General features: G+C 71.2%; 40 protein-coding genes and 2 pseudogenes. 29 read left to right on the top strand and 13 right to left on the bottom strand.

Annotation, left to right across the window (positions count from 1 at the left end; translation table 11 throughout):
- Nucleotides 1–218: 218 nt before the first annotated feature.
- A complete protein-coding gene (locus tag ACWDR4_RS40975) occupies nt 219–2,765 on the bottom strand; it encodes a DEAD/DEAH box helicase (RefSeq protein ID WP_450416116.1) in 2,547 nt (848 codons plus the stop codon).
- A 479-nt stretch (nt 2,766–3,244) separates the two neighbouring features.
- Between ACWDR4_RS40975 and ACWDR4_RS40970 the strand changes: the two genes are divergently transcribed.
- Nucleotides 3,245–4,015: a ferritin-like fold-containing protein gene (locus ACWDR4_RS40970; protein ID WP_450416114.1), complete on the top strand. Its 771-nt coding sequence runs from the start codon at nt 3,245–3,247 to the stop codon at nt 4,013–4,015.
- A 78-nt stretch (nt 4,016–4,093) separates the two neighbouring features.
- Here the strand turns inward: ACWDR4_RS40970 and ACWDR4_RS40965 are convergent, their stop codons facing one another.
- The 4 genes from ACWDR4_RS40965 to ACWDR4_RS40950 all read right to left on the bottom strand — a co-directional run bounded on the left by ACWDR4_RS40965 (nt 4,094) and on the right by ACWDR4_RS40950 (nt 5,941).
- Nucleotides 4,094–4,363 carry a hypothetical protein gene (locus ACWDR4_RS40965; protein ID WP_450416113.1) on the bottom strand — a complete coding sequence of 90 codons (270 nt, stop codon included), beginning with the start codon at nt 4,361–4,363 and terminating at the stop codon, nt 4,094–4,096.
- Nucleotides 4,364–4,564: 201 nt separating this feature from the next.
- Complete coding sequence (locus tag ACWDR4_RS40960; RefSeq protein ID WP_235475002.1) at nt 4,565–4,792, bottom strand: DUF3107 domain-containing protein; 228 nt, start codon at nt 4,790–4,792, stop codon at nt 4,565–4,567.
- Between the two features lie 135 nt (nt 4,793–4,927).
- Entirely contained in the window at nt 4,928–5,569 is a 642-nt protein-coding gene (locus ACWDR4_RS40955) for a TetR/AcrR family transcriptional regulator (protein ID WP_450416111.1), read from the bottom strand.
- A 189-nt stretch (nt 5,570–5,758) separates the two neighbouring features.
- Nucleotides 5,759–5,941: a hypothetical protein gene (locus ACWDR4_RS40950; protein ID WP_450416109.1), complete on the bottom strand. Its 183-nt coding sequence runs from the start codon at nt 5,939–5,941 to the stop codon at nt 5,759–5,761.
- 167 nt (nt 5,942–6,108) lie between these two features.
- On the opposite strand from ACWDR4_RS40950, the gene ACWDR4_RS40945 reads away from it, so the two are divergent.
- From ACWDR4_RS40945 to moeZ, 13 genes and pseudogenes are all read left to right on the top strand, one after another.
- Nucleotides 6,109–7,137, top strand: a complete 1,029-nt coding sequence (locus ACWDR4_RS40945; RefSeq protein WP_450416108.1) for an alpha/beta fold hydrolase — start codon at nt 6,109–6,111, stop codon at nt 7,135–7,137.
- A 200-nt stretch (nt 7,138–7,337) separates the two neighbouring features.
- Entirely contained in the window at nt 7,338–8,582 is a 1,245-nt protein-coding gene (locus ACWDR4_RS40940) for a DUF3152 domain-containing protein (protein WP_450416120.1), read from the top strand.
- Between the two features lie 56 nt (nt 8,583–8,638).
- Nucleotides 8,639–8,731 (top strand): Ms4533A family Cys-rich leader peptide, encoded by a 93-nt coding sequence (locus ACWDR4_RS40935; protein WP_327700321.1) that lies wholly within the window; start codon nt 8,639–8,641, stop codon nt 8,729–8,731.
- A gap of 172 nt (nt 8,732–8,903) precedes the next feature.
- Nucleotides 8,904–9,197, top strand: a pseudogene (locus ACWDR4_RS40930) (ABC transporter substrate-binding protein); the annotation flags it as partial.
- A 308-nt stretch (nt 9,198–9,505) separates the two neighbouring features.
- Nucleotides 9,506–10,594 (top strand): annotated as a pseudogene (locus ACWDR4_RS40925) (ABC transporter substrate-binding protein); the annotation flags it as partial.
- 7 nt (nt 10,595–10,601) lie between these two features.
- Complete coding sequence (locus tag ACWDR4_RS40920; protein WP_450416107.1) at nt 10,602–11,663, top strand: ABC transporter permease; 1,062 nt, start codon at nt 10,602–10,604, stop codon at nt 11,661–11,663.
- A 2-nt stretch (nt 11,664–11,665) separates the two neighbouring features.
- Nucleotides 11,666–12,664 carry an ABC transporter permease gene (locus tag ACWDR4_RS40915; protein ID WP_450416118.1) on the top strand — a complete coding sequence of 333 codons (999 nt, stop codon included), beginning with the start codon at nt 11,666–11,668 and terminating at the stop codon, nt 12,662–12,664.
- Complete coding sequence (locus ACWDR4_RS40910; RefSeq protein WP_450416106.1) at nt 12,661–14,214, top strand: dipeptide ABC transporter ATP-binding protein; 1,554 nt, start codon at nt 12,661–12,663, stop codon at nt 14,212–14,214. The genes ACWDR4_RS40915 and ACWDR4_RS40910 overlap by 4 nt, the downstream gene beginning before the upstream one ends.
- A gap of 208 nt (nt 14,215–14,422) precedes the next feature.
- Nucleotides 14,423–16,147: a DUF3492 domain-containing protein gene (locus tag ACWDR4_RS40905; protein WP_450416105.1), complete on the top strand. Its 1,725-nt coding sequence runs from the start codon at nt 14,423–14,425 to the stop codon at nt 16,145–16,147.
- Nucleotides 16,144–17,424: a hypothetical protein gene (locus ACWDR4_RS40900; RefSeq protein WP_450416103.1), complete on the top strand. Its 1,281-nt coding sequence runs from the start codon at nt 16,144–16,146 to the stop codon at nt 17,422–17,424. Before ACWDR4_RS40905 ends, ACWDR4_RS40900 begins: the two co-directional genes overlap by 4 nt.
- A 141-nt stretch (nt 17,425–17,565) precedes the next feature.
- Nucleotides 17,566–18,525, top strand: a complete 960-nt coding sequence (locus tag ACWDR4_RS40895) for an NAD-dependent epimerase/dehydratase family protein (RefSeq protein WP_235474996.1) — start codon at nt 17,566–17,568, stop codon at nt 18,523–18,525.
- Nucleotides 18,513–19,262: a spherulation-specific family 4 protein gene (locus ACWDR4_RS40890; protein WP_450416101.1), complete on the top strand. Its 750-nt coding sequence runs from the start codon at nt 18,513–18,515 to the stop codon at nt 19,260–19,262. Before ACWDR4_RS40895 ends, ACWDR4_RS40890 begins: the two co-directional genes overlap by 13 nt.
- A 63-nt stretch (nt 19,263–19,325) precedes the next feature.
- Complete coding sequence (gene moeZ / locus ACWDR4_RS40885; RefSeq protein WP_389348627.1) at nt 19,326–20,504, top strand: adenylyltransferase/sulfurtransferase MoeZ; 1,179 nt, start codon at nt 19,326–19,328, stop codon at nt 20,502–20,504.
- Between the two features lie 80 nt (nt 20,505–20,584).
- Here moeZ and ACWDR4_RS40880 read toward each other — a convergent pair whose 3' ends face one another.
- The 3 genes from ACWDR4_RS40880 to ACWDR4_RS40870 all read right to left on the bottom strand — a co-directional run bounded on the left by ACWDR4_RS40880 (nt 20,585) and on the right by ACWDR4_RS40870 (nt 26,645).
- Nucleotides 20,585–22,141 carry an alpha/beta hydrolase gene (locus tag ACWDR4_RS40880; protein WP_450416099.1) on the bottom strand — a complete coding sequence of 519 codons (1,557 nt, stop codon included), beginning with the start codon at nt 22,139–22,141 and terminating at the stop codon, nt 20,585–20,587.
- A gap of 115 nt (nt 22,142–22,256) precedes the next feature.
- Complete coding sequence (locus ACWDR4_RS40875; protein WP_450416097.1) at nt 22,257–23,807, bottom strand: alpha/beta hydrolase; 1,551 nt, start codon at nt 23,805–23,807, stop codon at nt 22,257–22,259.
- A gap of 99 nt (nt 23,808–23,906) precedes the next feature.
- Complete coding sequence (locus tag ACWDR4_RS40870) at nt 23,907–26,645, bottom strand: lysylphosphatidylglycerol synthase transmembrane domain-containing protein (protein ID WP_450416095.1); 2,739 nt, start codon at nt 26,643–26,645, stop codon at nt 23,907–23,909.
- Between the two features lie 188 nt (nt 26,646–26,833).
- Between ACWDR4_RS40870 and ACWDR4_RS40865 the strand changes: the two genes are divergently transcribed.
- From ACWDR4_RS40865 to nudC, 5 genes are all read left to right on the top strand, one after another.
- On the top strand, nt 26,834–27,199 hold the full coding sequence (locus ACWDR4_RS40865; RefSeq protein WP_450416093.1) for an MGMT family protein: 366 nt from the start codon (nt 26,834–26,836) through the stop codon (nt 27,197–27,199).
- A 257-nt stretch (nt 27,200–27,456) separates the two neighbouring features.
- Nucleotides 27,457–30,837 carry an ATP-dependent helicase gene (locus ACWDR4_RS40860; RefSeq protein WP_450416092.1) on the top strand — a complete coding sequence of 1,127 codons (3,381 nt, stop codon included), beginning with the start codon at nt 27,457–27,459 and terminating at the stop codon, nt 30,835–30,837.
- 135 nt (nt 30,838–30,972) lie between these two features.
- Nucleotides 30,973–34,473 carry an ATP-dependent DNA helicase gene (locus ACWDR4_RS40855; RefSeq protein WP_450416090.1) on the top strand — a complete coding sequence of 1,167 codons (3,501 nt, stop codon included), beginning with the start codon at nt 30,973–30,975 and terminating at the stop codon, nt 34,471–34,473.
- Nucleotides 34,474–34,483: 10 nt separating this feature from the next.
- Entirely contained in the window at nt 34,484–35,896 is a 1,413-nt protein-coding gene (locus ACWDR4_RS40850) for a dipeptidase (protein ID WP_450416088.1), read from the top strand.
- A gap of 166 nt (nt 35,897–36,062) precedes the next feature.
- The gene (nudC, locus tag ACWDR4_RS40845; RefSeq protein ID WP_450416086.1) at nt 36,063–37,010 is read left to right on the top strand and encodes an NAD(+) diphosphatase; all 948 of its coding nucleotides are present in this window, start codon (nt 36,063–36,065) and stop codon (nt 37,008–37,010) included.
- Between the two features lie 110 nt (nt 37,011–37,120).
- Here the strand turns inward: nudC and ACWDR4_RS40840 are convergent, their stop codons facing one another.
- Nucleotides 37,121–37,378, bottom strand: a complete 258-nt coding sequence (locus ACWDR4_RS40840) for a mycoredoxin (protein ID WP_450416085.1) — start codon at nt 37,376–37,378, stop codon at nt 37,121–37,123.
- Between the two features lie 181 nt (nt 37,379–37,559).
- Between ACWDR4_RS40840 and ACWDR4_RS40835 the strand changes: the two genes are divergently transcribed.
- The 5 genes from ACWDR4_RS40835 to ACWDR4_RS40815 all read left to right on the top strand — a co-directional run bounded on the left by ACWDR4_RS40835 (nt 37,560) and on the right by ACWDR4_RS40815 (nt 41,461).
- Nucleotides 37,560–39,755, top strand: a complete 2,196-nt coding sequence (locus ACWDR4_RS40835; protein ID WP_450416084.1) for an ATP-dependent DNA helicase UvrD2 — start codon at nt 37,560–37,562, stop codon at nt 39,753–39,755.
- Nucleotides 39,756–39,926: 171 nt separating this feature from the next.
- Nucleotides 39,927–40,250, top strand: a complete 324-nt coding sequence (locus ACWDR4_RS40830) for a hypothetical protein (protein ID WP_389348637.1) — start codon at nt 39,927–39,929, stop codon at nt 40,248–40,250.
- A 172-nt stretch (nt 40,251–40,422) separates the two neighbouring features.
- Nucleotides 40,423–40,791 (top strand): WhiB family transcriptional regulator, encoded by a 369-nt coding sequence (locus ACWDR4_RS40825; RefSeq protein WP_020119791.1) that lies wholly within the window; start codon nt 40,423–40,425, stop codon nt 40,789–40,791.
- Entirely contained in the window at nt 40,788–41,111 is a 324-nt protein-coding gene (locus ACWDR4_RS40820; RefSeq protein ID WP_450416082.1) for a hypothetical protein, read from the top strand. Before ACWDR4_RS40825 ends, ACWDR4_RS40820 begins: the two co-directional genes overlap by 4 nt.
- Nucleotides 41,112–41,233: 122 nt before the next feature.
- Entirely contained in the window at nt 41,234–41,461 is a 228-nt protein-coding gene (locus tag ACWDR4_RS40815) for a hypothetical protein (protein WP_450416081.1), read from the top strand.
- Nucleotides 41,462–41,466: 5 nt separating this feature from the next.
- On the opposite strand, the gene ACWDR4_RS40810 is transcribed toward ACWDR4_RS40815, so the two are convergent.
- Entirely contained in the window at nt 41,467–42,831 is a 1,365-nt protein-coding gene (locus ACWDR4_RS40810; protein ID WP_450416080.1) for an ABC1 kinase family protein, read from the bottom strand.
- Nucleotides 42,824–44,035: a TOMM precursor leader peptide-binding protein gene (locus ACWDR4_RS40805; RefSeq protein WP_450416078.1), complete on the bottom strand. Its 1,212-nt coding sequence runs from the start codon at nt 44,033–44,035 to the stop codon at nt 42,824–42,826. The genes ACWDR4_RS40810 and ACWDR4_RS40805 overlap by 8 nt, the downstream gene beginning before the upstream one ends.
- A 338-nt stretch (nt 44,036–44,373) precedes the next feature.
- Here ACWDR4_RS40805 and ACWDR4_RS40800 point away from each other — a divergent pair, with 338 nt between their 5' ends.
- From ACWDR4_RS40800 to ACWDR4_RS40785, 4 genes are all read left to right on the top strand, one after another.
- Nucleotides 44,374–44,976, top strand: a complete 603-nt coding sequence (locus ACWDR4_RS40800) for a M48 metallopeptidase family protein (RefSeq protein WP_450416076.1) — start codon at nt 44,374–44,376, stop codon at nt 44,974–44,976.
- A 132-nt stretch (nt 44,977–45,108) separates the two neighbouring features.
- Entirely contained in the window at nt 45,109–46,761 is a 1,653-nt protein-coding gene (locus tag ACWDR4_RS40795) for a TerD family protein (protein WP_450416074.1), read from the top strand.
- Nucleotides 46,762–46,772: 11 nt separating this feature from the next.
- Nucleotides 46,773–47,453 carry an AIM24 family protein gene (locus ACWDR4_RS40790; RefSeq protein ID WP_450416072.1) on the top strand — a complete coding sequence of 227 codons (681 nt, stop codon included), beginning with the start codon at nt 46,773–46,775 and terminating at the stop codon, nt 47,451–47,453.
- Between the two features lie 18 nt (nt 47,454–47,471).
- The gene (locus tag ACWDR4_RS40785) at nt 47,472–48,227 is read left to right on the top strand and encodes an AIM24 family protein (RefSeq protein ID WP_450416071.1); all 756 of its coding nucleotides are present in this window, start codon (nt 47,472–47,474) and stop codon (nt 48,225–48,227) included.
- Nucleotides 48,228–48,279: 52 nt separating this feature from the next.
- Here the strand turns inward: ACWDR4_RS40785 and ACWDR4_RS40780 are convergent, their stop codons facing one another.
- Together ACWDR4_RS40780 and ACWDR4_RS40775 are read right to left on the bottom strand one after the other, a co-directional pair.
- The gene (locus ACWDR4_RS40780) at nt 48,280–48,795 is read right to left on the bottom strand and encodes an NUDIX hydrolase (protein WP_450416070.1); all 516 of its coding nucleotides are present in this window, start codon (nt 48,793–48,795) and stop codon (nt 48,280–48,282) included.
- A complete protein-coding gene (locus tag ACWDR4_RS40775; protein WP_450416068.1) occupies nt 48,792–50,195 on the bottom strand; it encodes a zinc-dependent metalloprotease in 1,404 nt (467 codons plus the stop codon). Before ACWDR4_RS40775 ends, ACWDR4_RS40780 begins: the two co-directional genes overlap by 4 nt.
- A gap of 188 nt (nt 50,196–50,383) precedes the next feature.
- Here ACWDR4_RS40775 and ACWDR4_RS40770 point away from each other — a divergent pair, with 188 nt between their 5' ends.
- Nucleotides 50,384–51,496, top strand: coding sequence for an SDR family oxidoreductase (locus ACWDR4_RS40770; protein ID WP_450416066.1), 1,113 nt, complete (start codon nt 50,384–50,386; stop codon nt 51,494–51,496).
- Nucleotides 51,497–51,617: the final 121 nt, after the last annotated feature.

Here is a 51,617-nt window from a genome sequence, read left to right as displayed (position 1 = left end):
TCTGCACCGCGAGGGTGGCGCCGTCGGGGGGCTGGGTATCTCAGCCCGTCCGGCGTTTGAGGACGAGCGCGTTCAGCGCGAAGGGGGGGCTGGGGGCGGCAGCCCCCAGGGATGGGACGGGTAAGGGCGGCGGGGGCGAGAAGTGTCCGGACCCCGGGGACGCCGACGGCCCGGTCCACCTGGGGAGGTGGGCCGGGCCGTCGGGGTGTGGCTGGGGGTCAGGCTTCCACGGTGTCCGTGGTCGCCTTGCGGGTGGCGCGGCGCCTGGGCGGCTTTACCTCGGCGGCCTCCGGTGCCGTCTCCGTCACGACCACCGGCTCGGCGGCCTTGCGGGTGCGACGGCGCGGCTTGACCTCGTCCGCGGCCTGGGCCGGGATGTCCGCGACGACCACCTCGACGGCCTTGCGTGCCGTACGACGGCGGGGCTTGGCTTCGGCGGTGTCGACGGCGGCTTCCGCAGCCGGGACGGTCGCGGTCGGCTGGGCCTCAGCGGTGTCGACCGTGACCTTCGTGGCCGTCGCCTTGCGGGTACGGCGCGGCTTCGGCTCCGTGGCCTCCGGCTCCGCGACGACCGGAGCCGCCTCGGCGGTCTTGCGGGTCGTACGGCGGCGCGGCTTGGCCTCGACGCCCTCCGCGGTGTCCACGGCGGCCTCCGCGGCCGGTGCCGTCGCCTTACGTGTTGCACGGCGCTTCGGCTCCGAGGCCGGCTGGGCCGGGATCTCGGCGGTCTCCACCACGACCGCCGGTTCGGCGGCCTTGCGGGTCCGGCGGCGCGGCTTCGCCTCGACCGCCTCGGCGGTGTCGAGGGCAGCCTCGGCGGCCGGGGCGGTCGCCTTGCGGGCGGTCGTCCGGCGCGGCTTGGTCTCGGTCGCCTCGGCCGTGTCCACGGCGGCGACCGCCGCCTTGCGGGTCCGGCGGGGCTTCGTGACCTCGGCCTCGGGAGTCTCCGGGGCGACCTCGACCACGACGGGCTCGGCGGCCTTGCGGGCGGTCCGGCGGCGCGGCTTGGCCTCGACGCCCTCGGCGGTGTCCACGGCGGCTTCCGCAGCCGGTGCCGTCGTGGCCTCGACGGTGTCGACGACCGACTCCGCCGTCTTACGGGTGCGGCGGCGACGCGGCTGCTCCTCCGGTGCTTCCGCCTCGGGGGCTTCGGCGACGACGGCCTCGGTCGGGGTGGGCTCCGTCGACCTGCGGGTGCGGCGGCGGCGCGGCTGCTCCGACGCCTCGGGGGCCGTGCCCTCCGCCGTCGCGACCGCGGCCTCGGCCGACGGCTCGACGAACGTCGTCGTGGGGGCCGCCACCGGCTCCGCCGCGGCACCGCGGGTACGGCGACGGCGGCGCGGCGTACGGCGCTCGGTGGGCTGCTCGGACGAGGCGAGCGCCTCGCCGGCCGGGGTGCTCGACGCCACCGGAGTCGTCGGCGCGTCCGCGGCGGCACCGCCACGCGTACGGCGGCGACTGCGCGGCGTACGTGCCGGGCGCTCGCGCTCCGCAGCCGGGGCGGAAGCAGCGGCCGGGCCGGAGGAGTGGCCGGACGAACGGCCGCCGCGACCGCGCGGGCCACCGCGTCCGCCCGTCTCGCCGAGGTCTTCGACCTCCTCGGCGTTGAGGCCGGCGCGCGTCCGCTCCGAGCGCGGCAGGACACCCTTGGTGCCGGCCGGGATGCTCAGTTCCTCGAACAGGTGCGGCGACGTGGAGTACGTCTCCGGCGGGTTGTTGAAGTTCAGCTCCAGCGCCTTGTTGATCAGCTGCCAGCGCGGGATGTCGTCCCAGTCGACCAGCGTGATCGCGATGCCCTTGGCGCCCGCACGGCCCGTACGGCCGATGCGGTGCAGGTACGTCTTCTCCTCTTCGGGAGACTGGTAGTTGATGACGTGCGTGACGCCCTCGACGTCGATTCCGCGCGCGGCCACGTCCGTGCAGACGAGGACGTCGACCTTGCCGTTGCGGAAGGCGCGCAGCGCCTGCTCACGGGCGCCCTGGCCGAGGTCGCCGTGGACGGCGCCGGAGGCGAAGCCGCGCTGCGCGAGCTGGTCGGCGAGGTCGGCCGCCGTGCGCTTCGTACGGCAGAAGACCATGGCCAGTCCCCGGCCCTCGGCCTGCAGTATGCGTGCGACCAGCTCGGGCTTGTCCATGTTGTGCGCGCGGTAGACGTACTGCGCGGTGTTCGCGACCGTCTTGCCCTCGTCGTCCGGCGCGGCGGCGCGGATGTGCGTGGGCTGCGACATGTAGCGGCGCGCGAGACCGATGACCGCGCCCGGCATGGTCGCCGAGAACAGCATCGTCTGACGGCGGGGCGGCAGCATGTTCATGATCTTCTCGACGTCGGGCAGGAAGCCCAGGTCGAGCATCTCGTCGGCCTCGTCGAGGACGAGCGCGCGGACGTGCTTCAGGTTCAGCTTCTTCTGGCCCGCGAGGTCGAGCAGCCGGCCCGGGGTGCCGACGACGACGTCGACGCCCTTCTTGAGGGCCTCGACCTGCGGCTCGTACGCCCGGCCGCCGTAGATGGCGAGAACGCGCACGTTACGGACCTTGCCGGCCGTGAGCAGGTCGTTCGTGACCTGCTGGCACAGCTCGCGCGTCGGGACGACGACGAGTGCCTGCGGGGCCTCGGTGAGCTGCTCGGGCTGGGCGCGCCCGGCCTCGACGTCGGCGGGGACGGTCACGCGCTCGAGGAGCGGGAGCCCGAAGCCGAGCGTCTTGCCGGTGCCGGTCTTGGCCTGGCCGATGACGTCCGTGCCGGTGAGGGCGACGGGGAGGGTCATCTCCTGGATGGGAAAGGGGGTGATGATGCCGACGGCTTCAAGCGCCTCGGCGGTCTCGGGAAGGATTCCGAGATCCCGGAAAGTCGTAGTCAGGGCAATGCCTCTTCTGTGTACGCGGTGCGAGGCGAGCGCGGGGGTCGTGTCGGGACCGTGCCGGAAACTTCGGCCGCCTCACGGGCGGGCCGAGTGGCACGGGACCACTGCCGACGCTCGAGCGCTCGTACCGCTGAGGGTCCCTCCGAATTCCGTACGCATCGTGCCGTACGGACGAGGAGAGCTGTCGGGTCGGAGCCGATCGGGCCACCGACCGGGCATCCTCATTCGTGTGGCCCGTCGAGATACGTCTTTCAACTCAACGAGCGCATTACCACCATACCCCGGAATCGCGCACATGCGATGGCCGATTCGGTCACGTAGTGGTCGTCACACTGATTGAGCAGGGACTTCCGCCTTGCGGCAGGCGGGCTATTGTGCGCTTCATGACGACGCCTGACAACGCCTCCGGTACCTCCGAAACCCCCGCAGAAACCGCGGCCGAAGCCGCTCCCGCACTCACCGGAATCGCCGCCCAGGACTGGGCGCAGGCCGCCACCGACCCGCAGTACCGCGCCGCGGTCGTCGACCTGCTCGGCGCGCTCGCGTACGGCGAGCTGGCCGCGTTCGAGCGGCTCGCCGAGGACGCCAAGCTGGCGCCGACCCTCGTCGACAAGTCGGAACTGGCCAAGATGGCGTCGGCGGAGTTCCACCACTTCGAGCAGATCAGGGACCGGCTCACGGAGATCGGCGCCGACGCGACCCAGGCGATGGAGCCGTTCGTCGCCGCGCTCGACGGCTTCCACAAGCAGACGGCGCCCTCGGACTGGCTGGAGGGCCTCGTCAAGGCGTACGTCGGTGACTCGATCGCCAGCGACTTCTACCGCGAGGTCGCGGCCCGCCTCGACGCGAACACCCGCCGGCTGGTGCTCGCGGTCCTCGACGACACCGGGCACGCGAGCTTCGCCGTCGAGAAGGTGCGCGCGGCGATCGACGCGGACCCGCGCGTGGGTGGGCGGCTCGCGCTGTGGGCGCGGCGGCTGATGGGGGAGGCGTTGTCGCAGTCGCAGCGGGTTGTCGCCGACCGGGACGCGTTGTCCACGATGCTCGTGGGTGGCGTCGCGGACGGGTTCGACCTTGCCGAGGTCGGGCGGATGTTCTCGCGGATCACTGAGGCGCACACCAAGCGGATGGCTGCGTTGGGGTTGGCCGCGTAGTCGCTCTGCTGGGGTTCGCCGTCATCTGCGGGTCCGTTGTGGCTGGGCGCGCAGTTCCCCGCGCCCCTGTCGGCTCGGCTACGCCGTCGCCGATGATCGGCGGAGTCTGGCCTTAGGGCGCAGGAGCAGGGAGACCGAGGCGGCCGAGACCGCTGTTGCGCCCAGCAGGATCAGCAGGAAGTGGCCGGCGCTCAGTGCGCTGTGGGTGATGAAGGCGCCGAAGAGGGCTCCGGCCACGCCGGTCGACAGGACCAGGGGGCGGGCCGGGAGACGGTCGGGCAGGCGGTAGGCCGCCGCCCATGCCAGGGCGAGGCCGAGGATCGCGGAGCCGAGCGCTTCCAAGAACATGTCGGGGTCCCTCCCACAGCCTGCCTGCGCGTGACGTTCACAGCCCGTCATACCCGTGACCTGCTCAGAGCAACCCACTTGTAAGGGTGACGTGTGGTCAACCTGTGAATACGGACCAACGGATCGCATGGGTGCGGACATGAGAGGGGCCCGGCGGTTCGAAACCGCCGGGCCCCACCCACATGCATGTCGATACGTGCCCTACAGTGCGCTGAAGCCCACCTTGCGGGCCGTCGGCTCGCCCAGCTCGACGTACGCGAGACGGTCGGCCGGTACCAGGACCTTGCGGCCGTGGTCGTCCACGAGGCTCAGCAGCGCCGACTTGCCGGACAGTGCCTCGGCCACCGCCTGCTCGACCTCCTCGGCGCTCTGACCGCTCTCCAGAACGATCTCGCGGGGCGCGTGCTGCACGCCGATCTTGACCTCCACGGCTATGTCCCTCCGACGGTCAGTGAAGTGCGCGGCCATCCGCGCCGTACCCAGCACACATTAGCCCGGTGAGGGGACGTACATGTTCCGCCCGGGAACGCCAGGAGCGAACAGCCGGTGGGAACAAACGGGCGGTCAGTGGTGCTCGGTGCCGTGCAGCGGGAAACCGGCGATGCCGCGCCAGGCCAGCGAGGCCAGCAGCTGGACCGCCTGATCACGCGGAACACTGCGGTCGCTGTGCAGCCAGGACCGCGCCACCACCTGGGAGAGGCCGCCCAGACCGGAGGCGAGCAGCATCGACTCCGAGCGCGAGAGACCGGTGTCCTCGGCGATGACCTCGCAGATCGCCTCCGCGCACTCGTTCGTCACCTTGTCGACGCGCTCGCGCACGGCGGGCTCGTTCGTCAGGTCCGACTCGAAGACCAGCCGGAAGGCGCCGCCGTCGTCCTCTACATAGGCGAAGTACGCGTCCATCGTCGCCCGTACGCGCTGCTTGTTGTCGGAGGTCGACGCCAGAGCCGTACGGACCGACTCGATCAGGGACTCGCAGTGCTGGTCCAGCAGCGCGAGGTAGAGGTCGAGCTTGCCCGGGAAGTGCTGGTAGAGCACCGGCTTGCTGACGCCGGCCCGTTCGGCGATGTCGTCCATCGCGGCGGAGTGGTAGCCCTGCGCCACGAACACTTCCTGGGCGGCGCCCAGCAGCTGGTTCCGTCGGGCGCGACGCGGCAACCGCGTGCCCCGCGGGCGTGCCGCCTCAGTTTGCTCGATGGCTGTCACGCCGCCTCCCAATTTCGTCCACATGCGGTGTGCGCCGCGCGGCCATCGTACTTTTCGGTAACCCTGGTGTGCGCGGTGCGAGAGCAGAAATTCCTCGACCGAGGGACTGGATGTTCCGGGCTATTTGCTCAAATAGCAATAATTCCTGTGCCGGGCACGGAGTAGCCGAGTGCCGAGCGGTGATGGCGGCTATCGGTACTCGTCCTCGTCCAGTTTCACCACGCGGGCCTGTTCCGCGAGGTCGGCCTCATTGGCGCGGTCGGTGTTCTCACCGGTCAGCGGGGCGTCGTCCTGCTCGTCTTCTTCGCTTTCCTCTTCCTCGAAACCCTCGATCTCCTCGAAGGCCTCGGGGTCGGTCGGATCGACGGCCATGCTGGGCCCCCTTCCCGTGGGGTACGGCTTCACTACGGGTGCCCTGCTTACGAGGCTAGGAGACGCGGGGGCGGGACGCCAGGTGGCCGAGGTGCCGCACGGCCGGGCGGCCCGCCTGTGACGCCGAACACACGAACCACTGCGTGATCGTCTCGTAACATTGCCGTATGTCTTCGACCGAGCGGCCGTACGTGCCGGCCACCAATGTGCTGCCGAAGGTGGCGCCCGTCAGGGTCGCCGAGGGTGAGCGACTGCGCTCGGTGGGTCTGCCGGGGATCACTCTGACCGTGCGGTCGCGGCCACCCGCGCGCGTGGGACTGCCTCCCGCGCTGTACGTCCATGGCCTGGGCGGTTCCTCGCAGAACTGGTCGGCGCTCATGCAGCTGCACGAGGAGATCGTCGACAGCGAGGCGATCGACCTGCCGGGCTTCGGCGACTCCCCGCCACCGGACGACGGCGACTACTCGATCACCGGGCACGCGCGTGCCGTCATCCGCTACCTCGACGCCTCCGGGCGTGGGCCCGTGCACCTCTTCGGGAACTCGATGGGCGGCGCCGTGTCGACGCGCGTCGCGGCGGTGCGGCCCGACCTCGTCCGGACGCTCACGCTCGTCTCGCCCGCGCTGCCGGAGGTCCGTGTGCAGCGCACCGCGGTGCCGACCGCGCTGCTCGCCCTGCCCGGCGTGGCCCGCCTGTTCACCCGGATGACCGCACAGTGGAGCGCCGAGCAGCGCGTCCGCGGCGTCACGGCGCTCTGTTACGGGGATCCTGAGCAGGTGACACCTGAGGGATTCCGCCACGCGGTCGAAGAGATGGAACGACGGCTGCAACTGCCGTACTTCTGGGACGCGATGACGCGTTCCTCGCGAGGCATCGTGAACGCCTACACGCTCGGCGGCCAGCACAGCCTGTGGCGCCAGGCCGAGCGCGTGCTCGCGCCGACGCTCCTCGTCTACGGCGGCCGGGACCAGCTCGTTTCCTACCGCATGGCCCAGCGCGCGGCACGCGCCTTCCGTGACTCCCGGCTGCTCTCGCTGCCCGACGCCGGACATGTGGCGATGATGGAGTATCCGGACACGGTGGCATCGGCGTTCCGTGAACTGCTCGGGGGCACAGGTGAGTTGACAGCGGATACCGGTACTGTGGCAGCGAGGACCGTCGGCAGCCGGGCCGGCGCCGCGAACGCGGGGAGCTGAGACGCGAGGTGGGACGTCACAGCCGCCGCGGCCGAACCGGCGGCAGCGCCAGTAAGGGCGACACCGCGAACATCCCTGTGGTTCAACAGGGGCAGCAGCCTCGACAAGGGCAGCGACCTCAGCAGGGCCCGCAATCTCAGCAGGGCCCGCAGTCTCAGCAGAACCCGCAATCCCAGCAGCGGCAACAGCCTCAACAGGGCCTGCCTCAGAGGTTTCCTGACGGTACGCCCGCTCATGGCTTCCCGCGCCTGCCCGACGGCACCCCCGCGCGCGGGACACCGCGTTTCCCGGACGGAACCCCTGCTCACGGCTTTCCCCGCATCCGGGGAGGCGGCCACCCCGAGCAGCGGGAAACCGGCGGCGGCTGGGGCGAGTTGGGCGCGCGGAACGGCACAGGGCCGGCCATACCGGGTCAGCGTTCCGCGCCCCCGAACGCGCGGGGACCCCGGCAGGCGTACGTCGATGCCTTCGACGGAGCCAGTACGTCCGGCGCCGAGGACGTCGACCTCTTCGCGCCGCGCGCCCGGACCCGGCACCCCGGCGATCCCTACGCGGACGTCACCACCTGGGAGTCCGAGGCCGACAATGGGTACGTCCCGCCCGCCGAGCCGGTCAAGGGCAAGGGCGGCGGCAAGGGGCGGGCGTTCGCCGGGATCGCGGCTGCTGCCGTCACCACCGTGCTGGCGGTCGTCGTGGCCGGTCAGGTCACCAACGGTCAGGACGACGGCGGCGTGCGCACCCAGACCGCGAACGGCTCGGGCCAGGACGTACGGGGCTCCGAGGACTCCGCGGCGGGCGGCGACAATCTCCCCTCCGCGTCCGACGCGCCGGCCGCGGTGACGACACTGACGTACGACCAGAAGATGGCCAAGACGTACGCGCTCGGGGCGAAGCTCAAGGGCTCGGGGAAGTTCGACGCGATCCGCGGGTTCGCCAAGGCGCCCGGGGCCGGGCGGAAGTACACCTACCGCGTGGACGTCGAGCAGGGGCTGGGCCTCGACGGCACACTGTTCGCGCAGGCCGTGCAGAAGACGCTCAACGACAACCGCAGCTGGGCCCACAGCGGCGGCCGTACGTTCGAGCGGATCTCCTCCGGCAAGCCCGACTTCGTGATCACGCTGGCGAGCCCCGGCACTACCGCCTTCTGGTGCGCCAAGTCCGGGCTCGACACCACCGAGGACAACGTGTCGTGCGACTCGGCCGCCACCGACCGCGTGATGATCAACGCCTACAGGTGGGCGCAGGGGTCCGAGACCTACGGCGACAAGATCTACCCGTACCGGCAGATGTTGATCAACCACGAGGTCGGCCACCGGCTGGGCTACGGGCATGTGACCTGCGACAAGGACGGCGAGCTGGCGCCGGTCATGCAGCAGCAGACCAAGTTCCTCGACCACGACGGGATCCACTGCCGGGCCAATCCCTGGCCGTATCCCGGGAGTTGACCCCTGTCTCAGGGGTCACGTTGACATGGGTGGAAAGTTCGTTCATATTTTTGCGCATGTGGTCTAGTCATGTTGTCGAACGCGCAGCCATCGAGCTGGCGCTGATCGGCGTGACCCCCCTCTGCGTGGCAGACATTCTCTGTCGCTGACACCCGCCCCCGGCGTGTGTGTCGCGACGTTCACCCTTGCTGTCCCCGACTGACCTCCGTCATCGGTGGCGGTTCTCGACGACCTGATGCGACCCGACGCCCGGGCAGACGTGTGTTCACTCCCGTCTCATTGCTCGTCATTCCGTCTCATCATTCGAGAGGTCGTCTTCCGATGCGCCAACCGTCCGTCAGAAAGCGCCGCGTGGCAGCGGTGTCCGTCAGCCTGGTCCTGGCCGCCGGCGCCGCCGCGTGCGGGCCGAAAGACAACGATGCCAAGGGCGCGAGTGGCGACTCCAAGCCGTAGAAGGGCGGCACGCTCACCGTCCTCAACTCCAACCCGCAGGACGACTTCGACCCCGCCCGGCTGTACACCTCCGGCGGCGGCAACGTCCCCTCGCTCGTCTTCCGTACGCTCACCACGCGCGACCTGAAGAATGTGGCTCGTACGGCGCCCGGCCTCGCTCTTTGACGGAGCGGGCCGGGCAGAGACGCCACCGTGTGGACGTACACCGTCAACTGCCTGCCGCCGCTGGCGGCGAGCTTGCGCTACGGGCATCACTGGCTGTGATGCGGCGTACGCGTCCAGCTGTCCCATCGGAACAGCAGAGGTGGCTGACTGCACCCCGCGCCGAGTGCGATCGCTGCCCGTGGTGAAACCGGGTCCACCGGCGGGTGCCGGGCTTGTGCCTTCGCGGGCTCATGCACTGGGACCCGCACCGTAGCACTCACCGGATTCCTCAAGCCCCCAGTCCGCAGCGGAAGTTCACCCGTTCTGGGGACACCGGTACGAAGTACGAGGAGCACCCGATCTCGTCGGGGCCGTACAAGGTCGTCAGCAACGAGGGCGACGGCGAGCGGCTGATCCTGGAGCGCAACGCCTACTGGTCGGCCGCCACGGACGCGGGGCGCAAGGCGTACCCGGACAAGATCGACGTACGGTCCGGGCTCGACTCGTCGGTGATCAACCAGCGGCTGTCGGCGTCCCAAGGGGCGGACGCCGCGTCCGTCACCACGGACACCAACCTCGGCCCGGCCGAACTCGCCAAGGTCACCGGCGACAAGGAACTGGCCGCGCGCGTCGGCACCGGGCACTTCGGCTACACCAACTACATAGCGTTCAACCCGAAGATCAAGCCGTTCGACAACATCAAGGTGCGCCAGGCGATCTCGTACGCCATCGACCCTACGAGCGTCATCAACGCGGCCGGTGGATCGTCGCTCGCCGAGGCCGCCACCACCTATCTGCCGAACCAGAAGTCCTTCGGGTACACGCCGTACGACCACTTCCCGGCGGGTGCCTCCGGGAACGCGGCGAAGGCCAAGGAACTGCTGAAGGAGGCCGGTTACCCGAACGGGCTGACCGTCACCCTCACCCATTCCAACGCCAAGGACTTCGAGACCAGCCCGGAGATCGCGACCGCCGTCCAGGACGCGCTCAAGAAGGCCGGCATCACGGTCAAGTTGCAGGGGCTGGAGGAGAACGACTACTCCGACACGATCCACGACGCGAACAAGGAGCCCGGGTTCTTCCTCGCCCACTGGGGTGCCGACTGGCCCTCCGGCGGTCCCTTCCTGGCCCCGATCTTCGACGGTCGGCAGATCGTCAAGGACGGTGCGAACTTCAACACCGGCTTCCTCAATGACAAGACAGTCAATGCCGAGATTGACGCGATCAACAAGTTGACCGATCTTGACGCTGCCGCCAAGAGATGGGGTGCACTGGACAGCAAGATCGGTGAGCAGGCGCTGACCGTGCCGCTGTTCCACCCCGTCTACAAGCGGCTGTACGGCAAGGACGTCAAGAACATCGTGATCAGCGACTGGACGGGTGTCCTGGACATCTCCCAGGTCGCGGTGAAGTAGCAACGTCGTGAGCGAGGTTCTTCTCGCCTCCCAGGGTGCCGGGACGGGTGTCGCACCCGTCCCGGCGGCCTCGGGGGCCCATCAGTTCTGGCGGCGGCTGCGTGCGCAGCGCGCCGCCCTCGTCGCGGCGGCCGTCGTCGCGCTGCTCGTCCTGGTCGCGCTCGCCGCGCCGCTGTTCACCGCCATCGAGGGCCAGGACCCCACCACCTACCACCCCGACCTCATCGACTCCGCGCGCGGGGGCGTCCCGATCGGCTCCTTCGGGGGCATCAGCGGCGACCACTGGCTCGGCGTCGAACCGCAGACGGGGCGTGATCTGTTCGCCCGGCTCGTCTACGGGGCCCGGGTCTCGCTGGGCGTCGCGCTCGCGGCGACCCTCGTCCAGGTGTTGATCGGGGTCGTGGTCGGCATTGCTTCCGCCCTGGGCGGTCAATGGGTTGATCAACTGTTGAGCCGTCTCACCGATGTCATCATCGCCCTGCCGCTCATGATCATGTCGCTGGCCCTGCTGGCGATCGTGCCCAGCAGCTTCCCGCGGCCCGTTCTCGTCGCCCTGGTCATCGGGCTGATCGCCTGGGGCGGCATCGCGAAGATCGTGCGCGCCCAGACGCTCACCCTCAAGCAGCTGGACTATGTGGCCGCCGCCCGGCTCAGTGGCTGGGGTTCCTGGCGGATCGCCCGCCGCGAACTGCTGCCCGGCCTCGCCGCGCCCGTCATCACGTACGCGGCGCTGCTCGTCCCGTCGAACATCACGGTCGAGGCCGCGCTGTCCTTCCTCGGGGTCGGTGTGAAGCCGCCGACGCCCTCCTGGGGGCAGATGATCACAGCCGCCGACGTCTGGTACCAGGCGGCCCCGCAGTACCTGCTGCTGCCTGCGAGCGCCCTCTTCGTGACCGTCCTCGCCCTCACCGTCCTCGGCGACGGCGTACGCATGGCCCTCGACCCGCGCGCGGCCTCGCGGTTGCGTATCGGGACGGGGCGCAGGCGCGAGGCCAAGGTCGCGACGGAGAAGGCCGGGGCCGCGACGGAGAAGGTCACGGGCACGTCAGAGAAGGGGGCCGGCGCGTGAACATCTCCGGTTTCGGCGGCTTCGTCGCACGCCGTGTCGTCGGCGCGATCGTCACCCCCTTCGCCATCTCGGTGATCATCTACGTCGTCTTCTACGTCGCCCCCGGCAACGTCGCCCAGATCACCTGCGGCCCGCGCTGTTCCCCCGCCCAGGTGCACCAGGTCGCCGAGCAACTGCGCCTCGACGACCCGCTGTACCTGCGCTACTGGCACTTCCTGGAGGGCATCTTCGCCGGCCAGGACTACTCGACCGGTACGTCCGTCCAGCACTGCTCGGCGCCCTGCCTCGGCCTGTCGTACCAGACCGACCAGCAGGTCACCGAGCTGATCCTGGCGAAGCTGCCGGTCACCGGCTCGCTCGCGCTCGGCGCGATGGTGCTGTGGCTGCTCATAGGCGTCGGCACCGGCGTGCTCTCGGCGTGGCGGCGCGGCCGGCCCACCGAGCGCATCCTGACCGGCCTCACGCTGGCCGGCACGGCCACGCCCGTCTTCGTGATCGGCCTGATCCTGATGATCGTCGTCTGCGGCCAGCTGGAGCTGCTGCCCTTCCCGCAGTACGTGCCCTTCGCCGACGACCCCGAGCAGTGGGCCTGGAACCTGCTGCTGCCCTGGCTGTCGCTCGCGCTCATCGAATCCGCCAAGTACGCCCGTCTGACCAGGGCGTCGATGCTGGAGACGCTCGCCGAGGACCACGTACGCACCTTCCGCGCATACGGCGTCGGAGAGCGGTCCATCATCGGGCGGCACGCGCTGCGCGGTGCGGTGGCCCCGCTGATCGCCCTGAACGCCACCGACTTCGGGTCGATGTTCGGCGGCGCGGTGCTGACCGAGACGCTCTTCGGACTGCCCGGACTCGGACACGAACTCGTCGAGGCGGTCAAGGTCGTCGACCTGCCGGTGGTCGTCGGGGTGGTCCTGGTCACCGGATTCTTCGTGGTCATCGCCAATGCCGTCGCGGATGTGCTGTACGCGGTGGCCGATCGACGGGTGGTGCTCGTATGAGCCTGGACAAGGCCTCAATTGAGGCTCAGGCGGAAAACCCGCAGGACGCGGCTGAAGCGGCTCTCGTGGAGGTCGACGACCTGACGGTCGCCTTCGGCTCCCTGAGGGCCGTGGACGGGCTGTCGTTCCGGCTCGCGAAGGGCGCCGCCCTGGGCCTGGTCGGCGAGTCCGGCTCGGGCAAGTCCACGGTCGCGTCCGCCCTGCTGGGGCTGCACCGCGGTACGGGAGCGGAGGTCGGCGGCACGATCCGGGTCGCCGGAACCGACGTACAGCGGGCCTCCGAGGCCGAACTGCGGGGGCTGCGCGGGGCGAAGGCGGCGATGGTCTTCCAGGACCCGCTGTCGTCCCTGGACCCGTACTACGCGGTGGGCGACCAGATCGCCGAGGTGTACCGGGTGCACACGAAGGCGTCCCGGCGGGCCGCACGCGCGCGTGCCGTCGACGTACTGGACCGGGTCGGGATTCCGGACGCCGTACGGCGGTCCCGGTCCCGGCCGCACGAGTTCAGCGGTGGGATGCGTCAGCGCGCGCTGATCGCCATGGCGCTCGCCTGCGAGCCCGACCTGCTGATCGCCGACGAGCCGACGACCGCGCTGGACGTCACCGTCCAGGCCCAGATCCTCGACCTGCTGCACGCGTTGCGCGAGGAGACCGGCATGGGGCTGCTGCTCGTCACGCACGACGTGGGCGTGGCGGCGGAGAGCGTCGACGACGTGCTGGTGATGCGGCCCGGGCGCGCCGTCGAGCACGGCCCGGTCGCCGCCGTACTGGAGGCCACGGGCCTGCGGCGCGAGTTCGGGCGTGGGAAGCGGGCGTTCACGGCCGTGGACGACGTGTCGCTGGCCGTGCGCCGGGGCGAGACCCTCGGGATCGTCGGCGAGAGCGGCAGCGGCAAGACGACGCTCGGGCGGATGCTGGTCGGGCTGCTGGAGCCGACGGCCGGCGAGGTGCGCTACGAGGGGCGCGTGCGGTCCGGGCCCGGCCCGGCCGTGCAGATGGTCTTCCAGGACCCGGTCTCCTCCCTCAACCCCCGCCGCAGCGTGGGCGAGTCGATAGCCGACCCGTGGCGAGCGCGCGGTGAGCGGGACGAGGGGCGTGTCCGGGGGCGCGTGGGGGAGCTGCTGGAGCGTGTCGGGCTCGACCCGGCGCACTTCGACCGCTATCCGCACGAGTTCAGCGGCGGCCAGCGCCAACGTGTGGGCATCGCGCGGGCGCTGGCCGCCGAGCCGCGCGTCATCGTCTGCGACGAGCCGGTCTCGGCGCTCGACGTCACGACGCAGGCCCAGGTGGTCGCCCTGCTCGGCGAGTTGCAGCGCGAACTCGGCCTCGCGCTGGTGTTCGTCGCCCATGACCTCGCCGTCGTACGCCAGGTCAGCGATCGCGTCGCGGTGATGCGCCGGGGACGGATCGTCGAGTCGGGCCCCGCCGACGAGGTGTACGACAGTCCGCGGGACCCGTACACCCGGCAGCTGCTGGCCGCCGTACCCGCTCTGGACCCGGAGGTCGCGGCCCGGCGCCGCACCGCCCGACGGGAGTTGACCCCGGCCTGACCGTACATCTGTTCGTGACCATGTGTGCCGGAGTGATCTCTTAGCGCGACCGAACGCGAACCGTACGGGAAAGTTACGACCGTTCACCCCTTTTGGTGGTGCGACGGACAACCGTCCGTCGCACCACCGCCATGTCCGCATACGTTCGTCCCGCTGCGAGCCGCCGGGTCAACGGCGGCTCCCCATACGGGAGATCGGGGGTGTGCTCGTGCGCATCGGACTGCTGACGGAGGGTGGCTATCCGTATGTGAGCGGTGACGCCAGACTCTGGTGCGACCGGCTCGTGCGCGGGCTCGGAGGGCACGAGTTCGACATATACGCGCTCAGCCGCAGTGAGCGGCAGGAGGACGAGGGCTGGATCGAGCTGCCGCCGCAGGTCGGCCGGGTCCGGACCGCTCCGCTCTGGACGGCCGAGGACGACGGGGTGGGATACGGCCGCCGCACGCGCCGCCGGTTCGCCGAGTGCTACGGCGAGTTGGCGGCAGCGCTGTGTGCCGGGCCCGACGCGGGAAACGCGCCGGACGGACCGGACGCGTCCACCACTGAGGCGGACCGTTTCGGCAACGCGCTGTACGGGCTCGCCGAACTCGCCCGCGACGAGGGCGGGCTGGTGGGAGCGCTCCGCTCCGAAGTCGCCGTACGCGCCCTGGAGCGCGCCTGTCGTGCGCCCGGCGCCCTGGGAGCGGCGCGCGAGGCGCGCGTCCCGGATCTGCTCACCGTCGCCGCGCACCTGGAACGCGCCCTGCGCCCCCTCTCGCTCGACTGGTACGAGGACGACGGCCTCGGCTCGGTCGACCTGTGCCATGCCGCGGCCGGCGGCCCGGCGGCGCTCCCCGGACTGCTCGCCCACCACTTCTCCGACGTACCCCTGCTGGTCACCGAGTACGGGGTCCCGCTGCGGGCGCACTATCTGGCCTCGGGCGCCGACGACAGCGCCCCTGCCGTACGGTCCCTGCTCGCGGCCTTCCACGGCAGGCTGGCCTCGGAGATCTACCGGAAGGCCGCGCTCGTCACCCCCGGCAACACGCACACCCGCCGCTGGCAGGAGAGATGCGGGGCCGACCGGGAGAAGCTGCGCACCGTGTACCCCGGCATGGACGCGTCCCACTTCGCGGAGGTGGGCGAGTCGCCGGAGACCGCGGACCCCGACACGCTGATCTGGGTCGGCCGTATCGAGCCCGCCAAGGACCTGATCTCCCTCCTGCACGCCTTCGCGGAGGTCCGCAAGGAGGAACCGAAGACCCGCCTGCGCATCATCGGCGCGGCCACGGGAGCCGAGAGCGAGGCGTATCTCGGCCACTGCCGGGCGCTGGCAGCGCAGCTCTTCCCCGACGAGGCCGAGGGCATGCACGCCGTCGGCGACAACCCGGTGTCCTTCGAGGAGATCGGCGGCCCGGAGGCACTGACGCTCGCGGAGGCGTACGCGTCCGGCGCGGTCGTTGTCCTGTCCAGCGTGGTCGAGGGCTTCCCGATCAGCCTCGTCGAGGCCATGTTCTGCGCCCGGGCGACCGTGTCGACGGACGTGGGCGCGGTGGTCGAGATCATCGGCGGTACGGGGCTCGTGGTGCCGCCGCGCAATCCGCGGGCGCTCGCCGAGGCGTGCGTGGCGCTGCTGCAGGACCCGGCGCGACGGGAGCGGCTGGGCGCCGCCGCCCGCGCCCGTGCCCTCGAACTGTTCACCGTCGAGCAGAACATCGCGGCATTTCACGGCATTTACCTGGAGGTCGTCTCGCGCAGTCCCGTCAACAGGGTGGTCCTCGACGGCACCGGAGAACCGCTCCCGTTCGCCGTCCCCGCGGAGGCCCACGTCCCCGGCCGCTGGACGCAGGGCGGCATAGGCGTGGTGGCCCGGGGCGGGCCCAGCTGGGCGACAGGACGCGCTTCCGCACCGGTACAGGCGACCCCCGTACCGGCCGGGGAGGGCGCGCGATGAGCGAGCTGGGAGAACTGGACCGCCCTGGGACACCGAACAGCCCCGGAGCCTGGGACGAGAGCTCGGAGGAATGGCTCATGAGCACCGCGGAGACCAACGCCCCGGACACGCAGGCGAACGCGCAGGACACACGGACGCAGGCCCGGACGACCACACCCGCCACCCGTACCGCGCGCCGAGGCACCGCTGACCCCGTGAAGGCGCTCATGCACCGACACCGTGAGCTGTGTGAGCGCGCGGTGGACCCCCTGGAGATCGCCGCCGGCCTGGAGGCCCACGGCGTCACGGACCGCACGGCCGCCCGCTTCCGCCACCGGGACGTGTTCTCCCTGGCCGAGGAGATGTACGCCAGGGTCTCCCGGGACGCAGAAACGGCACCGCAGCCCACCCCGCCGAACGCACCCGGCGTACGGGCCGACTGGGTCCTGCTCTCGCTGCTGCCGGGCGCCCTGTGCGCGGCGACGGTGACGGGCCTGCACCTCACCGAGGGGCGCGTCCGGCTGGCCGTGGCGACACTGGGCGCCCTGGCCGTGGCGCTGGCCGTACGCGCGGCACTCGGCCGGGGGCCACTGAGCCCCAGGTCCCATCCGGCGCCCCCCGGCACCTACGCGAGCCACACCCCGGCCTCCACGCGCGCGTGGACCTACTGGCTCCTCGCGTACGCCCTCCTGGGCGACGACCTGCTCACCGCGGCGCTCACGGGCGGCCTCGACGGAATCCCGGCCGCCGCCGGTGACCTGGCCACTGCCCCTGTGCTGGCCCTCACCGCGGCCTGCGCGCCGGCGGCCTGGTGCGCCCATCTCTTCGCGGGCGGAGCCCGTCGCAAACTGGCCGCCAGCCGCGGCCTGGCGGACTTCACGGCAGCCGTGAAACCCCTCCTCCTGGGCGTGTTCGCCCTGTTCCTCTGCACGTTGGCGGCGCTCGTGGCCGTCTCCGGAACGGTCCTGCACGAACCGGCGGCCTACACCACGACCGTCACCCTGGGCGCCCTGCTTCTCCTGGCCCGCCTCCTCACGGCCCACGGCTTCACCCACGCCCCCGCGGTACTCCTCGGCGCGGCAGCCGCGACGGAGGCAGCGGCCCTGGCCACCGCCTTCGCGTCCCACCTCCCCGGCTGCGCCTTCCTGGCCGTCCCGGTGGACGTGGTCGTGGCCGCCTGGGGTGCGGCAGGCATCCCGGCGGCGACCTGCGCAGGGGCCGCCCTGGTCCTCCTGCTCCACGCGACCCGCACGCTGACCAGGGCGTCGGCGCACGCGATCCCGGGAGAGCCCGGATGACGCCCGGACCACGACCACGGCAGGCGACCGATTCCGCATCGCCCGGCACCCCCATCACGAACGCACTCGCAACCCCCGAAGGAGCAAACCGATGATCACCTCCCGACCCGGAGCCGGAGATTCCGCCGAGGGAGCCGTCCGATGAGGGTTCTGCTGATCGGAGCCAACGGCTATCTCGGCCGCTTCGTCGCCGACCGACTGCTCGCCGACCCGGCCGTGCAGCTCACCGCCCTCGGCCGCGGCGACGACGCCGACGTCCGTTTCGACCTCGCGTCCGGCAGCCCCGGCGCACTCACCCGCTTCCTCGACGCCGTCCACCCCGGAGTCGTCGTCAACTGCGCGGGCGCCACCCGCGGCGGTGCCCGCGAACTCACCCGCCACAACACCGTCGCCGTCGCCACCGTCTGCGAGGCCCTGCGGCGCAGCGGCTGCGGCGCCCGTCTGGTCCAGCTCGGCTGCGGCGCCGAGTACGGTCCCAGCCAGCCCGGTTCCTCCACGGCGGAGGACGCGGTGCCCCGCCCCGGCGGCCCGTACGGCGTCAGCAAGCTCGCCGCGACCGAACTGGTCCTCGGCTCCGGCCTCGACGCCGTCGTCCTGCGCGTCTTCTCACCGGCCGGCCCCGGCACGCCCGCCGGCTCCCCGCTCGGCCGCCTCGCTGAGGCGATGCGGCGCGCGATGCAGTCCGGCGACGGCGAGCTGAAGCTCGGCGGCCTGGGCGCGCAGCGCGACTTCATCGACGTACGGGACGTGGCGCGGGCCGTCCACGCCGCCTCGCTCTCGGCCGCGCAGGGCGTCATCAACATCGGCTCCGGCCGCGCCGTGCGTCTGCGCGACGCCGCCTCCGTCCTCGCCCGCGTGGCCGGATACGGCGGCGCGCTGCACGAACTCGACGGCCCGCCCGGCCCCTTGAGGGCGTCCATCGGCCACCCCCGCCCCGACCCGGACCACGCGCCCCCGGCCGCGTACCCGTATCCGGACGGCTGCGGCAGCTGGCAGCAGGCCGACGTACGCACCGCCCGCGACCGGCTCGGCTGGCGGCCCCGGATCAACCTGGAGGAGTCGCTCGCCGACATCTGGATGGAGGCGGCATGCCGCATCTGACCAGCGCCAGGGCGGGCACCGCGAGCACCGGTGTCCGCACCGGCTTCGGCATCCCGGGCTTCGCGCACCCCCTCCTCGCCCCGGCCGAGTGGGGCGAACTCACCCGCCCGGGCACGCCCTTGCACTGGGTCGTCCTCAATGTCGCCGACGGCCCGGGCAGCCGCCCCGACCCGCACTGTCTGGAGGCCGTCGGCCGGCTGCGCAACGCGGGCGTCCGTGTCCTCGGCCACCTCGACACGGCCCACGGGGCCCGTACGCACGGTGAACTGGCCGCCGAGGCGCAGCGATACCGCGACTGGTACAAGGCCGACGGCTTCCTCCTGGACCGCTGCCCGACCGACCGCACCACGCTCCCGGAGATCCGCCGCACGATCGACACGCTCCGCGCGGCGGACGACGACACGCACATCGTCCTGGGCCACGGCACCCACCCGCACCCGGACTACGTGGAGCACGCCGACCAGCTCGTCACGTTCTCCGGCCACTGGAGCGACTACCGCTGGTCGCAGGTGGCCGAGTGGACCGCCGAGCATCCGCCCGAGCGCTTCTGCCACTTCGTGCACGGACTGCCGCACGGTCATCTCGACGAGGCGCTGCGCGTCGCCCGCTGGCAGGGCGCCGCCACGATCTACTTCACCGACCGTACGGACCGCGGTGGCCGCACCGATCCCTGGGAGACGATGCCCGGCTACTGGGACGACATCGTCTCGCGCCTCGGAACGGGTGTCTCGGAATGAAGAAGGGCGTGGCAGTGTTACGGGGAGAACAACTGTAGTGATTGACCGACCAACGGAGTCCCCGTGTCGCTGCCACCCCTGGTCGAGCCCGCTGGCGAGCTCACCGTAGACGAGGTCCGCAGGTACTCCCGCCACCTGATCATCCCCGATGTGGGGATGGACGGGCAGAAGCGGCTGAAGAACGCCAAGGTGCTCTGTGTGGGCGCCGGCGGCCTGGGCTCGCCGGCGCTGATGTACCTGGCCGCGGCGGGCGTGGGCACGCTCGGCATCGTGGAGTTCGACGAGGTCGACGAGTCGAACCTGCAGCGCCAGATCATCCACAGCCAGGCGGACATCGGCCGCTCCAAGGCCCAGTCCGCCCGCGACTCGGTGCTGGGCATCAACCCGTACGTCAACGTGGTCCTTCACGAAGAGCGGCTCGAAGCCGAGAACGTGATGGAGATCTTCGGTCAGTACGACCTGATCGTCGACGGCACGGACAACTTCGCGACCCGCTACCTGGTCAACGACGCGTGCGTGCTGCTGAACAAGCCGTACGTGTGGGGTTCGATCTACCGCTTCGACGGCCAGGCCTCCGTCTTCTGGTCCGAGCACGGCCCGTGCTACCGCTGCCTCTACCCGGAGCCCCCGCCGCCGGGCATGGTTCCCTCCTGCGCCGAGGGCGGCGTCCTGGGCGTGCTGTGCGCGTCCATCGGCTCCATCCAGGTCAACGAGGCCATCAAGCTCCTCGCGGGCATCGGCGAGCCGCTCGTCGGCCGTCTGATGATCTACGACGCCCTGGAGATGCAGTACCGCCAGGTCAAGGTCCGCAAGGACCCCGACTGCGCGGTCTGCGGCGAGAACCCGACCGTCACCGAACTCATCGACTACGAGGCCTTCTGCGGTGTCGTGTCCGAGGAGGCCCAGGAGGCGGCGGCCGGCTCGACGATCACTCCCAAGCAGCTCAAGGAGTGGATCGACGACGGCGAGAACATCGAGATCATCGACGTCCGCGAGATCAACGAGTACGAGATCGTCTCGATCCCCGGCGCCAAGCTGATCCCGAAGAACGAGTTCCTCATGGGCACCGCCCTGGCGACCCTCCCGCAGGACAAGAAGATCGTCCTGCACTGCAAGACGGGTGTCCGCAGTGCGGAGGTCCTCGCGGTCCTGAAGTCCGCCGGCTTCGCGGACGCGGTCCACGTCGGCGGCGGTGTGATCGGCTGGGTCAACCAGATCGAGCCGCACAAGCCGGTCTACTGACCCGCGGTTCACCACTCCGTTCGTTGTGTCCGGCCGGCGGGGGTCTCGCGCACCACAGGTGCCCGGGGCCCCCGCCGCCGTCATGAACAGACCTTGCCGTCCCGTGGCACAGTCCCGTCCAGCAGATACGCGTTCACTGTGGAGTCGACACAGTCGCTCCCACTGCCGTACGCACCATGCCCCTCGCCCTTCCAGGTCAGCATGACGCCGACGCCCTTGCCCAACTCGTCCGCCATCTTGCGCGTGCCCTCGTACGGCGTCGCCGGGTCCCCGGTGTTGCCGACCACCAGGACGGGTGCCGCGCCGGGCGCGCTGACCTCCGGTGTGTCGTACTGACCGGCCACCGGCCAGTCGTGGCACCAGCCGGCCGTGTCCCAGCCCATGAACTCCCCGAACACGGGCGAGATCTTCCGGAATTCGGGCAGCTGCTTCCTGGTCTGCGCAGCGGTCGGCCGCTGCTTGTCGTCCAAGCACGATATGACCCGTTGCGCATGTGTCGTCGTGCCGTAGTGGCCCGACGCGTCGCGGTCGTTGTAGCTGTCGGAGAGCGCCAGCAGGTCCGTGCCGTCGCCCTGTTCGGCCGCGTCCAGGGCGCCGGTCAGGGCCGGCCAGCTCTGCGCGCTGTACAGCGGGACGACGATGCCGGTGAGCGCCAGCCCCTGTGTCAGCTTCCGCCCGGAGGAGGTGGGCAGCGGCTCGGCGTCGATCCGCTTCAGCAGGGCCGCGATCTTCCGCGATCCCTCGTCCGGGTCCTGGCCGGTCGACTCCAGATAGTCGTCGAGGGCGCGCTGGAAGCCTCTGGCCTGGTTCTTCGCGTGTCCCACCATGTCGGCGCTCGGGTCCACGACGGCGTCGAGGATCAGACGCCCCACGTTCTTCGGGAACAAGTGGGCGTACACACCGCCGAGTTCGGTGCCGTACGAGATGCCGAAGTAGTGCGTCTTCGTGTCGCCGAGGACCTGGCGCATCAGGTCCATGTCGCGGGCGGAGTCGGTCGTCGAGACATGCGCGATGAGGCTTCCGGCGGCCTTCTCGCAGCCCTTGCCGAAGTCGGCGGCGTCCTGGAGGTACGCCCTCTCCTCGGCCGCGTCGTCCGGCGACGGGTCCACCGACTCGGCGGCCTGGATCTCCTTGTCGCTGCGGCAGCGCACACCCTCGCTGGCCCCGACCCCGCGCGGGTCCCAGCTCACCAGGTCGTACCGCTCGCGGAGTGCGGAGACCGTGCCGGCGTACGAGGGCATCACGGAGATGCCCGACTGGCCCGGTCCGCCGAAGTTGAACAGGAGGGACCCGATGCGGTTGCCCCCGGTGGACTTGGCGCGGATGAGGGCCAGGCCGATGGTCTCGCCGTCCGGCTTCGCGTAGTCCAACGGCACCTTGAGCGTCGCGCACTGCCAGTCGCTGCCCGGCGTCGGGGAGTCCGACGTACCCTCGCAGCGGCCCCAGTCGAGCTTCTGCGAGGTCAGCGAGGTGGGCAGCCCGGGCGAGGCCCGGGACGAGGACGCGGATGCGGACGACGAGGACGTGGCGCCGCTGCCGGCCCCCTCGTCGTCACCGCTGTCGGTCGAGCCGCCGCTACAGCCGGCCACCAGCAACGCGGCGGCGGTCGCGGCCGTCCACCGTACGAAACGAGACATGCGCACTTCCCCCCTACGAGCCCTCCGCTCGGTCAGCGGATGGCGGTCCGGCCATAGTAGGCGGATCACGCCGAGGCCGTTTCAGCCTGTGGATAACCTTCTGACCTGCGGCTTTCTAGGAGCAGACGGTCCCGGCCGCCGGTACTTTCCCGTTCAGCAGATAGCCGTTCACCGCCGTGAGCACGCAACGGTTCCCGCTGTCGTACGCGCCGTGCCCCTGCCCCTTGTACGTCAGCTCGACCCCCACGCCCTCACCCAGCGCTCCCACCATTTTCCGCGCGCCCTCGTACGGCGTGGCCGGGTCGCCCGTGTTGCCGACGACGAGGATCGGCGCCGATCCGGTCGCGCCGACGTCGGGGTGGTCGGCGGCGCCCGGCACGGCCCAGTCGGTGCAGCTGAGCATGGACCAGGTCATGAAGTCGCCGAACAGGGGCGAGGCGGCGCGGAACTCGGGCAGCCTCGCCTCGACGTCCGCGACGGTGTAGCGCGGCTTCTCGTCGGAGCAGTTGATGGAGATGTTCGCCGCGGTGATGTTGCTGTACTCGCCGTTCCGGTTGCGCCCGTTCATCGAGTCGGACAGCAGCATCAGGACCGTGCCGTCACCGTCGTACGCCTGTTCAAGACCTTCGGTGAGGTAGGGCCAGAACTCCTGGGAGTAGAGGGCTTGCGCGATGCCGTTCGCCGCCGCGCTCTGGGTCAGTTCGCGGGGGAAGATGCCCGGGATCGGCTTGGCGTCGAGGTCCTTGAGGAGCTTGGCGATCCGGTCCTCGACGTCCTGTGCGGTGTCGCCGACCGGGCAGTCCTCGGTCTTCGACGTGCAGTCCGCGGCGAAGTTGTCGAGCGCGAGCTGGAAGCCCTTGGCCTGCCCGAGCGAGCCCTGTTCGGGGGTCTGGGTCGGGTCGACGACCGCGTCGAAGACGGCCCGGCCCACCTTCTTGGGGAACAGGTGTGCGTAGACACCGCCGAGTTCGGTGCCGTACGAGATACCGAAGTAGTACAGCCTGTCGTCGCCTAGGACCTGGCGCATCAGGTCCATGTCGCGGGCCGCGTCGGTGGTGCGCACATGCGGGAGCACCTTCTTGGAGTGCTTCTCGCAGGCCGCGTTGAACTTCCGGGTGTTGTCCAGCAGTTCGGAGCGCTCGGTGGCGTTGTCGGGGGTCGCGTCCTGCTGGAAGTAGACGTCGAGCTGTTCGTTGTCCTCGCAGCGCACACCGGCGCTGCGGCCGACCCCGCGCGGGTCGAAGCTCACCAGGTCGTAGCGCGTGCGCAGGGTCGCGTAGTCCTTGCCGAACGCGGGGAGCGTGGTGACTCCCGAGCCGCCCGGACCGCCGAAGTTGAAGATCAGGGACCCGATGCGCCTGCTCGCGGCGCCGCTCGCCTCCGCCCGGATCAGCGCGAGCCCGATCGTGTCGCCCTCTGGCTCGGCCCAGTCCAGCGGTGCCTTCATGGTGGCGCACTGCCAGTCGTCGCCGCCCGGCAGCGGGGACGGTGCCTCGCCGCCGCCCTCCGACTCGGACGGCGCGGGACAGTCCTTCCAACTCAGCTTCTGGGCCGACAGATCCTCGTCCGTGGAGCCGGAGTCGTCGCTGCACCCCGCCACCAGGGACGACAGCAGCAGGGCGGTGACCGTCAGGGCAGCGGCACGCGGCCGGAAGGGGTTGGGCATGCCCCCATCCTGCGGTCGTACCCGGCGGGGCGCTCGGGGCGCGAGCCGTACGAGGTACCGCGCACGCCTCTGAGCGGACCCCGCCCGAGACCGCACTCCCTAGAGGGAGCCCTTCCGCGTCAGATGGTTGAAGAACAGCCAGCCCGGCAGCACCGGAATCCACAGGGTCAGCAGCCGGTAGAGCAGTACGGCCGGGGCGGCGACCTCCTTGGGGAGGCCGACGGCGATCAGGCCGACCGTCAGGGTCGCCTCGACCGCGCCCACACCGCCGGGGGTCGGCGCAGCGGACCCCAGCGCGTTGCCGGCGAGGAAGACGACGGCGACGCTGGCGAGGCTGAGCGAGGTCGTCTCGTCGCCGAACGCGCGGATCGACGCGTCCAGGCACATCACGAAGCACGCGGTCAGCAGCAGCATGCCGCCGATGCCCGTGACCAGCTTCTGGGGCCGCTGGAGGACGTCGAGCATGCGCGGTACGACACCGGCGAACAGCGACCGCACGCGCGTGACGACGAATTTCCGCAGGAACGGCACCGAGGTCACCACGAGGACGAGCACCGCGACGGTCAGCAGGCCCGCGATGACCGTCCGGGACGGCGACAGCGACGGCGTCTTCTCGGTACCGGTCAGATAGCCGAACGACAGCAGCATCAGGATGTGGCAGCCGAGCCCGAACAGCTGTGACGCGCCGACACTGGCCACCGCGAGCCCCGGCCGCACCCCCGCGCGTTGCAGGAAACGCGTGTTCAGGGCCACGCCGCCCACCGCCGCGGGCGCCACGATCTTCACGAAGGACCCGGCGACCTGCGCGGCCACGGTCCGCATGAACGGCACCCGCTCCGGCACGAAGCCGAGCAGACTCATCGCCGCGGCGAAGTAACTCAGCGCCGAGAACAGCACGGCCGCGATGACCCAGCCCCACTCGGCTTCGTCGAACAGGGTGCCGAACTCGATATGGGTGAGCTGGGACAACAGGAAGTACGCGCCGAACGCGCCGGCGATGAAACTGATCAGCGTGCGCGGTCTCACCCGCTCCAGGCGGGCCGGTTCGACCGGTGCCTGCGGTCTGATCAGCAGCACCTGGTGGCGGATCTGGGTGAGCAGATCCTCCTCGCGGGCCCCGTCCAGGGCCTCGTCGAGGGCCCGCTTCTCAGCCCGCTGCTCGGCCCGAACGGCCTTCTTGCCGGGCTTCTCCAGTACGACGACGGGCCCGGTGTCGGCGTGGGCCGCCTCCAGGCGGGCCTGCTTGGCCTGCTGGGACGCCTCCAGGACCGCCTCGCGCTGACGCTGGGCACGCTCGCGGGCGAGTTTGCGCAGCGTCGCGCGCGTGGAGCGGGACAGCGCGATGGGCTGGAGCATCGGGAGGCAGTCCGCCACCGCGTCCGGGCCGAGTACCCCGACCGCCGACGCCACCGCGCGTTCGGCGCCCACGCGCAGGCCCAGGGTCGACACCAACTGGGCGATGTCCATGCGCAGCAGCAGGTCGCCGGCCGCGATCTCGCCCACCCGGAGGTCCGTGAGGATCACCTTGCCGGAACGATCCACCAGGATCGCGTCGGCGACGAGTCTGCGATGCGCGATGCGCCGCGACTGCAGCGCCTTGACCTGATGCCAGGTGTTGCGCAGCAGCTCGTCGGTGATGTCCTCGTCGTCGAGCGAGTCGAGCGTGCGGCCTCCGGTGTGCTCGTAGACGAGCATCACGGCGTCGGGGCCGAGTTCCGAGGTCGCGATCAGCTTGGGCGCGTTGGCCCCGGCGGCGATCGCCGCGTACGCGAGGAGAGCCTCCTGCTCCAGGGCCTGGCGCAGCGACTGGAGGCTGCTGCGGGTGGCCAGGCCGCGCAGCGTGATGTTGCGCCACATGCGGTAGAAGAAGCCCTGCGCCTGCTGTTCTCGGTCGACCACGGTGACGTCCAGCGGGGGGCCGTCCTCCAGGGTGACGAAGTAGCGCCGGCCCCGGTCGCCGCTGTCCGTGGCCTCCGGCACCTCCTCGCGGGCCGCGCTCACGGGGTGGAAACCGACGTGCCGCAGGCCCGCCATCAGGTTGCGCCCGGTGGGACGCACGTTCGGCGAGCCGACCGCGTACAGCGTCCCGTACGCCACCGACCAGCCGATCAGCACCGTCAGGATGATCGAGAACGGTGTCGTGTAGCCGGTGACCAGCATCGAGAAGGCGTCGAGCAGCAGCACCACCCACAGGACGGCACGCCAGCGCGGCCGGCGGGACATGCCGACGGCCGTCATGTACGCGATGACCGGCGCGAGATAGCCGTGCACCGGGTCGGTGAGGGCGTGGATGTCGCCGGGGGAGGGCTGGGTCAGCGCCTCCTGGATCGAGTCCGGGGCGGCCTTGGCGACCCACAGGTCGGTGGCGAGGGTCACCCCGTGCGCGAGGACGGCGGCGAGGACACCGTCGGCGATCCGCAGCCCGTCCCGCTTGATCAGCCGCTCGATCGCGAAGGCGACCGGCACCAGGAGGATCGCGATGCTCGACGCCAGACCCGCGATCTTGATCAGCAGGTCGGGTGCCTGGCCGGTGCCCTTGTTGATGTCCTGTTCGAGCCCCGAGGTCGTGCCGTGCGCGAACGCGGCGATCGCGAGCAGCACGACGACCGCGAAGACGCCCGCCAGGAGCCGCATGAGGTCGGAGGGGCGGTGCACGCGCGCGGGGAGCAGCGGTTCGTCGCCCTCGACCTCTTCGGCGTGGGGGTCGTCGTCGGCGCAGTCGGCGGCGGGGTCGGCCGGTGTTTGCGCGGGTTCGTGACCGGTGCCGTCGGCACCGGGGCGCGACGAGACCTCAGAGGTGCCCTCCGCGTCTTCGGGGTGCACGCCCTGCTGCTTCATGGTCTCTTCTTGGTCTCGTATCACCGGTCACCGCCCGCACGATGGTGGCATGCCCCACTGACACACAGGGGCATCAGGGTGCTGCAATGCGGGGGCGCACAGTCTGCCGCAAGCGCCGCTCCGGGGCGAGGAATACCCACGGTCGCCGCCTCGTCACATTGTCGGTGGGGTGGGGCAGGATGGGCCGGATGAGCAACGAGAGCCTTCCGGCGGACGCCCTGCCGGAGTACGCCGAGCGGGTCCTGGAGGCCACGGAACAGATCCCGCCCGGGCGTGTCATGACGTACGGCGATGTGGCCGAGTGGCTGGAGGAGGGCGGACCGCGCCAGGTCGGGCGAGTGATGGCCCTCTACGGAGGAGCCGTTCCGTGGTGGCGGGTCGTCCGCGCGGACGGCGTCCTGCTCCCGGGCCACGAACTGGAGGCCCTCGATCACTACCGCGCGGAGGGCACGCCCCTGAAGGAGGCGAGCAGGGCCACCGAGGGGCATCTGCCACGCCTCGACATGAGACGCGCGCGGTGGGACGGCGGCGAGCGGGCGGAGGGTCACACCTGACAGCTTCCGCCATCCGGCGGGCGTCAGGGGAACCTGTGGCCCGTACGGGGTAAACCGGGCACGTCCGTGCCATGGCGTACGTTCGTGGGGCGAGGGGCCGGGGTGGCGCTCGGGGCGGGAGGGAACAAGCGGAAGTCCTGCTTCCGAACCGCCCGTCGGCGTAGCGTCGGCTGCACCTGTCCCCCTCACCTCCCGGCCACCGTCCTCCACGCACGACGGCCGGCCAACCAGCACACCCACCAGGACCGGCGAACCACGTGAGCTCCTCTTCCTCCACCAGGCGCCTGTCGCACCCCCAGGTGCGACAGGGGGACCGTGGCGCTTACCGACTGGTGCGCACCCCGCCCACGCGGCAGGACCCCCCTCGTCTGGACGCCGCGCAGCGCGCGGTGGTTGACCATGCGCGAGGACCACTCCTCGTCCTCGCTGGTCCCGGAACCGGAAAGACCACCACCCTCGTCGAGTCCGTGGCGGCCCGCATCGCCCGGGGCGGGGACCCCGAGCGGATCCTCGTGCTGACGTTCAGCCGCAAGGCGGCCGTCGAACTGCGCGACCGGATGGCGCTGCGCATCGGCGCCGCCCGCGCTCCCCGCGCGACCACCTTCCACTCCTTCTGCTACGCCCTGGTCCGCGCCCACCAGGACAGCGACCTGTTCGTGGAGCCCCTGCGGCTGCTCTCCGGCCCCGAACAGGACGTGGCCGTACGCGGACTGCTCGCCGGCCAGCCCGACCTGGAGCGGCTCGGCCTCGCCCATGTGCGCTGGCCGGACGAACTGCGTGCCTGCCTCACCACCCGCGGCTTCGCCGACGAGGTCCGCGCGGTCCTCGCCCGCAGCCGCGAACTGGGCCTCGGACCGGACGCCCTGGACGCCTTCGCCCGGCGCATCGGCCGCCCCGACTGGCGCGCCGCCGCCGCCTTCCTCGCCGAGTACCTCGACGTGCTCGACATGCAAGGGGTGCTCGACTACGCGGAACTCGTGCACCGCGCGGTGCTCCTCGCCGACCGTCCCGACACCGCCGGACAGCTCGCCGCCCGCTACGACGCCGTCTACGTCGACGAGTACCAGGACACCGACCCGGCCCAGGTGCGGCTGCTGCACGCGCTCGCCGGGGGCGGCCGGACCCTCGTCGCCCTCGGCGACCCCGACCAGTCGATCTACGCGTTCCGCGGCGCGGACGTCAACGGCATCCTGGACTTCCCGGATGCCTTCCCACGCGCGGACGGCCGCCCCGCGCCGGTCGAGGTCCTCAGGACGTCCCGCCGCTCCGCCGCCGTCCCGCTGACCGCCACCCGTCTCCTCACCCAGCGCATGCCCCTGACCCGCCTCCCGGCCGAGAAGGTCCGCGCCCACCGAGGGCTCTCGCCGGTCCGCGACGGAGGCCGCGTCGAGGTCTGCACGTACCCGACGGCCGGTACGGAACTGGACAACATCGCCGACATCCTCCGCCGCGCACACCTGGAGGACGGTGTCCCCTGGGGCGAGATGGCCGTCCTGGTGCGGGCCGGCGGCCGTACGATCCCCACGGTCCGGCGCGCTCTCACGGCCGCCGGGGTGCCCCTGGACATCGACGGCGACGACCTGCCCCTGCGCCACGAACCGGCGGTGGCGCCGCTCCTGACGGCGCTCCGGGCCGTCGCGACGGCGGAGGCGTCCGGCGCGGACGAGGAGACGGGCGCCGAAGGGGCGGGGGAGACCGCGGGGGAGGACGCCGACGCCGCCGTGCCGGGAGGCACCGCCTGGCTCGGCACCGAGACCGCCCTGACCCTGCTCACCTCCCCCCTCGCCGGCATGGACGCCGCCGATCTGCGCCGCCTCGGCCGCGCCCTGCGCGAGGAGGAACGGGCCGCGGGCAACCCCGTACCGCCGCCCTCGGACGAACTCCTCGCCCGCGCGCTCGCCGAACCGGAACGCCTCGTCGCCCACGACCCGACGTACGCCCGTGGTGCTCAGCGCCTCGGCGCGCTGCTCAGGAAGGCACGTGAGCGCCTCGCGGGCGGCGGTACGGCCGAGGAGGCCCTCTGGGACCTGTGGAACGGCACGCCCTGGCCGGGACGGCTGGAGCGGGCCGCCCGGCGCGGCGGCGCGGCCGGACGCAACGCCGACCGGGACCTCGACGCCGTGTGCGCGCTCTTCGCGACCTCCGCGCGCGCGGAGGAGCGCACCGGAGGCCGGGGCGCCCTCAACTTCCTGGAGGAGATCGACGCCGAGGACATCGCCGCCGACACCCTCACCCGCCGTGCCGTACGCCCCGACGCCGTGCGCCTGATGACCGCCCACCGCTCCAAGGGCCTCCAATGGCGCCTCGTGGTCGTCGCCGGCGTCCAGGAGGGACTCTGGCCCGACCTGCGCCGCCGGGGCTCCCTCCTGGAGGCCGACCGCATCGGCCGCGACGGCCTCGCCGAACCGCTCACCCCGGGAGCACTGCTCGCCGAGGAACGGCGGCTGTTCTACGTGGCCGCCACACGCGCGCGTGAACGCCTGGTCGTCACCGCGGTGAAGGCTCCCGCCGACGACGGCGACCAGCCCTCCCGCTTCCTCACCGAACTCGGCGTCGAAGCCAAGGACGTGACGGGCCGCCCGCGCCGCCCCCTCTCCGTCGCCGCCCTCGTCGCCGAACTGCGAGCCACCACGGTCGATCCGCGCGTCTCCGACGCCCTCAGAGAGGCCGCCGCCCGCCGCCTCGCCCGACTCGCCGCGCTCACCGACGAGGACAGCCGCCCACTCGTGCCGTCCGCCCACCCCCACCGCTGGTGGGGCATGTACGAGCCGACCGAGAGCAAGGTCCCGCTGCGCGACCGCGACCAGCCCGTCGTGCTCTCCGGCAGCGCCCTCGACCAACTCGCCAACACCTGCGCCCTGCAGTGGTTCCTGGGCCGCGAGGTGAAGGCCGACGCCCCCGCGACCGCAGCCCAGGGCTTCGGCAACGTGGTGCACGTCCTCGCCGACGAGGTCGCCTCCGGACACACCCCCGCAGACCTCGACGTCCTCATGGAACGCCTCGACTCCGTGTGGAACGCGCTCGCCTTCGACGCGCCATGGAAGTCGGCGCAGGAGAAGGAGCACGCGCGCGTGGCGCTCGAACGCTTCCTGACGTGGCACATCGACTCCGCTCGCACCGGCCGCACCCCCGTGGCCAGCGAGCACGACTTCGACGTGACCCTCGGGGCGGGCGACTACGAAGTGCGCATCCGCGGTTCCATGGACCGCGTCGAGACCGACGGCGAGGGCCGCGCCTACGTCGTCGACTTCAAGACCGGCAAACAGGCGCCCACCGCCGCCGAGGTGGCCCGCCACCCCCAGCTCGCCGTCTACCAGCTCGCCGTCCGCGAAGGAGCCGTCGACGACGCCTTCGACGGCGTGCGCCCCGAACCGGGCGGCGCCGAACTCGTCCAGCTGCGCCAGGGCGCCGCCAAACGGGACGGCGGCGAGACACTCCCCAAGGTGCAGGCCCAGGCCCCCCTTGAGGGCGGGACGGACTCAGGGGCGGAGGGGGAGTGGATCGGCGACCTGCTGGCCACCGCCGCCGGCAAGGTACTCGACGAACGCTTCACCCCGACCGCCGGCCAGCACTGCGCGCACTGCTCCTTCCGGGCATCGTGCAGCGCCCGCCCGGAAGGCCGGCACGTCGTCGAGTGACACCGACCGGGCCCGTACGAGGGTGACGCGCGAACAGGAGTGATGTACGGCACCACCCGTGCCGACCTGTGTTTCCGCCACCCCTGACGGCAAACCGGACACCGACTGTCAGTGGCCGCCGCTAGCCTCTCTGACGTGCCAGCCAGTATCAGCGACCCCGAGCAGCTCAAGCAGCTCCTCGGCATCCCGTTCACCCCGGAGCAGACGGCCTGCATCATCGCGCCGCCCGCCCCGCAGGTGATCGTGGCCGGAGCCGGATCGGGCAAGACGACGGTGATGGCGGCACGCGTGGTGTGGCTCGTCGGCACCGGCCAGGTCGCCCCCGAACAGGTGCTCGGCCTCACCTTCACCAACAAGGCCGCCGGTGAACTCGCCGAACGCGTCCGCAAGGCGCTCGTCAAGGCGGGCGTCACCGACCCGGACGTCATCGACCCCGACAACCCGCCCGGCGAACCGGTCATCTCGACCTACCACGCCTTCGCCGGCCGCCTCCTGACCGACCACGGCCTGCGCATCGGCCTCGAACCCACGGCCCGCCTGCTCGCCGACGCCACCCGCTTCCAGCTCGCCGCGCGCGTACTGCGCGAGGCCCCCGGCCCGTACCCCGCACTCACCCGCTCCTTCCCGGACCTCGTCAGCGACCTCCTGACCCTCGACGCCGAACTCGCCGAACACCTCGTCCGCCCCGAGGAACTGCGCGCGTACGACGCCGAGCTGCTGCGTGCCCTGGAGGGCGCCAAACTCACCAACGCGGACCTGCGCAAGGTCCCCGAGACGGCCGCCGCCCGCCGTGAACTCACCGAGCTGGTGACCCGCTACCGGGCCGCCAAGCGCGAGCGCGACCTCCTCGACTTCGGCGACCAGATCGCCCACTCCGCGACGCTCGCTCGGATCCCCGAAGTGGGCCGCGTCCTGCGCGAGGAGTTCCGGGTGGTCCTCCTCGACGAGTACCAGGACACCTCGGTGGCCCAACGCGTCCTCCTGGCAGGCCTGTTCGGCGGCGGCACCGGCCACCCGGTGACCGCGGTCGGCGACCCCTGCCAGGCCATCTACGGCTGGCGCGGCGCCTCCGTCGCCAACCTCGACGACTTCCCCGAGCACTTCGCCCACGCCGACGGCGGCTCGGCGGCCCGCCAGTCGCTCAGTGAGAACCGCCGCAGCGGAGGCCGCCTCCTCGACCTCGCCAACGGCCTCGCCGAGCCCCTGCGCGCCATGCACGCGGGCGTGGCGGCCCTCCGCCCCGCACCCGGCGCCGAGCGCGACGGCCAGGTGCGCTGCGCGCTGCTGCGTACCCACGCCGAGGAGATCGACTGGCTCGCCGACTCCATCGCCCACCTCGTCCGCACCGGCAAGGCGCCCGGCGAGATCGCCGTCCTGTGCCGCACCGCCACCGACTTCGCCGAGATCCAGGGCGCGCTCGTCGCCCGGGCCGTCCCCGTCGAGGTCGTCGGGCTCTCCGGGCTGCTGCACCTGCCCGAGGTCGCCGACCTGGTGTCCGTCTGCGAGGTCCTCCAGGACCCCGGGGCCAACGCCTCCCTGGTCCGGCTGCTGACCGGCCCGCGCTGGCGCATCGGCCCGCGCGACCTCGCCCTCCTGGGCCGCCGGGCGCGGTTTCTCGTGTCCCACGCGCGCGTGGGCGACACCGACGACCCGGACCGTCGGCTCGCCGAAGCCGTCGAGGGGGTCGACCCCTCCGAGGTGATATCGCTCGCGGACGCCCTCGACACCTTCCTGGAGACATCCCTGCGAGGCGAGGGAGACGACGACGGGCTGCCTTTCTCGCCGGACGCGCGCGTGCGCTTCGCCCGGCTCGCCGCCGAACTGCGCGACCTGCGCCGATCGCTCGCCGACCCGCTGATGGACGTACTGCACCGCGTGCTCGCCGTCACCGGCCTGGAGGTGGAGCTGTCGGCGTCCCCGCACGCGCTGGCCGCCCGCCGCCGCGAGACCCTCTCCAACTTCCTCGACGTCGCCGCCTCGTTCGCCGCCCACGAGAGCGAGGCGAGCCTGCTCGCCTTCCTCGGCTTCCTGCGTACGGCGGCGCAGTACGAGAAGGGCCTCGACAACGCCCTGCCCGGCGGCGAGAACACCGTCAAGGTGCTCACCGCCCACAAGTCCAAGGGCCTGGAGTGGGACGTCGTGGCCGTCCCCGGTCTGGTCACCGGCACCTTTCCCAGCGACCGGGGCCGCGAGAAATGGACCTCCCAGGCCAAGGTCCTGCCGCACGAGCTGCGCGGCGACACCGACACGCTGCCCGACATCGAGGGCTGGGACGCCCGGGGCATGAAGGCTTTCCACGAGGCGATGAAGGACCATCAGCACACCGAGGAACTCCGCCTCGGCTACGTCACCTTCACCCGCCCCCGCTCCCTCCTGCTCGGCTCCGGCCACTGGTGGGGCCCTTCCCAGAAGAAGCCCCGCGGCCCCTCCGACTTCCTCCAGGCCCTGTACGACCACTGCGCGGCCGGACACGGCGAGATCGAGGCCTGGGCGGACGAACCGGAGGAGGGCGAGGAGAATCCCGCCCTGCACGCGACGACCGCCGACCAGCTCTGGCCCCTCCCGCTGGACGACACCGCGTTCCGCCACCGCAGGGCCGCCGCCGAGACGGTCCTCGCCCACCTGGAGACCCTCGCCTCCCACGAGGACGGCCACCCAGCGACCGTGCCGGACCCGGATACGTACGAGGACCCGGACTGGCCCCCGCCGCCGGACGACGAGATTCCCTACGAGGACGACGAGGCGTTCGACGACGGCCCGCCCGACGACGACTGGGACGCCTGGACCACGGACCGCCCGGAACCGCCCGCAAAGACGCCGTCCCACGCGCGCTTGCCACACACCGGGCACGACCACGAGCGCCCGCCCACCGTGCCCCACGCCCGCAGACACCCCGCCGAAGCGGATCTCACCCCCGAGGAGGCCCGCGCCGTCGCCTCCTGGGACCGCGACCTCGACGCGCTCACCGGGGAACTGCTCCGCGCGCGGGAGAGCGTCACCGACGTACCCCTGCCTCCGTCGCTGACCGCTACCCAGCTGATGCTCCTGGCCGCCGACCCGGACGCCCTTGCGCAGGAGCTGGCCCGCCCCATGCCACGCCCGCCGCGGCCCGCCGCCCGCCGGGGCACCCGCTTCCACGCCTGGGTCGAGTCCCGCTTCGAGGAACTGCAGCTTCCGATGCTGGAGCCCGAGGAACTGCCCGGCAGCGACGCCGAGATCGACGACGAACGCGATCTGGAGAACCTCAAGGACGCCTTCGAGCACACCGCGTACGCACACCGCACGCCCTACCGGGTCGAGGCCCCCTTCCACCTCGCCATCGCCGGACGCGTCGTACGGGGCCGGATCGACGCCGTCTACAAGGAAGGCGACGGCGACGAGGCGACGTACGAGATCGTCGACTGGAAGACCCACCGCGCCCCCACCGCCGACCCCCTCCAGCTCGCCGTCTACCGCCTGGCCTGGGCCGAGCAGCAGGGCGTGCCCCCGGAGGCCGTCGGGGCCGCTTTCCTGTACGTGCGCAGCGGCGAGGTCGTACGGCCCGATCTCCCGGACCGGGCCGCGCTGGAGCGGCTGCTCCTGGACGAGCCGACCGCGTTCGAAGTACCGGACGAGGATGTCAGTGCGGGCCGATAGGCTCTTGACCATGAGCCATCCCGTTGACAGTGACGTCAGCGCCGTCCGTACGTACATCGAGCAGCACCGCGCGGCCTTCCTCGACGACCTCGCCGAGTGGCTGCGCATCCCGTCCGTGTCGGCCCAGCCCGACCATGCCGCCGATGTGCGCCGAAGTGCCGACTGGCTCGCCGCCAAACTCCGGGAAACCGGCTTCCCGACCGTCGAGGTCTGGGCGACCCCGGGCGCTCCGGCAGTCTTCGCGGAATGGCCCGCCGAGGACCCCGACGCCCCCACGGTCCTCGTCTACGGACATCACGACGTCCAGCCCGCCGCCCGCGAGGACGGCTGGGACAGCGACCCCTTCGAACCGGTCGTCAAGGGCAACCGCCTCCACGCGCGCGGGGCCGCCGACGACAAGGGTCAGGTGTTCTTCCACACACTCGGCGTCCGCGCCCACCTCGCCACCACCGGCCGCACCGCGCCCGCCGTCCACCTGAAGATGCTCGTCGAGGGCGAGGAGGAGTCGGGCTCCATCCACTTCCGTGCCCTCGTCGAGGAGCACGCCGACCGGCTCGCCGCCGACGCCGTGATCGTCTCCGACACCGGCATGTGGGCCGAGGACACCCCCACCGTGTGCACCGGCATGCGCGGCCTCGCCGAATGCGAGATCCAGCTCCACGGGCCCGACCAGGACATCCACTCCGGCTCCTTCGGCGGCGCCGTGCCCAACCCGGCGACCGCCGTCGCCCGCCTCGTCGCCGCACTGCACGACGAGCACGCGCGCGTGACCATCCCCGGCTTCTACGACGGCGTCACCGAACTCAGCGACCGCGAGCGCGAACTCCTCGCCGAACTGCCCTTCGACGAGCAGGGATGGCTGCGCACCGCCAAGTCGTACGCCACCCACGGCGAAGCCGGACACACCACCCTGGAGCGCGTCTGGACACGCCCCACCGCCGAGGTCAACGGCATCGGCGGCGGCTACCAGGGCCCCGGCAGCAAGACCATCGTCCCGGCCTCGGCCATGGTGAAGCTCTCCTTCCGGCTGGTCGCCGGCCAGGACCCCGACCACATCGAGAAGATCGTCCGCGACTGGACCGCGGACCGTGTTCCCGCTGGAATCCGCCACAGGATCACGTTCGCGGCGGCCACGCGCCCGTGCCTGACCCCGCTGGACCACCCCGCCCTGCAGTCCGTCGTACGCGCCATGAGCCGCGCCTTCGGCAAACCGGTCCGCTACACGCGCGAGGGCGGCAGCGGCCCGGCCGCCGACCTCCAGGACGTCCTCGGAGCCCCCGTGCTCTTCCTGGGCATCTCCGTCCCCTCAGACGGCTGGCACGCCCCGAACGAGAAGGTGGAGATCGACCTGCTCCTCAAGGGCGTCGAGACCACCGCTCACCTCTGGGGCGACCTGGCCGGGAACTGGCGTCATGAGTCCTGACGACCCCGCGCGGCCCGGCCCGGCAGCAGCCCCGGGGCACACTGGAAGCACTGCCCCGCACGTGCGCGTGCCCGCCCGAAAACCACCGCCCCCCACGCGTCTCCACCCACATCCCGCCGAACCGCCCGCCGAAATATCCGTTCCACCGGGGGAGTTGGAAGCACCTGTGACCACCTGGACCGACCACACCGCCGACCGCCCCATCTCGCTCACGGCCCCCAGCGGCATCGACCGGGCCGCGCACCACCGGCTCGACGAGGCCTGGCTCGCCGCGGCGTGGAGTCACCCCACCACCCGCTGCTTCGTGGTCTCCGGCGGCCAGGTCCTCATCGACGAGACGTCCGACGGACGTACCGAACTCGTCATGACCCCCTCCTTCGAAGCACCCCTCACCGAGGCGCACCGCTACTTCCTCGGCAAGGACGAGGACGGCACCAGCTACTTCGCCCTTCAGAAGGACGCCCTGCCCGGCCGTATGGACCAGTCGGCGCGCCCCGCCGGCCTGCGCGAGGCCGGCCTGCTCCTCTCGCCCCAGGACGCGGGGCTGATGGTGCACGCCGTCGCTCTGGAGAACTGGCAGCGGCTGCACCGTTTCTGCTCCCGCTGCGGCGAGCGCACCGTCATCGCCGCCGCCGGCCACATCCGCCGCTGCCCGGCCTGCGGCGCCGAGCACTACCCGCGCACCGACCCGGCGGTGATCATGGCCGTCACCGACGAGGAGGACCGCATCCTCCTCGGCCGCCAGGTCCACTGGCCCGAAGGCCGCTTCTCGACGCTCGCCGGTTTCGTCGAGCCCGGCGAGTCCATCGAACAGTCGGTGCGCCGCGAGGTGTTCGAGGAGGCCGGCATCCTCGTCGGCCACGTCGAGTACGTCGCCAGCCAGCCCTGGCCGTTCCCGTCCAGCCTCATGCTCGGCTTCATGGCCCGCGCCGCCTCCACCGACATCGAGGTCGACGGCGACGAGATCCACGAGGCCCGCTGGTTCTCCCGCGAGGAACTGCGCGCGGGCTTCGAGTCCGGCGAGGTTCTCCCGCCGTACGGGATCTCGATCGCGGCCCGCCTGATCGAACTCTGGTACGGCAAGCCCCTGCCGAAGCCGGGCAGCGCACTCTGACCCGTGAGGACTCACGAGCACGGCCTCTGAGCCGCTCTCGTCCGGTGCTCCCGGCATGCGAAGACCCCCGCACGGCCGCCGGGCCGGTCGGGGGTCGGGGACACGCGGGGTCAGGCGCTGAGGGCCTGCTTCACCTGCGCGAGGCTCGGGTTCGTCATCACGACCTCGGGGCCGTCGTTGGAGGGAACCACCAGCACCGTCGGAACCGTCTGGTTGCCGCCGTTCGCCTTCTCCACGAACGCCGCGGACTCCGGGTCCTGCTCGATGTTGATCTCGTTGTACGCGATGCCCTCACGGTCCATCTGGCTCTTCAGCCGACGGCAGTAGCCGCACCACGTGGTGCTGTACATCGTCACAGTGCCCGGCATGTCTCTCGCGCTCCTCAGCAGTTCGGGGGACGGGTGCTCGCTGTGGTGGAACGTACGCGACCCTTCCGCCATTCCCGAGGGGGGTATCCGAGGCGGACGCCCACCAGAATTAGTACGACTGCAAGGGGGTGCCTGTGGACAACCGGCTCACCCGTCTCCGGCGACCTGGCAGCATGGCCGTGTGACAGCAGCAACGCACTCCACCCTTTTCCCGCAGGTTCCGGATTCGGCCGACGCGGTGCTCGACGGACTCGATCCCGAGCAGCGCGAAGTGGCCACCGCCCTGCACGGTCCGGTGTGCGTGCTGGCAGGCGCCGGCACGGGAAAGACACGGGCGATCACCCACCGCATCGCCTACGGCGTGCGCGCCGGAATCCTCCAGCCCTCCAGCGTGCTCGCCGTCACCTTCACCAACCGCGCCGCCGGTGAGATGCGCGGGCGGCTGCGCCAGCTCGGCGCGGGCGGAGTCCAGGCGCGCACCTTCCACTCGGCCGCGCTGCGCCAGCTCCAGTACTTCTGGCCGAAGGCGGTCGGCGGCTCCATGCCCCGCATCGTCGACCGCAAGATCCAGCTCGTCGCCGATGCCGCGGCAGCCTGCCGCATCCGCCTCGACCGGGGCGAACTGCGGGACGTCACCGCCGAGATCGAATGGTCCAAGGTCACCCAGACCGTCCCCGCCGACTACGCGCCCTCCGTCGTCAAGACCGGCCGCGTCGCCCCCCGCGACCCGGCCGAGATCGCCCAGATCTACGCCACCTACGAGGACCTCAAGCGGGACCGCTCCGTCATCGACTTCGAGGATGTCCTGCTGCTCACCGTCGCCGTCCTCCAGGACCGGCGCGACATCGCCGAACAGGTCCGCTCGCAGTACCAGCACTTCGTGGTCGACGAGTACCAGGACGTCAGCCCGCTGCAGCAGCGGCTGCTGGAGCTGTGGCTCGGGGAGCGGGACAACCTGTGCGTGGTCGGCGACGCCAGCCAGACCATCTACTCGTTCACAGGAGCAACTCCGGACCATCTGCTCGACTTCCGCACCCGCCACCCCGGTGCCACCGTCGTCAAGCTGGTCCGCGACTACCGCTCCACCCCCCAGGTCGTCCACCTCGCCAACGGGCTGCTCGCCCAGGCCCGGGGCCGCGCCGCGGAACACCGCCTGGAACTGATCTCCCAGCGCGACCCGGGACCCGAGCCCGGCTACACCGAGTACGCCGACGAACCCGCCGAGGCCGAAGGCGCCGCCCGCCGCATCCGAGACCTGGTCGCCGCTGGGGTCCCGGCGGGCGAGATCGCCATCCTGTTCCGGACGAACGCCCAGTCCGAGACGTACGAACAGGCCCTCGCCGACGCCGGAGTCCCCTACCAGCTGCGTGGCGCCGAACGGTTCTTCGACCGGCCCGAGGTGCGCAAGGCCATCAGCGCACTGCGCGCCGCCGCCCGCTTCGGAGGCAACGACTCCCTGCTGGACGACGTGGTCGACCTGCCTTCCCAGGTGCGTGCCGTGCTGTCGGGGGAGGGCTGGACGAGCGAGCCGCCCGCGGGCTCCGGCGCCGTCAGAGAGCGCTGGGAGTCGCTGGCCGCACTGGTGAACCTCGCGCATGACTTCACCGCCGCGAAACCGGGTGCCACGCTCTCCGACCTCGTCGCCGAACTCGACGAGCGGGCGAACGCCCAGCACGCCCCGACCGTGCAGGGTGTCACCCTCGCCTCCCTCCATTCGGCCAAGGGCCTGGAATGGGACGTCGTCTTCGTCGTCGGAGTCGCCGAGGGCATGATGCCGATCACCTACGCAAAGACGGACGAGCAGATCGAGGAGGAACGCCGTCTCCTCTATGTCGGTGTGACCCGCGCGCGGGAACGCCTCCATGTCTCCTGGGCTCTCTCCCGCGCGCCCGGAGGCCGCCCGAACCGCCGTCCCAGCCGCTTTCTCGACGGCCTGCGCCCCGGCTCCGTCACCACCGCCCTGCGGACGGGCACGGCCGGTCCCGGCGGCATCGAGCGCGGCTTCGGCGGCAGCCCCGGCGCCGCCCCGCGCCGGACCCAGAGAACCCCGGCCCGCTGCCGGGTCTGCGGGCGCACGCTGACCGACGCGGGCGAGATGAAACTGATGCGCTGCGACGAGTGCCCCTCCGACATGGACGAGGGCCTCTACGAGCGGCTGCGCGAGTGGCGGGCGGTCCAGGCGGCGCGCAGTGGGCAGCCCGCCTTCTGCGTCTTCACCGACCGGACCCTGATGGCGATCGCGGAGACCGTCCCGGACGAAGAAGGGGAGTTGGCCCGCATCCCCGGCGTCGGAGTGCGCAAGCTCAACCGGTACGGAGCCGATGTGCTGGCCATCTGTGCAGGTCAGCAAGTTGAGGGGGAGATCGGGAGTGACTGATTCAAACTCGTCGGAAAAATGGTTTGCGCATGCCCCGGCAATCCCCATAGGTTCTTAGCCACGGGCACGGAGTCTTCTCAGAAGACCTGGATCCGTGCTGTACTTCATAGTCGTATATCCGTTGGACTGGTTCACCCCAGTCCCCCAAGACGCCGAGAGGAGGCGAGTCCAGTGATCAGCATCTACACCAGCTCTGTCAGCGAGGTCAAAATGACCGATCTCTCGGCCGTCTCCCTGTGCATGCTCGGCGTCTCGGACCTGGGCACCGGTCTGTCCGGCATTCCTGCCGTCCGGCCGGCGTCCTCCGTGTCTCTCGCGGGTCTCCCTGTCCGTGAGCGCAATGAGCGACCGAGCAAGGCACTGGAAGCAGGAGCAGTAGTGGCAAAGGCCCCGGCCTATGCCTTTGCGGCCGGTGCCGGATCCCTCAAGCAGACGACGCAGCACCACACGATGTGGGCCTTCCGTGGGCCAGAACCCTGGAGTGATCCAGCCTGATTGATCAGGCCGGCGCCTTCAGGGCCGCGGAACCCCATCCGGGATCCGCGGCCCTTCTGTTTTCCCCGAACGGGGACGACGGAGTGAAGGGGCCTCGGGACAAGAGAAAACCCGCCGGTACCAGCCACACCGGCCCAACAGGGCCGGGACGAACAGACGAGGAAGACGAACCGTGCAACTCGAAGCGCACGCCCCGTCCGTACCGCCTTCCGAAACGATCCCCCCGCCCGGCCTCACGGAGGACTCCACCTTGATCCCGCTCACTGCGCTCACCGCGCTCGACGACGCCATCGAGAACCTCGGCGTACCCGTCCCCTGCCGTTCCTACGACCCGGAGGTCTTCTTCGCCGAGTCGCCGGCCGATGTCGAGTACGCCAAGTCCCTCTGCCGTACCTGCCCGCTGATGGAGGCCTGCCTCGCCGGCGCCAAGGAGCGGCGTGAGCCCTGGGGCGTCTGGGGCGGCGAACTGTTCGTCCAGGGTGTCGTCGTGGCCCGCAAGCGGCCGCGTGGCCGTCCGCGCAAGAACCCGGTCACGGCATGAACACCGCAGGAACGATCGACCGTCCCTTCACGCACGACCCCAAGAAGCAGGCCCCGATGACGCCGACCACCAGCGAGCCCGTCGGCTCCGCGACCCCGGACTTCACCACCACCGGTGCGAACGACTCGCGCCAGAACAGGACCCGAGAGATGCAACTCATCCCAGAAGCCCTGGCTCGTGCGCATATGCACGACCGCCTCCAGGAGGCCGAGCAGGAACGCCGCGCGCACCGCGTGGTGACCGCCCGCCGGCTCCAGCGCCGGGCCGAGCGCGCCTCGCAGCGTGCCCGCCGCGCGCTTGCCATGGCGGTCATGCAGTAACGACCACGGCAACCAGGCAGTAACAGCAGTCCCTTCCCTCGGGGGCCGGTCCGTCCGAACGGACCGGCCCCCGCAGTGCGTTGTGCCCGCCGGACCGCCGGTCACAGCGATATCGTCGGCTGGTGACGAGTGTTCCCGGCAGCAATGACGTCCCCGGCGGCGGTGACGACGGCCGCTCCACGACGGAGCCCCACCCCATCGCGTGCGCCCACTGCGGCACACGGGCCGAGGGCCCGCCGCTGACCTGGACCTGCTCGGTGGAGAACGGCACGCGTCACTACCTCTGCGACACATGCGCCCGGGAGAACCTGAGAGCGATCGAGGGACGGCTGGACCCGGCCTGGTGGTGAGCCGCTCATACCCCGGCAGCCGAGGCCTCCTCCTGGTCCTCCGGCAGGAAACCCGGTAGCCACTCCTCCAGTTCCGCGCGCATACGGACCGTCGCCCCCAGTTGGCACAGGACACCGATGGTGCTCAGGGTCACCCGGTGTATCAGCAGATACGACGGGGGCAGGTTGAGGCGCTTGCCCAGTTGGTGTGCGGGGGAGCGCGGATCGGCTATGCGGGCCGCCTGACTGCGCATCCAGCCTCGGGTGAAGGTGAACTCGTCCGCCTGGGCCGGTTCGATGATCGGCATGAGGTAGTCGAGCACGGCGTCCGGGTCCAGGTCGATGGAGTCCTTGACGAAGCCTTCCGCGCAGAGGGTCTCGTAGACCGCCTCGGCCTGGCCGTCCAGGGTCAGCCGCAGTGAGTCGCCGATCGTCGGGGGCAGGCCGCCCGGGAGACGGTCGACGGTGCCGAAGTCCAGCACACCCAGACGCCAGTCGTCCTTGCCGGCCGGGCCGCCGGGCAGCAGACGGAAGTTGCCGGGATGCGGATCGGCGTGCAGGAGGCCGGTGCGGGCGGGGCCTGAGAAGAGGAACCGGGCCAGCAGCTGGCCCGCGCGGTCGCGCTGCTCCTGGGTGCCGTCGGTGATCACCTCCGACAGCGGGATGCCGTCTATCCACTCCGTCACCAGGATCTGCTCGCACTGATGGACGACGTCCGGCACCACGACGTCCGGATCGTCCGTGAACTCCGCCGCATGGGCCCGCTGGGCCTGGGCCTCCAGGCCGTAGTCGAGTTCCTCGGAGACGCGGTCCCGGAGTTCGGCGATGAGCGGCTTGATGTCCATCCCGGGGATGAGGGGGCCCAACAGGCGGGCGAAGCGGCTCAGTTGGTTCAGGTCGGAGAGCAGTGCCTCACCGGCACCCGGATACTGCACCTTGACCGCGACCTCGCGTCCGTCGTGCCACACCCCTCGGTGCACCTGGCCGATCGAGGCCGCGGCGGACGGCTTTTCCTCGAACTCCAGGAACAGTTCCTGCCAGTCCGCACCGAGCCGTTTCTCCAGTACCGAGTGCACCGTGCGGGTAGGCATCGGCGGGGCCGCTTCCTGGAGCTTCGTCAGCGCCGCGCGATAGGGGCCCGCGACCTCCTCGGGCAAGGCCGACTCGAAGACGGACAGGGCCTGCCCGAACTTCATCGCGCCGCCCTTCAGCTCGCCGAGGACCTTGAACAGCTGTTCCGCCGTGCGCTGCTGCAGCTCGCGGCCGACGATGTCCGCCGACTCGCCGACGATCCGCTTGCCCAGTCCCCAGGTCGCCCGCCCGGCGATGCCGAGCGGGAGCGCGGCGAGCTTGGCGGTACGGGTGACCGCCTTCCGGGGAAGATCAGACATGAGCCCTCCAAGTTCCGGACAGCCGCGCCGCGTGTGCCTTACGGCGTAACTCAGTCGACGGCCGTTGCTCGGCCATTGTCTCGTGCGACTCCCCGTCCTCCGAGGTGCGTTCCGCCTTCTTACTTTTCTCCTCGGCGCCGCAGGGACATGCGGGGTGTGCCCAGACCGGGCGGGCGTGCCAGTCGAGACCGGGGACGGAGACCTCCCAGCGGGCACCCGCGGTGGACGGGGTCCTGCCGTCCAGGAAGGCGAGCGCGTGGCTCGCGGTCAGGCCCGCGACCGTCGTCGCCAAGGCCAGGTCGCAGGCCCTGACCTGGCGTGGTCGTGCGGAACGCCACTGTGCGACCAGGCGTGGCCAGACGGGATCCCGGTCGACGCGCCACCGGTCCAGACAGCCGGCGCAGGCCGTCTCGCCGGGCAGGACCAGCGGGCCCACGACGCCGGTTCCCTCCACGACACCGGCGTACAGATGCGGTGTGCCAGAGGTCACGAGTGGTTCGGCGGCGGCCGGGTCGGGCGCGTGCACGGCGAGGTCGTCGCGCGGGGCGAGGATCACCAGGGAGAAACCGGGGTCGCTCTCACCGGGCGGCGACTGGGCGTCCGTACGCCGTGGTGTGCGGTCCGGGGCCGCCCGTCGGGCAGCGCGCCGGGCGGACTCGTCCCGGCGTTCGCCGACGGAATCGGCGGGGAGGCCGCCCGGTGCGACGTCCCACGGCTCGACCACGCCGCCGTCGCGCACATCGACATGGCCCACGCCCGCGCCCGCCAGCAGCGACGCCACCACCGCGCCCACCCGCCCCGCGCCCCGGACCTGCACACGCAGCGACCGGCGGGCGGCCAGCCGGGCCATCGCCTCGCCCGGTGCCGGTGCGACCAGGGAGAGGGAGGCCAGATCGGGACCCAGCCGCTCCAGGACCTTCTTCTTGCCGCGCAGCGTTTCGACGGCCCTGCCGCCGCCTGTCGCGTCGTCGAGGAGGCCCGCCTCGCTCAGCCGCTCCACCAGTGCGTCGACATGGTGGGCCGGCAGGTCCATGCGGTGCCCTTCCTCATGGAGGCGGGACAGTCCGCGAGTGCCGTCGAGCATGTTCAGGAAGCTGCCCGTCGCCGTGTCCATCGGACCGAGGGTCATCGCGTGTGCGGGTGTCATCCCGAACTGGACCGTGTTCAGATCCCGCCAGCCGCGCCGCAGCGCGGGCTTCGTCATCGGGTGGGTGACACGCGGACGGGTGTCACCCGAGTGGGTCGTGTCCGACAGCGCGACAGACGTGTCCGGTGTGTCCGACGCAGGCGCAGATGTGGTGGTGGATCGCATGGCAGGCCCCCGTAGCCAGAGAAAGTCCCCGTTGAAAGTCCCTGTTTGTCGGCGGATGTCAGTGCTCGTTCCGCCGACGAGTGCCAGCATGCCGGGTTTGCTCATCGGGCGTCGAAAGTTGTCCACAGGCGGTGTGTATTCGTCGTACAAATCAAACGCATGGTGGGGGATCGACGCCGAACCGTCCCGGAGTCAAGACTTCCCCCATGTGCAGCGGGTAACGTCGTGCCGTGCCCGCCGACCCACTGCACCGCGCCGGAAACCCACAGCGCAGTACGACGAGCCAGCCGCCAAGCGGCTCGGGGGCGAGCGCGATCGAGGTTCGCAGGAGTGCCCGGCGACGCCGGACGGTCTCCGCGTACCGCGAGGGCGATCGCACCGTCGTGCTCATCCCGGCCCGGATGTCCGAAGCCGAGGAACAGCGCTGGGTGACTGTCATGCTCGACAAACTGGCCGCCCAGGAGAGCAAGCACAAACGGGTGCCCGGCGACACCGAGCTGGCCGAGCGCGCCGACCAGCTCTCGGCCCAGTACTTCGACGGCCGAGCCCGGCCCACCTCGGTGCGCTGGGTCACCAATCAGAACACGCGCTGGGGCTCGTGCACCCCCGCCGAGGGCAGCATCCGTCTGTCGCACCGGCTGCAGGGCATGCCCGAGTACGTCGTCGACTACGTCCTCCTCCATGAGCTGGCCCATCTGCTGGTACCCGGACACGGGCCCCGCTTCTGGCGGCTCCTGGACGCCTATCCGCGCACCGAACGGGCCCGTGGCTACCTCGAAGGAGTGGTCGCCGCCGACCGGCTGCCGCATCCGCCCTCCGCGCGCGGGGACTGATCTCCGGGCGGCAGACGCACGGCGGTGACGCGGGTTGTGTACCGGGTTTGTACCGGCTTCGGCCGCGTCCGGAATTAGCCGTTAGCCTGACCCGACGCATTCGGCATTCGGGATGGGGGACGGTCGGTACGCATGGCCAGGGAATTCCAACGCGGCCACAAGGCCAGGATCAGTGATCTCACCGCGGGCACGGATCTGTACGTAGGTGTGCAGATCTCCGGACCGGGGCTGACCTTCGACATCAGCTGCTTCGGCCTCGACGCCGACGAGCAGCTCTCGGACGACCGGTACTTCGTCTTCTTCAACCAGCCGAAGTCTCCCGAGGAGTCCATCCAGCTCCTGGGCGCTCAGGCGGGCGACACGGAGTCCTTCCGCGTCACGCTCGACCGGATCCCGCCGCAGATCCAGAAACTGTCGTTCACGGCCACGCTCGACGGCGCCGGGCAGATGTCGCAGATCGCCCCCGGATACGTCCGTATCGTCGCCGGCGGCGAGGAGGTGGCCCGCTACTCCTTCGACGGCTCGGAGTTCTCCACCGAGCGGGCCGTGATGCTGGGCGACTTCTACCTGAAGGACGTGTGGCGGTTCGCCGCGGTCGGACAGGGTTTCGACGGCGGCCTCGACGCACTACTGAAGAACTTCGGCGGGGAGGTCGCCGAGGAGGAGACCCCGGCTACGCAGCAGCCCCAGTCCGGTGCCGCTCCCGGGTTCGCGCCTCCCGCGTTCGGCGTTCCGGCACCGGCTCCGGCCGCTCCGCAGCCCGCCGCCCAGGGTTTCGCGCCCCCGGCTCCGGCGCCCGCGCCCCCGGCTCCCGCCCCCGTGCCGGCCATGCACGCGGCCCCCACCATCGTCGCGCCCCTGACACCGCCCGGCGGTGCCCAGGTACCGCCCCCGGCTCCGGCACCCGCGCCCTACGGACAGCCGGGGCCCCCGCAGGCTCCGTACGGCCAGGTACCCGGCCAGACCGGGTCGCTGCCCCCTGGCTACGGCCAGCCGCAGGCGCCCCAGGCCCCGGCAGGTCCTCCCGGTCCTCCCGGTCCTCCCGGCTACGGTCAGCAGCCGCCGCTCGGGCAGGCCCCCGGTCAGCAGGCGTCCTATGGGGTGCCACAGGGCGCCGGACAGAACCCCGGCGTCACGGCCGCGCTCCAGCAGTTCAAGGAGACGCCGACCGGGCAGCGCTGGACGCAGCAGAGCAAGAAGCTGATCCGTGTCGACCTGGGCATCGGCGGCCAGCCCGTGCTGGCCCGGCAGGGCAGCATGGTGCTCTACCAGGGCAAGGTCGACTTCAGCTACAAGGGCGCCGGATTCGCCGGCCGGATCGTGGGCAACGCGACCGGCCAGGAGATGCAGCTGATGCGCTGTACCGGCCAGGGCCAGGTGTTCCTCGCCGACAACTCCACCCATCTGCACCCTGTGGAGCTTCAGGGGGACGCGATCTGCGTCTCCGCCGAGAACGTCCTCGCCTTCGACGAGAGCCTCCAGTACGAGGTCCGCCGCGTCGAGGGACACGGCATCCCCGGTGGTGCTCTGTTCACGATGCAGTTCCAGGGCACAGGCACGATCGTCGTGAAGACGCACGGCACGCCCGTGGTGCTGCCCGTCACGCCCACCACGTTCGCCGACTGCAACGCGGTGGTCGCCTGGTCGGCCGCCTCCCAGGTGGTCGTCTCCAGCCAGGTGCGGATGCGCCGCAACGCCTACCCCGGCGACACCGGAGAGAGCGTCAATCTCCAGTTCCGGGGCGCGCCCGGCAACTTCATCGTCGTCCAGCCGTACGAGGTCTGAGGGAGCCCGTCATGAACCAGCCGCTCGCGGGCTATGCTCCCGCACCCGTCACCGCCCGCATGGACAACCACGGCAACCACATGCTGAAGGTCGCCATGCAGACCGGAAACGACCTCCTCGCGCGCGTGGGGTCGATGGTCGCCTACGAAGGCTTCGTCCAGTACGAGCCCAACCCGCCGGCCGTACGCCAGATCGCCAAGGACTGGATGACCGGCGAGGGCGCGCCCCTGATGAAGTGCTCAGGGGACGGCCTGCTCTATCTCGCCGACTACGGCGCGAACGTGATCGTGATCAACCTCAACGGCGACGGCATCTCCGTCAACGCCACCAACCTGCTCGCCTTCGACGCACACCTCACCTGGGGCGTCGAGCGGGTCAAGGGGCTGGCGAAGTTCGCCGGGCAGGGTCTGTGGAACACCAGGATCTCCGGGCAGGGCTGGGTCGCCCTGACCTCCCGGGGCAAGCCGATCGTCGTCGACTGCGGTGGCGGCGACGACGAGACGTACGTCGACCCGGACGCGCTCGTCGCCTGGTCCCCGAACCTCAAGGTGAAGGGCAAGCGCAGCTTCAAGGCGCAGTCGCTCATCGGCCGGGGCAGTGGCGAGGCCTACCAGATGGCCTTCTCCGGCCAGGGCATCGTCGTCGTCCAGCCCAGCGAGGACAGCACCGACCGTCTCCGGATCCGGGGCTGAGGGGGAGCCAGAAACGCCATGCAGAGCTCACTTTTCGCGCACAACGACTCGCAGACCCAGGAACGCTGGAGCCTGCAGAGCAAGCAGATGCTGCGCGTGGTCCTGGAGGGCCACGACGACATCCTCGCCCGCAAGGGCACCATGGTCGCCTATCAGGGTCTCGTCGAGTTCGACGCCGAGTACCAGAGCAGCAACCAGGGGCGCGCCCGCGCGCGCACGGGCGAGGGTCTGGACCTGATGCGCTGCCACGGGCAGGGCACGGTCTATCTCGCCAACCTCGCCCAGCACATCCATGTGGTGGACGTGGAACAGGACGGTCTGACGGTCGACAGCAGTTACGTGCTGGCGATGGACTCCGGGCTGCACCACGAGGTCATCGCCGTGGACAGCCTGTACGGCATCTCCGGTTCAGGGAAGTACCAGCTCAACATCACCGGCCGCGGCAGGGTCGCCCTGATGACCTCGGGCGCGCCGCTGATGATGCAGGTGACACCGGACAAGTACGTCAACTGCGACGCCGACGCGATCGTCGCCTGGTCGACGGGCCTGCGCGTGCAGATGCAGGCCCAGACGCACACCTCCGGAGTGTGGCGGCGCCGCGGCAACACCGGTGAGGGCTGGGAACTCAGCTTCATGGGCAGCGGCTACGCGCTGGTCCAGCCCAGCGAGCTGCTGCCGCCGCAGAACGCCCAGATCGGCCAGGGCGCCGCTGCCCAGTTCGGTATGGGGCAGCAGGGGGCCCGGGCGCAGAACCAGGGCAACGCCTGGAGCTAGCCGCATCGGACATGTAAGGGGCGACCACCATGGGCGGTCGCCCCTTACGCGTTCACAGTCTGGCGCGCGTTGCTTCGAGCAGTCGTACGACTGAGCCGTCCGCTACGTCCGCCACCTGGGCGTAGGCGAACCAGCGCAGGTCCAGCGACTCGTCGCTGATCGCTTCCACGGCTCCCCTCGGGGCCACGGCGGCATACTGCACGTCCAGGTGCCAGGCGCAGGGCGTGTGGTGCCGGTCCAGGCGGACCGGAGTGCTCTGGAGCAGCCGCAGCGAGGGGATGCCGGACTCCTCCGTGGCCTCGCGGAGCGCGGCATCCGCCAGCGTGTTGTCGCCCTGCTCGCAGTGCCCGCCCATCTGGAGCCACATCCGCAGCTTCTTGTGGAGCGTGAGCAGGACCCGCTCACGCTCCGGGTCGATCACCAGAGCGCTGGCTGTGATGTGTCCGTCCTTGCAGCCCTTCCACATCCCGTCGGGATGGCCGTCCAGATGGTCCAGGTAGACCTGACGGAGATCCTGCTGATCCTCATACTTTTCCAGCACCTGGACCGCGTTGCCGTGGAGCGTCACTCGGAGTCGTCGTCCTTCTTCAGGTTCGGCTTGTCGACGGGGCCGCCCGCCGCCTCGCCGAGCATCTTGTCCAGCTCCGAGAAGTCCAGCTGCTCGCGGTGCACGAAGCCGTCCGGGTCGTCCAGGTCGGAGGCCGTCGGCAGCATGTCCGGGTGGGCCCACAGGCCGTCACGGCCGTCGACACCGCGCGCGTCCGTCAGCGACGCCCACAGACGCGAGGCGTCGCGCAGCCGGCGCGGGCGCAGCTCCAGGCCGATCAGCGTGGCGAACGTCTGCTCGGCCGGGCCGCCCGAGGCACGACGGCGGCGCAGGGTCTCACGCAGCGCGTCCGCGGACGTCAGACGGGGCTTGGCCGCCGCGTGCACGACCGCGTCCACCCAGCCCTCCACAAGGGCCAGCGCCGTCTCCAGACGGGCCAGGGCGACCTTCTGCTCCGGGGTGTCCTCCGGCTGGAACATGCCCTGCTGGAGCGCTTCCTGAAGCTGCTCCGGGTTCTGCGGGTCGAACTGGCCGACCACGTCCTCCAGCTTGGCCGTGTCGACCTTGATCCCGCGCGCGTAGCCCTCGACCGCGCCGAACAGGTGCGAGCGCAGCCACGGCACATGGGCGAACAGGCGCTGGTGGGCGGCCTCGCGCAGGGCGAGATACAGCCGCACCTCCTCCTGCGGCACACTCAGGTCCTTGCCGAACGCCTCGATGTTCGCCGGCAGCAGCGCGGCCCGGCCCGCAGGGCCCAGCGGCAGACCGATGTCCGTCGAGCCGACGACCTCGCCCGCGAGCACCCCGACGGCTTGCCCGATCTGCGTACCGAACATGGCGCCGCCCATGGAGCGCATCATGCCGATCAGCGGGCCCGCCATGGCCTGCATCTCCTCGGGCAGGACATCGCCCATGGCCGCGCCGACGCGCTCGGCGACCGGGTCGACCAGCTCCTTCCAGGCGGGCAGGGTCGCCTCGACCCACTCCGCGCGGCTCCACGCCACGGCGGATCCCGCCCCGGACGGCAGCGACGTCGCGTCGTCCAGCCACAGGTCCGCCAGCCGGACGGCCTCTTCGACCGCCGTGCGCTCGGCGGGGCCGATGCTGGAGTCCTTGACACCGTCGGACGTCCCCTGGGAGACCGTCTGGCGGGCGATCTGCTTGGCCATGTCCCAGTTCACCGGACCACCCTCGTACGAGAGCATCTGGCCCAGCTGCTGGAACGCGGCGCCCAGGTCGTTGGGGTTCATGGACCCGAACATGGCTGAGAGCGGATTATCGCCTCCGGGGCCGCCGAAGCCGGGCAGTCCGAAACCGAACGGTCCCTGACCACCGCCGCTCTGCGGGTCCTTCTTCTTGCCCTCGTCGCCGTTCTCCGGCTCCTCCGGCGGAAGGCCGAATCCGAATGGGGTGTCACTCACGGGATTCCTCGGCTGGTAAGGCCGTCGGCTCTTCGACGGCGGCTGCCCGACAACACCACCCAGCCTAGACACCGCGGCCGGTTGTGGGGCTCGATGCTCCGCCGACTCCTGGCCTGCGGCAGGATGGATGTCACCTGGTACGTACGCGTCACGCGCGTCCTTACTGAAGACAACCGCTGGAGACGCCGGTGAGTTCCCCAGATCCGCAGGTTCGCGCAGCGCGAAACCACTCAACCAACCCGGCCGTACGGGGGCCGGTCGTCGCGGTCACCGGTGCCGCGACCGGCATCGGGGCGCTGCTCACCGAGCGGCTCGCCGCATCCGAAGAGATCAAGCAGGTCGTCGCCATCGACGAGCGGCGCGGCGAGTGCGCGGCGGCGCAGTGGCACATCCTCGACGTACGCGATCCGGCCATCGCGGAGAAGCTGCGCGGCGCCGACGTCGTGGTGCATCTGGCCGTCGACCTGGACCTCGAGACGGACGGGGCGGCCCGAACGGCGTACAACGTGCGCGGGACGCAGACCGTGCTGACGGCTGCCGCCGCGGCCGGGGTGCACCGGGTCGTGCTGTGCACGTCGGCGATGGTCTACGGGGCGCTGCCGGACAACGAACTGCCGCTGGCGGAGGACGCCGAGCTGCGGGCGACCGCCGAGGCGACGGGTGTCGGAGACCTGCTCGAGATCGAGCGGCTCGCCCGGCGCGCGCCCCGGGCGCATCCCGGGCTCAATGTGACGGTGGTACGGCCCGCGGTGCTGATCGGGGGCACGGACACCGCTCTGACCAGGTACTTCGAGTCGCCTCGGCTGCTTGTCGTGGCCGGGTCGCGGCCCGCGTGGCAGTTCTGTCACGTCGAGGATCTGTGCAGCGCTCTGGAGTTCGCGGTGCTGGAGAAGGTCGAGGGGGAGCTGGCTGTCGGGTGCGACGGGTGGCTGGAGCAGGAGGAGGTCGAGGAGCTGAGCGGGATCCGGCGCATGGAGCTGCCGTCCGCTGTCGCTCTGGGCGCTGCTGCGCGGCTGCACCGGATCGGGCTCACGCCCTCTCCGGCCGGGGATCTGGCGTACACGATGTATCCCTGGGTGGTGAGCGGGAGCCGGTTGCACGATGCCGGGTGGCGGCCTCAGTGGAGCAACGAGGAGGTGCTCGCGGAGCTGCTTGAGGAGGTTGCCGGGCGGCATACGGTTGCTGGGCGGCGGCTTGGGCGGAAGGACGCGACTGCGGCGGGGGCTGCGGGGGCGACGGTGGCGTTGTTGGGTGCGGCTGCGGTGGTTCGGCGGGCTCGGAAGGCTCGGCGGCGGATCTGAGGACGTGGGGTGCGGGTGGAGTTTTCTCGCCCCCGCCGCCCTTACCCGTCCCATCCTTCTGGGGGCTGCGCCCCCAGACCCCCCTTTGTCGCGCTGAACGCGCTCGTCCTCAAACGCCGGA

It is taken from the genome of Streptomyces sp. NPDC000878, from assembly GCF_053599695.1.
The sequence above is the reverse complement of the archived record's forward strand: the minus strand, read 5'-3'. Positions and strand labels throughout refer to the sequence as shown.

Excerpts from the sequence above, each read along its gene's own strand:
- ACWDR4_RS40870 (WP_450416095.1), bottom strand. The coding sequence starts at position 26,645 with ATGAAGCAGCAGGGCGTGCACCCCGAAGACGCGGAGGGCACCTCTGAG.
- ACWDR4_RS40895 (WP_235474996.1), top strand. The coding sequence starts at position 17,566 with ATGAGGGTTCTGCTGATCGGAGCCAACGGCTATCTCGGCCGCTTCGTC.
- ACWDR4_RS40790 (WP_450416072.1), top strand. The coding sequence starts at position 46,773 with ATGAACCAGCCGCTCGCGGGCTATGCTCCCGCACCCGTCACCGCCCGC.
- ACWDR4_RS40890 (WP_450416101.1), top strand. The coding sequence starts at position 18,513 with ATGCCGCATCTGACCAGCGCCAGGGCGGGCACCGCGAGCACCGGTGTC.
- ACWDR4_RS40810 (WP_450416080.1), bottom strand. The coding sequence starts at position 42,831 with ATGTCTGATCTTCCCCGGAAGGCGGTCACCCGTACCGCCAAGCTCGCC.
- ACWDR4_RS40950 (WP_450416109.1), bottom strand. The coding sequence starts at position 5,941 with ATGGCCGTCGATCCGACCGACCCCGAGGCCTTCGAGGAGATCGAGGGT.
- ACWDR4_RS40910 (WP_450416106.1), top strand. The coding sequence starts at position 12,661 with ATGAGCCTGGACAAGGCCTCAATTGAGGCTCAGGCGGAAAACCCGCAG.
- ACWDR4_RS40970 (WP_450416114.1), top strand. The coding sequence starts at position 3,245 with ATGACGACGCCTGACAACGCCTCCGGTACCTCCGAAACCCCCGCAGAA.
- ACWDR4_RS40935 (WP_327700321.1), top strand. The coding sequence starts at position 8,639 with ATGTGGTCTAGTCATGTTGTCGAACGCGCAGCCATCGAGCTGGCGCTG.
- ACWDR4_RS40965 (WP_450416113.1), bottom strand. The coding sequence starts at position 4,363 with ATGTTCTTGGAAGCGCTCGGCTCCGCGATCCTCGGCCTCGCCCTGGCA.
- ACWDR4_RS40975 (WP_450416116.1), bottom strand. The coding sequence starts at position 2,765 with ATGACCCTCCCCGTCGCCCTCACCGGCACGGACGTCATCGGCCAGGCC.
- ACWDR4_RS40795 (WP_450416074.1), top strand. The coding sequence starts at position 45,109 with ATGGCCAGGGAATTCCAACGCGGCCACAAGGCCAGGATCAGTGATCTC.
- ACWDR4_RS40865 (WP_450416093.1), top strand. The coding sequence starts at position 26,834 with ATGAGCAACGAGAGCCTTCCGGCGGACGCCCTGCCGGAGTACGCCGAG.
- ACWDR4_RS40840 (WP_450416085.1), bottom strand. The coding sequence starts at position 37,378 with ATGCCGGGCACTGTGACGATGTACAGCACCACGTGGTGCGGCTACTGC.
- ACWDR4_RS40945 (WP_450416108.1), top strand. The coding sequence starts at position 6,109 with ATGTCTTCGACCGAGCGGCCGTACGTGCCGGCCACCAATGTGCTGCCG.
- ACWDR4_RS40880 (WP_450416099.1), bottom strand. The coding sequence starts at position 22,141 with ATGTCTCGTTTCGTACGGTGGACGGCCGCGACCGCCGCCGCGTTGCTG.
- ACWDR4_RS40875 (WP_450416097.1), bottom strand. The coding sequence starts at position 23,807 with ATGCCCAACCCCTTCCGGCCGCGTGCCGCTGCCCTGACGGTCACCGCC.
- ACWDR4_RS40900 (WP_450416103.1), top strand. The coding sequence starts at position 16,144 with ATGAGCGAGCTGGGAGAACTGGACCGCCCTGGGACACCGAACAGCCCC.
- ACWDR4_RS40805 (WP_450416078.1), bottom strand. The coding sequence starts at position 44,035 with ATGACGAAGCCCGCGCTGCGGCGCGGCTGGCGGGATCTGAACACGGTC.
- ACWDR4_RS40820 (WP_450416082.1), top strand. The coding sequence starts at position 40,788 with ATGAACACCGCAGGAACGATCGACCGTCCCTTCACGCACGACCCCAAG.
- ACWDR4_RS40850 (WP_450416088.1), top strand. The coding sequence starts at position 34,484 with ATGAGCCATCCCGTTGACAGTGACGTCAGCGCCGTCCGTACGTACATC.
- ACWDR4_RS40785 (WP_450416071.1), top strand. The coding sequence starts at position 47,472 with ATGCAGAGCTCACTTTTCGCGCACAACGACTCGCAGACCCAGGAACGC.